We start from the raw sequence: 54,393 nt of genomic DNA on the forward strand, positions 1-54,393 counted from the left end.
GCTTTCAAACGCTGGTCATGGTCAGCCTGCTCGCCTCATTCCCGGTCGCTTTTGTCGGCACCATCGGCTTTATCGGCCTGGTGGGCCCGCACATCGCGCGCATGTTGATTGGTGAGGACCAGCGTTTCTTCCTGCCCGCCTCGCTGCTCACCGGTGCATTGATTCTGTCGGCCAGTTCGGTGGTCAGCAAAACCCTGATTCCGGGGGCCATTTTTCCGATAGGCGTGGTCACATCACTGATCGGCGTGCCGTTTTTTATATCCCTGATCCTGGGCGGGAAGAAAAACTCATGGTAAGTCTCCAGTTGAAAGACCTCGGCGCCTGCTACGGCCAGCGCACCATCATCCGCGGCGTGAGCACCGCAGCCTTTGTCGGCGGCCAGGTGGTGGCGGTGGTCGGGCCCAACGCTGCCGGCAAATCCACCTTGTTCAAGCGCATGGCCGGGCTGCTCGACGGGCCGGGCGAGGTGCTGCTGCAGGGTTCGCAAAAAGGAGCGCAAGCCATCAGCTACATGCCCCAAGGGCTGAACGCCAGCGCCCGGTTGACGGTGTACGAATCGGTGCTGCTGGCGCGTAAACAACTGACGCCGGGGTGGGTGGTGCAAGACGATGAGCTGACGCTGGTCGACGAAATGCTCAGCGCCCTGGGCATCACCGGCCTGGCCTTTCGCAACCTGGGTGAACTCAGCGGCGGGCAGCAACAACTGGTGTCCATCGCCCAGACGCTGGTGCGCGAACCCGATGTGCTGCTGATGGACGAACCCACCAGCGCGCTCGATATGCATCGCCAGGTACAGGTACTGGATTTCATGCGCGCCCTGGCGCGCAAGCGCGAGGTGATTGTGTTTATCGCACTGCATGACCTTAACCAGGCGCTACGCTTTGCCGACCAGACACTGGTCATCGCCGACGGCACGGCCCAGGGCAGCGGGCCGAGCCATGCGGTGATCAACGAAGCGATGCTGCGCGAGGTTTACCAGGTACAGGCACGCATTGAATACTGCAGCCGTGGGCAGCCGTATATTCTGGTTGATGGGGTTGTGTGAATAGACCATGCGAAAGCATGGGTATCCACGATGCGAAGCGAGCCGCTCTTGATCTTGCTCTGCTTTTGATCTGCTTTTGCTCTTAGGCGCCCCGTTAAACCACGCTGGCCGAACGCAGGCTTGAATTCGTGGGTAACCCGGCAGGACGCCGGGTTAGCCGCCCCGCGCCATGGATGGCGCGTGGCGGCGGCCCATGGATTCAAGCCTGCGTTCGGGCACACCGAGCCTAGGCGAGGTGCCGAGTGGTGGGGCAAGAGCGTTTTGCTTACTTTTGCGCTTTTCAAAAGTGAGCCGCTGTAAAAGCGGAACCCTAGGTGGCCGTTACCGCAGGAATGGATATGTACGCGGTCAGATCCAACATCCCGGCCGGCTGTCAGGCCGCCTTCGCGAGCAAGCCCGCTCCCACAGTTGGATCGCGGTGCCTCAGGTAGTTAGGTGTCGGTTGGCAGGCCGCCATCGCAGGCAAGCCAGCTCCCACAGGGATCGCGGTACATCAGCCAAAATCGCGCATCGCGCCACTGTTTCTATAGCTCAATCCTCGCGAATACTTGCCTGATCCTCCGACTTATTGCCTACCGGCATAGATACCCCTTGCGCCGTGGTCTAGAGTCCAACAATGCGCGCGCGGCCAAGATGAAATACCGTCTCAACCCCGCCGCCACATCCCGTCGCCCACGAGCGACACCAGGGCATGCCACCGCGCACGTCCCTGATAAGAAAAAGCACCACCAACCGATGATCAGCAGGTGAGCCCGCATGGAATTACGTATCAACCAAAAGGCCTATCAGGTCGATGCCGACGCCGACACCCCGTTGTTGTGGGTGATCCGCGATAACCTGGGCATGACCGGCACCAAATACGGCTGCGGCCTGGCCCAGTGCGGCGCCTGTTCGGTGCTGGTGGACGGTAACGTGGTGCGCGCCTGCGTGACGCCCGTGGCCGGGGTGGTCGGTCGCGAGATCACCACCATCGAGGCCGTCGAGGCCGATGACGTGGGCAAGCGGGTCGTTGAAGCCTGGGTCAAACATCAAGTGGCGCAATGCGGTTACTGCCAGTCCGGTCAGGTGGTGGCGGCCACCGCGCTGCTCAAGCACACCCCCGCGCCGACCAAGGCGCAGATCGACGCGGCGATGGTCAACCTGTGCCGCTGCGGCACTTACAACGCCATCTATGCCGCCATGGATGACTTGGCCGCCGGGAAGGAGACCGCCTGATGAACACTAACGAGATCATTCCCGGCGTCACCCTGGGCGAACCGATCAACCTGTCCCGTCGCCGCTTCCTGGCCAGCACCGCCGTGGGCGCGCTGGTGATCGGTTTCGGCTTGCCGCTGGGCACCTCCCGCGTGCAAGCCGCGACCGCTGCCGCTGCTGAACGCGGCACTCAGGTGCCCGCCTTCCTGGAGATTCGCCCCGACGGTAGCGTGCGCTTGCTCAGCCCGTTCATGGAAGGCGGCCAAGGCACCCACACCGCCATGGCGCAGATCGTCGGTGAAGAGTTGGATGCCGACCCGGCCACGTTCATCGTCGAAGCGGCCCCGCCTGGGGAAGCTTACGTGGTGATGGAAAATGGCATGCGCATCACCGGCGGCAGCATGTCGGTGCGCATGAGCTACCCCACCATGCGCCGCCTCGGCGCCCTCGCCCGCGCGATGCTGATGCAAGCTGCCGCCGAGCAGCTGGGTGTGCCGGTGGCCCAACTGACCACCCAGCCCGGTCGCGTGGTGCACGCCGCGTCCGGTCGCTCCCTGGGCTACGGCGAACTGGCGGGACGCGCCCTGGATATGCCGGTGCCCGACTCGGCCAGCATTACCCTGCGCGACCCGAGCCAGTTCCGCTGGATCGGCAAGCCGGTCAAGCGCCTGGATGCCTATGACAAATCCACCGGCAAGGCGCAGTACACCATCGACCTGAAAATCGACGGCATGCTCCACGCGGCCGTCCAGCATGCGCCGCGCCTGGGCATGACCGTGGGCAGCCTGCGCAACCAGGCTCAGGTGCAAGCCATGAAAGGCGTGCATTCGGTTCACACCCTGCCCGGCGCCGTAGCTGTGGTAGCTGAACGTTGGTGGCATGCCAAGCGGGCCGTCGAAGCCATCCAGGTGGAATGGCTTGAAGCTGCCGCCGACTCCACCGTGCGGGCGATGCCAGCGGATTTTTCCAGCGACAAGTACCGCGACTTCCTCGCCGCCCAGCAGGGCCCGGCCCGCGATGACGAAAACGAAGGCGATGTGGCCGGCGCACTGGCCAGCGCCAAGACCCGTGTCGACGCCACCTACCACAACCAGTACCTCAACCATGCCCAGCTGGAACCGCCTTCAGCCCTGGCACGCTTTAACCCCGACGGTACGCTGGAGGTGTGGCTGCCCAACCAGGCGCCGGATATGTTTCGCGCCGACATCGCCAAGCGCACCGGTCTGAGCATTGAGCAAATCACCCTGCACTCACCGCTGCTGGGCGGCTTTTTTGGCCGGCACTTCCTGTATGACTCCGCCAACCCTTACCCGCAAGCCATTGCGCTGGCCAAGGCGGTCGGCCGCCCGATCAAGCTGATCTGGAGCCGTGAAGAAGAGTTCGTGCGCGATGTATTGCGCCCCGTCGCTGTGGTCAAGTTCCGCGCCGCGCTGGATGACAAAGGCCTGCCCGTGGCCATCGAAGCCGTGAGCGCCACCGAAGGACCCACCGAAGCCATCGCCGGCAAACAGGGCGATGCCATCGACCCTACCGCCCTGGAAGGCTTGTCGGGCAAGAGCTACGCGATCCCGAACAAACGCATCGCACAGATTTACGTCAAGGGCCCGGCCATGCTCGGTTACTGGCGTTCGGTGGGCAATTCGCTCAATGACTTCTTCTACGAGGCGTTCCTGGACGAGTTGGCCGACAAAGGCGGCCATGACCCCTATGAACTGCGCCTGCACCTGCTGCGCGACAACCCGCGCCTGACCACGCTGTTGCAAGCGGCCGGCGAGCTGTCCGGCGGTTGGAAGCGTGGGCCCTACACCGCCGAAGACGGCACCCGCCGTGCACGCGGCGTAGCCATGGCCTCGCCGTTTGGCTCCCATGCGGCGGTGGTGGCTGAAGTGTCGATCGAGAACGGCCAGGTCAAGGTTCATCACATCTGGGAAGCGATTGACCCAGGCAGCGTCGTCAACCCGGCGATCGTCGAGGCGCAGGTCAACGGTGCCGTGGCCTTGGGCCTGTCGCAAACCCTGTTGGAGGAAGCGGTGTACGTGGACGGCAAGCCACGGGCGCGCAACTACGATCTCTACCCGGTGCTGCCGCCTTCGCGCATGGCGCAGGTACACGTGAAGATCGTCGAGAGCGGAGAAAAAATGGGCGGTATCGGCGAACCGCCGTTGCCGGCCGTGGCCCCCGCCGTGGCGAATGCCGTGGCGCAATTGACCGGCCAGCGCATCCGCAGTCTGCCTTTGAGCCGCTACACCTTCAGCTAACCGACAGGGAATGCCCATGAATAACCGCCGATTCGCAAGAACCGCAGGGTGGCTGGTGCTGCCCTGCTTGGTCGCCGCCGGCCTGTTGGCCTGGTATGTCACCCGCGAGCCTGCCTCGCCTTTTGAAGCGCAACAGGCCACGAGTTTCGACCCTGCACTGGTCAGTCGCGGCGAATACGTCGCGCGGGTAAGTGACTGTGTGGCCTGCCACAGCCTGGCCGGCAAGCAGCCTTTCGCCGGTGGCCTGGAAATGGCCACGCCGCTGGGGGCGATCCACGCCACCAACATCACCCCCGACCGCGAGCATGGCATCGGCACCTATAGCCTGGCCGACTTCGACCGCGCCGTACGCCACGGCGTAGCGCCGGGTGGGCGACGGCTCTACCCGGCCATGCCCTACCCGTCGTATGTGAAGCTCAGCGACGACGACATCCAGGCGCTGTACGCGTTTTTCATGAAAGGCGTGCAACCGGCCAACCAGCCTAATATCCCCAGCGACATTCCCTGGCCGCTCAACCTGCGTTGGCCCATCGCCCTGTGGAACGGTGTGTTTGCACCCACCGCGACCTATGCCGCCAAGCCCGGCCAGGACGCGCTGTGGAACCGCGGCGCGTATATCGTCCAAGGCCCCGGCCACTGCGGCAGTTGCCACACGCCACGCGGGCTGGCCTTCAATGAGAAAGCCCTGGACGAATCCGGCGCGCCATTCCTTGCCGGTGCCCTGCTCGACGGCTGGTACGCGCCCAGCCTGCGCCAGGACCACAACACCGGCCTGGGGCGCTGGAGTGAGGAACAGATCGTGCAGTTCCTCAAGACCGGTCGCAACCAGCATGCGGTGGTCTACGGCTCGATGACCGAAGCCTTCAACAACTCCACGCAGTTCATGCAGGACGATGACCTGGCCGCGATCGCTCGCTATCTCAAGTCATTGCCCGGCGACCCGCAGCGCGACGGCAGCCCCTGGCAATATCAGCCGGTAACGGCGCGCTCGGATGTCCCCGGTGCCCACACGTACGCCACACGCTGCGCCTCCTGCCATGGCCTCGACGGCAAAGGCCAGCCCGACTGGATGCCGCCCCTGGCCGGCGCCACCTCGGCCCTGGCCAAGGAAAACGCCTCCGCGATCAACATCACCCTCAACGGCTCGCAACGAGTGGTTACCGCCGGCCTGCCGGACGCCTACCGCATGCCAGCGTTTCGTGAGCAACTGTCCGACCAGGAAATTGCCGACGTGCTGAGCTACGTGCGCGGTACCTGGGGCAACCACGGCGACGCAGTCGATGCGAAGGCCGTGGGCAAGTTGCGCGGGCATACTGACCCGGCGAGCAGTAGCCCGATCATCCTGCATATGCGTTGACCGGTCGCCGCGATCCCCTGTGGGAGCTGGCTTGCCTGCGATGCAAACACCTCGGTTCCTCAGGTAAACCGAGTGGATGCATTCGCAGGCAAGCCAGCTCCCACATTCGGGCGATGTGTATCAGTGAGATAAGCGTCGGCTGGATGGACGGCTTATTTGTTCTCGTCCGCCTTGCCTTCCTGCATCTGCACCGACGACTGGGTACCACTGTTGTTGTCTTTAGTGGCGTTGTCGGCGTTGTCAAAACAGCCGTGCAGCAAGAACGCGCTGCACAGGCCCAGGCACATATAGAGCTTCTTCATGATGATTCACCTGCTGGCGAGTGGGGGATATCCGCGTGACGAAAGCAACATTCGTCCGCCCATGATCTATCTGTCTGGTACCGCGGCGCGTGCGTTCAAAAAACCGACCCTTGGCTGACGAATGGAGCCCGCGTTTTATTCAAACGGGATGACCGAGATCTTCCCATTGCGCTCAAGAATCGCAAAGCGGATCTGCTTGATCTCGACAAGCCCGTGGTTGGACCGGGCCGCCTCGAGAATGTCGCCCTCATCCAGGCGCGCATGCTTGAGGCGTTTATGCAGCACCTGGCCTTGCTCGACCAGCACCGTTGGCCCGCCATCGAGCACGCGTGCGAACCAGGCTGAACGCTGCTTGACCAGCGAGAAGCCAATGTCGATGGCAATCAGGGTGGCGATGACCAGCACGGCATTGGTCATCGAGAAATCTTCGCCCAGCAACGCCTGTTGGGTGGCTTCGCCGATGACCATCAACAGCACCAGGTCGAAGGTGGTGAGTTCGGCCAGCGTGCGCCTGCCGGCAACCTTGAACAGCACCAGCAGCACCAGGTAGATCGCCACAGCCCGCAGCACAGAGTCCATGGTTGCCCCTCGGAATATTGAATGGGAAACACCGATTGATACGGATTAGGTGACCACCGCGCCGCTCAGGTTCATTCTTTCGACACTTCCCAGTCACCATCTAAAAAGATGATGGTTCCAGCGCAACTGAATCGTTGAAATGATCGAAATTTCGACAGCAAACCAATGGAGACCGGGGCGCTTGAAGCGGGTCACACCTCTATACCGATCACGCTGAAGAAGGAACCCTGTCATGAACGACTCACAACGCGCCTGGGAATTGGCCATGGTGTTGATTGCCAATGGCCGGATTCCCTTTGACCCGGCCAACCCGGGTGGGTCGGTGAAAATCCTGTCCAAGCATTTGCAAGCGCTGGAAGCAGCACTGCGTGAACAGGCCACAGACCCAGCCACACATGAGCGCCTGGGCAAGAACAGCAGCCGCAGGCCCTCATTAGTGTGTGCCGACTAAACCTCAGGCTTTGGTTCGGCTACAACCTATCCGGCTCGGCAACTGGCCCTGCTTGGCTTTCAGCGTGGCTTGCAACGCTTGCGGCAAAGTGCTCCAGAACGTCAGCCCGGAGCGCTCTTCGATGTGGTCGACGGTGACCTGGTAATCGCAGAAATCTGCGCCCTTGGGGGTTTCCTGGTTCATCACAAACGAGGCGTACAGGCCTGTTTGCGGCGAACTGCCGATGAAGATGATTTTCCAGTAGCCGCTGGGGATCGTGTGCACTTTGTTCGTGCCCGGCAACGTGCCGACGAAGTGCTCATACAGCGGCCCGGTAGCCACATACACCTGATCGACGCCTGGCTCCTTGCTGAGGTTGCGTTCCTGGTCTTCCAGGCGCGCCCACGGCCCCTGGTTGAGCTCGGCCTTTTGCGGGGTGATGTTCGACAGGTAGTTGAGTGTTTGCCAGTCGGCCACCCCCGCCATCGACGCCAGATTGGCCTGATGCCCACGGTCGATTTTTAGCGCGACGTTGGCGCCGTTGTAATCCACCGGGTCCAGGGTTTCCCCGGCTGGAATATCCGGGTCGGTGCGCCAGTCACGGGAGCGCCCGCTGGCCGCGGTGGCCTTGGTGATCTTGTAGGACACCCAATTGGCAAACTTGGTCGAGCCATTATTATTCAGCGTGTAGGCCTGGCGGTTCAACGTCACTGGGCTACCGCCGGTGGGGCAGCCGACCGCGCAGTTATCGAGCGGCAAGGGTGGCGCAGGGAGGACGGCGGACTGGCGTGTGGGCGTGGTACAGGCGGCCATCAACGGGATCAACGAAAACGCCAGGTACTTTAACGATGTGCTTCCTTGCATGGTGTTACTCCTTGGGATGAATCTTTTAAAAGACTGAATGGCCTCGGCCGATGCGCTTCCTGCGCAAGCCGAAATAACCATTGGATCACATAAACATTTCTAAACAACGACCGCAACCAGGCCGACAAACGTAACCCCTTCGCGCCCCATAACTGTGCTATCCATAACGCCGCCCATTGGCTGGCGATAGCACCACCTCATCAATGCACAAGGAACTTACACATGAGTGAGAAACCGGCAATTGTCTTGGTCCATGGTTTTTGGGGCGGTGCGGCGCACTGGAATCGGGTGATTATCGAGCTGCACAACAAGGGCTATACCGATTTGCATGCGGTGGAGATGCCGCTGACCTCGCTGGCCGACGATGCCGAGCGTACCCGCAAGATGGTTGCGCAAATCAAAGGCCCGGTGTTGTTGGTGGGGCATTCCTATGGCGGCGCCGTCATCACTCAGGCGGGTAATGAACCGAATGTCGCAGGCCTGGTGTACATCGCGGCATTCGCCCCCGATGACGGCGAAAGCCCAGGCGGCATCACCCAGGAACATCTGCCAGAAGCCGCCCCCAACCTGGCCCCCGATAGCGACGGTTATCTGTGGGTCAAGCCTGAACAATTCCACGACAGCTTCTGCCAGGACTTGCCCCGGCAAGAAGGCCAGGTCATGGGCGTCACCCAAAAGGCCCCGCTGGCCAGCACCTTTGGCGATGTGATCAGCAACCCGGCGTGGAAGAACAAACCGTCCTGGTACCAGATTTCGAGCCAGGACCGCATGATCCATCCCGACAATCAGGTGCGCATGGCCAAACGCCTGGGCGCTCGGGAGACCATCACCCTGGATGCCAGCCACGCTTCCCTGGCGTCCAGGCCGGTAGAGGTCGCCGCGTTTATCGATAAGGCGGCGCGTTCGTTGTAGTGATGATGTGATCAAGCGCGGGGGTAATGAAGTGTTCAAACAGAGGATGCTCAACGACCATGGCTGAATACCTTCTGCCCCCCGCGGCCCCACACTGGCTGATCCGCCAAGCCACCCCCGACGATGTGCATGCCTTGGCCGCACTGGATGCCTACGCAACCGAGCATGCCAGCCGTCGCGTGTTTATCTATGACGCCGTGGTTCGCCAGCAATGTCTGGTAGCCGCCGACGCTAACGTGTGCGCCGGCTACCTGGTGCTCACCCACGATTTTTTCAACCATGGGTTTATTGCCCTGGTGGTGGTTTCATCGCTGTACCAGCGCCAGGGCGTCGCCCTTCGTCTGCTGGCAGCAGCCGAAGCAGCCTGCAAGACGCCCAAGCTGTTCGCGTCGACCAATGCCTCCAACGGCGCGGCGCAGGCCCTGATGATGAAAGCTGGGTTTATTCCCAGTGGCCAGATCGAGAATCTGGACGACGATGACCCTGAATACGTTTACGTCAAATTCGTCCATTGATCCCGCTCAGGCCCAGGCAATCACCCGCGCGGCCAGGTAAAGGCCCACCCCAAACACCCCATGGTTGATCACACTGCGCAGGCGATTCTTGCCTGGCTCGGCTGTCTTGGAGGATGCAAACCCGGCCCCCATCGCAGGCTGTATCACCAACAGCGGGACGGCCACTGTCACCACACCCAGTATCAGTGCCGGCAAAATGGTGGGGGCCTGCAGCCAGGCAATCCCTTCAACCCAAACCAGCGTTATCGCAAAAACAACGCCAGTGACGTAATGCGCGACCCAGCCCAGGGCCACCTCACCTCGAACGGATGACGCTTGTCCTATGCTGGCGTGAACAAGCCGCCCTTGGCACGCATGACCGACCCAACGCCCCACAAACGCGAAATTCAGCGTCGGAACGCCGAGAGCCTTCATTAACAGCATCCACATATCCATCACGGCGGTAGCTCCTGCCCCCAACAACACAACCTGTGCGACCACTTCCAGCGCTGCCATATCCACCTCTTATTCATGGATCTATTGAACGTGCGCAGGCATCATAGAAGTTGAAGTCAACTTCAAGTCAATGGTTGCCAATGGATATCGCAGAGGTCGTCAAGCGCACGGGAGTCCCTGCCCATACATTGCGTTTTTATGAGAAGAAAGGCTTGATCACCTCAATCAGCCCACCCGGTATTCGTCGCCAGTTTCCGGCAGCGGTGATTGAGCAGTTAGCGCTGATTGCACTTGGGCAGGCGGGTGGACTTTCGCTGGATGAAATACAGGCCATGCTATCCCCAAACGGCCAGGCTGATGTGGACAGAGCGGTGCTACTGGCCAAGGCCGACGAGATTGATGCGACGGTCAGGCAACTGCGCGCCATGAGTCGTGGCTTGCGGCACGCGGCAGCCTGCCCTGCGCCTGATCACGCGCAATGCCCGAACTTTCGTCGGCTGCTCAAAATCGCTGCCGCGGGGGTCTTTAAACGCGACACCGCCCACCGTCCCGCCGGTGTTCACCCTGCTAACTCAAACGTTGAGGCCGTATGATTCGCGACTTTCGAAACGCTGATGTGGAACCTGTGCTGGACATCTGGTTGCAAGCGTCAATCCTGGCCCACCACTTCATCGCCCCTGAGTTCTGGCATGAACAATTGGGCGCCATGCGCGAGATCTACCTACCAAGCGCCGTGACACGCGTGTTTGAGGTCCATGGAAAAGTCAGGGGGTTCAGTTGTGTATCTGAAGACACCTTGGCAGCGCTATTTGTCTCACCTGGCCATCAGGGTGGTGGCGTAGGCACGCAGTTGCTGGAGGATGCCATGGGGTCTAGAGCCGCTCTTCAACTGAGCGTGTATTCGCAGAATGTTGCCAGCATTCATTTCTACCAAAAGCACGGATTTCTTGTCCTCAGCGAACAGCGGGACGAACACACGGGTCACCTTGAAAAGGTGATGCGCTGGGTATCTGATCGCTCACCCAACCCACGGCCCTGACCCGATGATCAGGCAAGATCAGCGGACTGGCCGGGGCAGCGCTACGCGGGAACCTTTTCTTGAATGCACAATCTGTGGTTCACCCTTTTGAACCGATCGAGACCCTGCGCATGCTTGTGAAAAAAGCCGTCCTTTGCCTTGCACTGCTAAGTGCGGGCTTTATCGCAGGTTATGCCGCAAAACCCACCCCGCAGCTGCAAGTCACCGCTGGCCAACTGATGGAGTGCGGTGAACTCATGATCCCGACGCTTGGGATGTGAGCCGCGCATACCCAGGTAAAAGCCGTTTCAGCCGCCCGAAGTCACGTCCGCAGGATGCACGTTGAACCCATTGCGCCCCGCCGCCTTTGCACCGTAAAGCGCTGTATCCGCAGCCTCCACCAGCCCCAACACCGGCTCCAGCCGTGAGCCCATGCCCGTCGCAACGCCGATACTCACACTCACACGCCCGAAGGGGCTGCCTGGGTGTGTGATGTTTTCCTGCTGCATGCGCGTAAGGATGCGTTGCGCAACCACCGCCGCCCCTGTGCTGTCAGTCGCGGGCATGATGATCGCCATTTCTTCTCCGCCATAACGCGCCACCAGGTCCGAAGGTCGCCGCACGCATGTTTCCAACAACGTGCTGACCGCCTGCAAGCAAGCATCTCCCGCGACGTGACCAAAGGCATCGTTGAAGCGTTTGAAATGGTCGATATCGATCATCAGCAACGCCAGCGACGTACCCTCGCGCTGCGCCCGGCGCGCTTCCACGGCCAGCGTTTCGTCAAAACAGCGGCGGTTGGCCAGGCCGGTCAACGCGTCCTTCTTCGCCAAGAGCGCCAACTGCCGATTGGAGTCGAGCAACTGTTGCTGGGCGACACGCAACGCCTCTTCCGCCGCCGTTCGCCTGCGGATATCCAGGATCAGAAACCAGCCGATCAGCCCCGTCAGCCCCAACAGCCCCACCACCACAACCGCTGACAGCGCCGCTTCGATGCGCCACGCCGCAAGGGCTTCGTGCTTGCCCAACGCGACTGTGGTGATCAGCGGCAGGGTTTCGCTTTTGCGAAAGGCATAGAGCCGCTCTACCCCGTCCAGGCTGGAGGTATAGGCCGCAGTGCCCACAGGCTGGTCGACGAGGTACTTGGAATAAATAGGCGAGGTGGAAAAGTTGCGGCCCATGTCCTGCTCGCGGAAGGGGTAACGCACCAGCAACGTGCCGTCCGCGTAGGACAGGCCGATGGCGCCCTCCTGGCCTACATCGAGTTTGCCGAATACCCGCAGAAAGTTTTCCACCCCCAGGGTCACGGCGACCACGCCGGCGAAGTTGCCCGCCGCGTCGTTGAAACGGCGGCTGATGGTCACTACCCATTCATGGTTGGCGCGGCTTTGAATCGGCGGGCCAATAAAAGGTTCAGCGCTCGGATCGCCGCGATGGTGGATGAAATAGGCCCGATCACTGCTATTGGCGCCCTCCGGAATCGCGCGATTGGAGGACAGCAGCCACCGGCCCTGAGGATCATAAATGGTGATGCCGCTCAGCTGCGGCATCAGCGGCTGCTGTCGGTTGATCAGCGTACTGATTCGCTGGATTTGCACCGGGCCACTGCCTTCGGCTTCCAGGCGCTCAACCAGCCCCAGCAACAGCAACGAGCTTTGCCGCACGATGCCTTCGGTATAGGTGTTAAGGGCCTGGGTCAGGTTCAAGCCATGCACATCCACTTCCGCCAGCGCACGGTCGCGGGAAGACAGGACTTTCCAAATCGTCAGCGAAGTCAGGGAACAGCCGATCACCAACAGCAACAGCATCACAAGACGGGTATCACGCTTCACGTCAGCACCTTAAGGAAGTCCGGTTTCCATTCCAGCCATCATTCGAACGTCGGTACTCACAGGGGCAACCGGTTCCAGAGTGCCAGCATACAAGCAGTCTGTGGAGGGCGCAGCAACAGAGTGCGCGGTTGCCCTTGCCGGCGGAGCCGCATCAGGCACGGCGCAACGCCCGGGCGCAAAGCAACGTTCACGATCAGGGCCAAGGGGGACGCTAAGCGGAGCGGCAAAAATGCTATTAATTCAATATCAAACCACCCATATCTTTAATAAAACTTATACGCAACGGCGTAACAGAAGCCCACTTGTATAAGTTTTTTAACACACACTACCGTTCATCGCCGTTTATGAAAAATTTCAAAACATCCAGGCACCCGCCCTTATCAGAGAAGATGTCCGTTGCATAAATGGGCAACTAGCGAAACGACATTTCAAACTAGGAGTATTGTTATGACGACGAGCAATAAAAACCCTGGAAACTTTGCCAACGATCGCGAAAAAGCATCGCAGGCGGGTAAGAAAGGTGGACAGGCCTCTGGCGGCAACTTCGCCAATGATCGCGAAAAAGCTTCAGAAGCCGGGCGTAAAGGCGGCCAGAACAGCCATGGTGGTGGACGCAAGTCCTGACGAGGCGGTCAGTACCGCTGTTCCGCTTGTTAAAAAGGGCATTAATCATGCGCGCGTCAACTGATAATCAGCGCGGCGAGTTTTCTCGCCAACCGATTGTAGAAATGCAAACTAAAGCAAGGTCCGGCCTACGTTCTAATACGTCAGCGTGTTATGAACATCAGCAACTTGCCGAACAAGCCGAAGCAACGATAAGCGCATCTAAAACGCCACCCCTGTGCGAGAGGCACTTGTAATCGTGCATCTTAATGCACGCCCGGAGTGCAAGTTTCCAGCACAATCGAAGTGAACGTTACATTACCGACATAACGACGAGGTAACTGAACATGACTACTCGAGACAAGCAAGGCCAAATGAGCGTCAGCGAAGCCGGCAAAAAAGGCGGCGAAGCCACTTCTGCGTCGCATGACAAAGAGTTCTACCAGGAGATTGGCAGCAAAGGTGGCCAAAACAGTGGCGGGAACTTCAAGAATGATCCCGAACGCGCCGCTGAAGCCGGCAGCAAAGGCGGCCAGAACAGCGGCGGCAATTTCAAGAACGACCCCGAACGCGCCGCCGAGGCCGGCAGCAAAGGTGGCCAGAACAGTGGCGGCAATTTCGCCAACGACCGCGAAAAAGCTTCCGAAGCCGGGCGTAAAGGTGGCGAACACAGCCACGGCGGCGGACGCAAAAGCTGATGTGCTTGATGCAGGGGAGCAATGCTCCCCTGCTTTCATTGATGAGGGACACCATGCCTTTACACATTATCAACTTCACCGCGCCGGTCACCGCCTCAACCTGCAGCCAACTGATCGAAAAAGCCTCGTTGGCCGTACAGCAAGATGCCGAGGGCCTGGTACTGAATATCGCCACCATGGGCGGTGAGTGCAGCTACGGCTTTACGATGTACAACTTTCTATTGTCCCTGCCGATTCCAGTGCATACCCATAACCTGGGCACAGTGGAATCAATGGGCAATATCATCTTTCTGGCTGGTGAGCGCAGGACCGCCTGCCGGCACAGCAAATTCCTGTTTCACCCTTTCCATTGGCATGTGCAAGGCGCAGTCGACCACTCGCGCATGTCCGAGTATGCGATGAGCCTCGATTACGACTTGCAGTTGTACGCACGCATCGTAGCCGAGCGCACCGCTGATGCCGTCGAAAAACTGGAGACCGAAAAGTACCTGATCGCCGCGCCACGCATTCTTGATCCGCAACAAGCGCTGACCGCCGGCTTGATCCATGGGATCGAACTCCCCGTGATCAAGGCGGAATTCGTGAGCAGCTTCATTCACTCCTAGCGTCTTTACTTAATATGGGAGCCTCACAATGGACGAAGAAACGATTCGACTCACCGCGTACCGTATTTGGGAACAGCAAGGGAAGCCTGACGGTCAGGATTTCGTGCACTGGTTACAAGCCAGGGATGAACTGGCAGCCCCGCCTTCTGACGGCTTGGCAGGCTCGATAGAAAGTAGCGTCAGCCCGCCCAACCCTGACCGATCGAAGCGCCAGACGGCGGCCGCCACGCAAAAAACACGTAGCAGAAAACCCAAAGCCTGAACCCACCGAACCGAGCGTGCGGGCGACTTGCCAATGTTCTGAAACATCGACAGCCGTCCAAACGCTATCGCAGCACTAACACCTCTCAATACTGGCATTAAAATATCAACTAATCGCTTGTTTGAATTATTCCTTTTTAGCAGTTGAAAACTGCTGACTTCTTAATCGAAAGTGGCCGTTTCATTCAGGGAGGAATCGATGTGACGCATCTACAAGCGAACCGAAGTTGCCTGCAATGCAAACAACCTTACGAATCGACGCTGGATGACCCCGACTATCTGGTCTCGTCGGCGTCTGACATGCTCTGCCCGGCGTGCAAGCAACAGTATGCAGCCCACATCATGCAAGAGGCACTGCAACGCAGCGTGCAAAAGTTGTGCATGTTGCAGGAGCGACGCAAAAAACAGTAAGCGCCTGCCCCGCCTCTACCGCCACCCGAATGAACGCCTTCCATTAAAAACACATTCATTCGGGTGGCGGTGGCACATAGGGCTTTGCAATAAACGGGATATCCCCAGACGGACGCCATCTTACATTCTCAAGACCGTAGCGCTCGGCCAGCGGCTTACTGATGCGTTTGATCTTTTCATTATGCGACCTGGGAATAATGCCTATTCCGGCATCGCAACAGGCCCAATGCCAAGCCTCTGCATTGTTCATCACCTCTGCTCTTATAATGAAAGACTTCGGCTCGTGGTGGTATTCATACTCGATGACATATAAAGAATTCTTCATAACCTCTCCTTCTGATTTTTTGTTAGTTGCTCAGAACGAAGGTTCAGAATTTTTAATGTTTGATGGGCGTAGATCCGCGCACTTTCCCGCTCATTACCGTTCGTCGGGTTCGGATTAAAAAAATAAAACTGCTCACGCTCCTTTTGTTTCTTAATACTGAGTCTGTTCACTCCAGGCTCTTGGTAAAAAAACTCCTGTCTTGCCCGCACTCCGTGCGGGCTTTTTTATTTTGTCGCGACGCTGTACCTGTGGCGAAGAAGCTTGCCTGCTCCCACATTTAGATCGCGAAGCATCAGTCGGCCGCGCTTCAATCGTCGTCGTGCAAATGAGCATCAGCGCAGGGCAGTCGGCCGGATTCGCCACCGGCAATCCGTTCTGCCTGATCGATGCCGCGCTTGAGCGCGTCGCGCACCGTCCATTCGGCACCCGGCAACTGCTTGATACGTTCAACGACGCAGTATCCCGTCGAGGTGTAGACGCAGAGCAGCACTTCAATATCGGCGTCTTCTCGTTCTCGGGCCCTGACTTCGATATGGCAGCCGTTTTCAACCTCCTGAGTAAAGCACTCTTCCTCGAGTGCCTTTGCGGCCCAGTCTTCATAGGTTTTGCCACGCTTGAACATAGCTATTCTCCAAAACCGTTAATGGGGTTGGCCATCAACTAACGACTGAAATCCTTAACCAGAATTCAGACTTTTTTCCAAGGCCACCTCCATCATGCACCGATAAAAACCCTTTACCGTTTCGCCTGTTAAACCGTTCGTCAGGCGAGGAAACAAATTGTTAAACCAACCCACTGGGCTCTATTCAAAATGTTCGGGAGCGCGGCGAAATGCGCCCTGCAGAGCGGCAGCAAAAGCCAATAAGACTGGGCAGTAGAAGCACTTTATCTACTGACAGCACCTTATTGCCGAGTATTTAACACCTGACGGTTCCTGAGGTTAACAAGCGCTTCGCTTAGTTAACGCTTGAGCACTGATTCGGCACAGCAAAACGCAAGTTTCCAACACAGGAGCACGGCATGAAACGAGCGATGGGTTATTGCCTGGTCACTATCACCAGCCTCTTCTTACTCACCAGTTGCAACCTGGTGGTATTCAACCCCAAGGGGCAAGTTGCAACCGATGAGCGCGACCTGATTATTCTCGCTACGGGCCTGATGCTGCTGGTGGTCGTTCCGGTGATTGTGATGATGTTTGTCTTCGCCTACCGCTACCGCGCCACCAATAAAAAAGCGCGTTACTCCCCCCGCTGGGCCAGTTCACACAAAATCGAAGCGGTGGTATGGGGCGTTCCCCTGCTGATCATCATCGTGCTGGGATGGGTGACGTGGGAGACCACCCACGCACTGGACCCCTATCGCCCGCTTGAGTCAGACACCCCGCCCATCAATGTGCAGGTGGTGGCCACCGACTGGAAATGGCTGTTTATCTACCCTGACCTGGGCATCGCCAGCGTCAACGAGCTGGCCCTGCCGGTGAACACGCCGGTGAGTTTTACCGTCACCTCCGACGCGGCCATGACCTCGTTCTTTATTCCGGCACTCGGCGGGCAGATCTACGCCATGGCCGGCATGCAGACCAAATTGCACCTGATCGCCAACGAGACCGGTGAGTTCAAAGGGATTGCCGCCAACTACAACGGCCCCGGTTTTTCCGACATGCATTTCGCCACGCTGTCCCTGAGCGCTGCCGACTTCCAAGCCTGGGTGACAAAGGTCAAGGGCGCGGCCACGCCTCTGGACCACGGCGCCTATACCCAGTTGGCTAAGCCCACCTTCAAGCACCCCGTGACCTACTACTCGTCGGTACAGGAGCGGTTGTTCCTGGACATCGTCGATAAATACGAAGGCATGAACAAGGCCAATAAAACCCAGCGCTCGCCGCTAAGCGACGCTGCACAACGCACCGATCAACACCCAAGTCTGCTGGCTGAGGAGCGGTAACCATGTTCGGAAAACTGTCGTGGGACGCGATCCCAACCACTGAACCCATTGTGATGTACACCCTGGCCATCGTCGGCCTGATCGGGGTTGCGCTGGTGGGCTCGATCACCTGGAAGCGCAAGTGGGGTTATTTGTGGCGTGAGTGGTTCACCTCGGTGGACCACAAGAAGATCGGTTGCATGTACATCATCGTCGCGCTGGTGATGCTGCTGCGCGGGTTTTCCGATGCGGTCATGATGCGCACCCAGCAAGCCATGGCCGCCAGTGGCGGGCCGGGTTACCTGCCGCCGGAACATTACGACCAGATCTTCACCGCCCATGGCGTGATCATGATCTTCTTCATGGCCATGCCTTTTGTGGTCGGCTTGATGAACATCGTCGTGCCGTTGCAGATCGGCGCTCGCGATGTGGCCTATCCGTTTCTCAACGCCCTGAGTTTCTGGCTGTTCGTGGTGGGCGCGGCGCTGGTGAATATTTCGCTGGGGGTCGGTGAGTTCGCACGCACCGGTTGGGTCGCTTACCCGCCGTTATCCGAGCTGGGCTACAGCCCCGGCGTCGGCGTGGATTACTACATCTGGTCATTGCAGATATCCGGCATCGGCACGTTGCTCACGGGGGTGAACTTCTTCGTCACCATCTTGAAGATGCGCACCGAAGGCATGACGCTGTTCAAGATGCCGGTGTTCACCTGGAATGCGCTGTGCACCTCGGTGCTGATTCTGGCGGCATTCCCGATCCTCACCGCCACCCTGCTGATGCTGACCCTGGACCGTTACCTGGGCATGCATTTCTTCACCAACGAGGCCGGCGGCAACCCGATGATGTACGTGAACCTGATCTGGGCCTGGGGGCATCCGGAGGTGTACATCCTGATCCTGCCGGCGTTCGGGGTGTTTTCGGAGATCGCGGCCACCTTCAGCAGCAAGCGATTGTTCGGCTACGTGTCGCTGGTATGGGCGACCATCGCGATCACCGTGTTGTCGTTCATCGTGTGGCTGCATCACTTTTTCACCATGGGCGCGGGGGGCAACGTCAATGCCTTCTTCGGCATCATGACAATGATCATCGCGGTGCCGACCGGGGTGAAAATCTTCACCTGGCTGTTCACCATGTACCGCGGCCGGGTGCGCTTCGAAACGCCCATGCTGTGGACTTTGGGCTTTATCGTAACCTTCAGCATCGGCGGCATGACCGGGGTGCTGCTGGCGGTGCCGGGGGCCGATTTCCTGCTGCACAACAGCCTGTTCCTGATCGCGCACTTTCACAACGTGATCATCGGCGGCGCGGTGTTCGGCTATATGGCCGGGCTGACGTATTGGTTCCCCAAGGCATTCGGTTTCCGCTTGAACGACAAGTTGGGGCGCATCGCCTTCTGGTGCTGGCTGGTGGGCTTTTATTTCGCGTTCATGCCCTCCTACGTGCTGGGTTTCATGGGCATGACGCGCCGTCTCAATCACTTCGACAACCCGGAGTGGCGGCCCTGGCTGCTGCTGGAGCTGGTGGGGGTGGCAATCATCCTCTGCGGCGTGGCGGCGCAAGCCTTGCAATTGTTTGTCAGCATCCGCAACCGTCATCAATACCGCGACCGCACCGGCGACCCGTGGGACGGGCGCACCCTGGAATGGGCCACCGCGTCCCCGCCGCCGCTGTACAACTTCGCCGAGCAACCCAAGGTCAGCGACCTGGACGCGTACTGGGGCATGAAGGAGCGCGGCGTCAGCACCCTCAGCCACACTGACTATCGCAGCATCCACATGCCGCGCAATACCGCGTCGGGCCTGGTCATCAGCCTGTTTGTGCTGATCTGCAGCTTCGCGCTGGTGTGGCACATCTGGTGGATGGCGGCGTTCGGCCTGGTGGCTTCGGTGGTGGCGTTCGTGGTGCGCAGCTACGACGAAGACATCGATTACTTCGTGCCCGCGCAGGAAGTCGCGCGTATCGAAACGGCACGTCTCAAAGACCTGGCGGAGGCTTGACCCATGTCCCATATCGTTATCGAAAAAGACATCGCCCATACCCACGAACAAGGGCATGAAGACGCCGGTTCCCTGAGCCTGTTCGGGTTCTGGATCTACCTGATGACCGACTGCATCCTGTTCGCGACCTTGTTCGCCGGCTACGCCGTGTTGCGCGACAGCGTGGCGGGCGGGCCGTCGAGCATGGATATTTTCGAGCTGCCCTATGTGCTGGCCGAAACCATGCTGCTGCTGTTGAGCAGTATCACCTACGGCTACGCCATGCTCGCCATGAACCACGGCAAGCAACGCGATGTGTTGCGCTGGCTGGGGCTTACGTTCGTGCTGGGCACGGGCTTCATCGCCATGGAAATCAACGAATTCCACCACTTGATCGAACAAGGCTACGGGCCGGACCGCAGTGCTTTCCTGACGGCTTTCTTCACCCTCGTGGGCACCCACGGCGCGCACGTTCTCACCGGGCTGATCTGGATGGCGGTGCTGATGGCCCAGGTCAAGCAACGCGGCCTGACCAGCACCAATGCCACCCGGCTCAGTTGCCTGAGCCTGTTCTGGCACTTCTTGGACGTGGTGTGGATCTGCGTCTTTACCGTGGTCTATCTGTTGGGGGTGGTGTGACATGTACAAGCAAAGCTCGCTTCACAGCAGTGCCGGGACGAGCCATGGCAGCAGTCGCTCCTACCTGGTCGGGTTTCTGGTTTCAGTCCTGCTGACCCTGATCCCGTTCGGCCTGGTGATGTTCCCGTCACTGCCGCGCACCTTCACTGCCTGGCTGGTGGTGGCGTTGGGCGCGATCCAAATCGTGGTCCACCTCAAGTTCTTCCTGCATCTGGACACGGCCGAAGAACAACGCTGGAACCTGATTGCGCTGATTTTCTCGGCGGTCATCATTCTTCTGTTGGTGGGGCTTTCGTTATGGATCATGGGCAGTATTCACCACAACATGCTGGCGCACTGAAACACTGGCGGGGGCTGTTCAATACCGCTATCGAGCTCACCAAGCCGGGCATTATTGTCGGTAACCTGGCGTCGGTGCTGGGCGGTTACCTACTCGCCGCCAGTGGGCATGTGGCCTCGGTGACGCACGGACTTGCCACGCTGCTCGGCACGGCCCTGGTGATCGGGTGCGGCTGTGTCATCAACAACTGCATTGACCGCGATATCGACCGGCGCATGGTGCGCACCTGTCATCGTCCGCTGGCACTGCGCACCATCAAGGTATCCACGGCCGCTGGCTACGCCATCGTCCTTGGGGTCAGCGGTTTTGGCTTGCTGTGGGCAGGCAGCAATACGCTGGCGTGCATGCTGGCGATGGTCGGGCTGGTCATCTATGCGGGGGTCTACACCTACTGGCTGAAGCGGCGCTCCCATTGGGCCACCTTGGTCGGCAGCCTTTCCGGGGCGATGCCGCCGGTTATCGGCTATTGCGCGGTCACCGGACGGTTTGACCTGACGGCAATGCTGCTGATCGTGGTGTTCTGCTGCTGGCAGATGCCGCATTCACACGCCATCACCGTGATGCGTCGCGAGGATTTCCGCGCTGCAGGCCTGCCGCTGTTGAGCCTGGCCCAAGCCCACCGGCAGATCCAGGCGTACATGCTGGCCTTCCTCGCCAGCGCCCTGGTGCTGGGCGCGGTGGCGCAGATGGCGGCGTTGTATTTTTTGGTGATGCTCGGGCTTGGGGGTTATTGGCTAACCCTCGCGGCCAGCGGTACACGGCTGGCTGATCCAACTGGCTGGGCGCGCAGGATATTCGGCTTTTCAATTGTGCTGGTGCTGGCGCTTAACCTGGCGCTGGCGGTGCTGAGGTAGTCCTGTGGGCGACACCCGCCCTGTAGGAGCGAGCTTGCTCGCGAAAAACTCACAGGCGCCGCGTTCATTCAGGCAACCCGCGTTATCGTTGACGTTTTTCGCGAGCAAGCTCGCTCCTACAGAAGAAGGCGGGGCGTCAGTTAGATAGCCGTCGGCTGTCAGGCATCGAGCACAGCCCGGATTTTTCGGAGCAATCAACTCGAACTCATGCACTTTCATTATCTGCCGGAAAGTACAAGCGTATCGTCGTACCCATGCCTGGGTATGAATGAATTCGCGCCGTGCCGCCCGATTGCTTGACGAAGCCGTACACCATCGACAATCCCAGGCCCGAGCCCTGGCCTTCTTCCTTGGTGGTGAAGAACGGCTGCATGACTTTGTCCTGAATACTGGCAGCAATGCCATTGCCATTATCCGAGACCGAAATGCTCACATAACAGCCCTCGGCCAACCCATCACGCTCGGCACCGACATCACCCGGCACCTGGACGTTGCAGCTCTTGACGGCCACCGTCGGATCAGCACGCCCTTGCAAAGCATCCTGGGCATTCGATAACAGGTGCTGCACCGCCAGCTCTGCCTGGACCGGGTCGATGCGGCAGTTCCACAGCTCGTCGGCAAGCTTTACCTGCAACTCGACGCCCTGCAGCGCACGCACCATGAAGTCAGGGCGGCTGAGTACGCTGTTCAAGTTGATCACCCGGCTGTCGAGCCGTTGCTTGCGCGAAAATGCCAGCAACTGCTGAGTCAGGGTTTGAGCTTTTTCGGCCGCCGCCCTGGCACGGCCGGCACTGATGACGATGCGTTGCGGATCGCTGCCGGGGCGCTTGGCGCTCTGTTGGATCAAGTCAAGATAACCCACCATGACTTGCAACAGGTTATTGAAGTCATGGGCGATGCCACCGGTCAGTTGCCCCAATGCTTCCAGATCTTGTGCGCGACACACACGCTGTTCGGCGTCGTGGCGCCGGCTCGCGTTGCGGCTGGCAGACAGCATCGTCCAATCCATACCGTCGACCACAGGCTTCTTCTTTGTTGCCAAGGTTCACCTCCAGATACGTGGTATGTGCTCCATGGGCTGAAAACGCTGCGCAGTGCAATCTTGCGCCGAACGGGCGCGGCGCCGTACTGCGGTAGGCGCCGCGCGCGTCATTAACGCTTGGCTTGTGTGTCAGGCGCCTCAGAGCGTTGCAAAAACGCCTGCGTGAGCTGGGGCAAGTGTTCAAGCAGCCACTGAGCCATGGCGACTTCCTGGGGCAGAATCTTTTCGCACGCCGCTTGTGTCTCGGCGTCACCCGCCGCCTTCGCGGCCGCGATGAGCACTGTGTAGCTGGCAACTTCCATGTTTTCGAATACATAGCCGGCCATCGCGCCCTTGATCACCTCATCACTCATCAGTGAGCCGCCGACGGCCTGGCCGAAAGCCATCAGCTTGCCGCCCACGTCTTTCAAGGTCGAAGCACTGCCGCCCAAGCGTGTCAGGCATTGGTCAATGAGTTGCTGCTGCCCAAGGGTTTCCTCAATGTGCTCGTCGATTCGCGCCTTTAACTCTGGGTAGTTCTCCAGGCGTTCGGATTGTGCCTTGAGCATTTTCTCGGCCTGTTGCTCCATCGCATGGGCATCACGTAGCCAGTCGAGCAGGTTTTCCTGTGGGGTTGCCATGTCGTTGTCCTCGTCAAGAAAATCGAAAGCACCGCACGCCAGTCAGCGTGCGGCAGTCCTCAATCAAAGGTCGGGCTTGGGCTTGAAGCCCGCGCCCAAGTCAGCGCCGGTCGTAGGGTCGCTGGTGGGGTCCGAGAGCGTGCGGATCTTCATCGCGCTCAGCACCGCTTCATCGTCGTCGTCCAGCTGCACGCTGGCGGTGCCGTCACCGCCATCGACCGCCGGTTGTGGGTTTTCCACGAACTCCCATCCATCACCCTGGTTCCAGGGGCCACGCATGTCTTGCGCACCTTGGGACATATTGAAATAGACCTGCGCGAACTCCGGTTTGCCCGGCAACTTGCCTTGGGGAAAATTCGGTTGAATCGCGTGCAGCGCTTTTTCGAACGATATCTGGTGAGCAATTTCCCGCGTCATCAAAAAACCCAGCGCGTCTTTTACACCGGGATCGTCGGTGACGTTCATCAGTCGCTCATAGACGATTTTGGCCCGGGCTTCGGCCGCGATATTCGAACGCATGTCTGCGGTGGGCTCACCGATGGTGTCGATATAGGCGGCGGTCCACGGCACACCGGCAGAGTTGGTCAGCGGCGAGCCGGCACCGTACAGCAGGCTGGTGATATGGGAGTCATTGCCGGCGCCATGGAGGGCACGATACAGCTCGCCCTCCTCTTCCACGCCTTCGGCCATGCGCCCTTTGGCGCCTTTGTTGAGCATCACGATGATGGAACCGACGACCTCCAGATGGCTGAGTTCTTCGGTGGCGATGTCCATCAGCAAATCTTTACGCCCCGGGTCATCTTCAGCCAAAGCTTGGGTGAAGTAACGGGACGCGGCGGCCAACTCACCTTGAGCGCCGCCAAACTGTTCAAGCAAAAGGTTGGCCAGGCCCGGATTGGGCTCGGCGACACGGACGGTGTATTGAAGTCGCTTGTTATGTACAAACATGAACAAATCTCCTCAGGCTTACGGAAAAGGCGCCCTGCTGGAATGCACGCCTACCTTGTATGTGAAGTGACCTGCGCGTGGAAAATTTCAAAATAAAGCGGCGTCTCACGACCAGCGGTAACCGGTTGCGGGCCAAGCGAAACGGCACTTGTAGCGCAGGTCGCTCAGTCGGCGTCGTGGTTTTCCGACTCGGGCACGGCGTCGATTCCGGGCGTACCGTTGGCGGGTTTTATGCTGGCGTCAGCGGGCGTCGCGGCGCTGTCGGGATGGTCCCAATCGGTGGTCGCGTTGGGGTCTTCGTCGCGCCCGGCAGTGCCGATCACGCAACCGTCTTCATTGGGTTCGTCTGGATGCTCAAGTGGCCGGTACTGTGGGTTGGATGGGTTGTGTTTCATGGCTGAAAAAGCTCCCGTTCACAGGTTAAGAACCTTGTTGGAACAGCCACTTTTTCTGGAGTGCGACGAAAAAGACGAATGGCAGGACCGTTAACTAAGCCAGCAGTTTCGATCTTATTAAGATCAAAGCGCTGATCGGCTCTAAAAGTTATACGAAGCGGCGCATCAGCCAAGTTTTTGTATAACTTTTTCCGCCAAATTACCGTTCGTCGCCGGTTAGAAAAATCGGTAAAACATTTCTCAAAAAGCCAATATCGGAATAAGTGTCCGTTGCGAAACGGCCAACTAACGAAACGCTAACTTAGCGACTGGAGAACTATCATGACTACAGGTAATAAAAACCCGGGCAACTTTGCCAATGATCGCGAAAAAGCCTCCGAAGCCGGTAAAAAAGGCGGCCAAGCGTCAGGCGGCAATTTCGCCAACGACCGTGAAAAGGCCTCCGAAGCAGGTCGCAAGGGTGGCCAGCACAGCCACGGCGGCGGTCGGAAGTCGGGTTCTTGAGTAACGGTGGGAGGGGCAGCCTGGCTGCCCCTTCAAACCTGATAGGTTGAACACTGCGCAACTAATCTCCCCAACACCTTGCCCACTTAACTTAGCAACGAGCGAAACTCAGGATGAGTTTCAAGTAGAGGCTTTCGACGCTAAGTTGTGGACGACCTTCCTTGAAAAGCCATTACCTTGCCAGTATTTACGCCCCGCCATTCTGAGCTAGCCTTATCGCGCTGAGTCCTTTACGCGGTGAACTCATGGACACGTTAACGAAAACCGAGATCGAAACGGCCCTTTCCGCTCGCCTTCCCAAGTGCGCGGTCAGGTGCGCGCTCAACCCGGACGGCAGCCTTTCAGTCACCGTAACGGCGCACGGTATGGATCAATTCACCATCGCGAACATCAACCGCGCCCACTATCACGGTGTCCCGGGGATCAACAGGCTTGTGCGGGAAATACGTGAGGAAATGGTCATGGCCAGGCAGTCTTTCTGGCTGTCATCGGTGGGATAACAGATATGCCGGAATCTACTGACGCAACGCTGCAACCGGTCAACATTGAATACCTGCAAGACACGCTGTTCGGTGTGAACGCGCTGGCCAGCAAGTGCACGGGGCAGCTTGTGCGCACTGCGCCGGCCGTGCAGTTGCGGCTTGTGCCGCCATGGCCAGGGCAATTGCTGAAGGCCCACAGGATTACCTTTGAATGGGACGGTCAAGCCTATCGTGGCGTGGTACAGCAGGCTGAATCCTTGACCAACGGCGACTTGCTGCTGGACGTCGAACCGCAGCCGTAAAGGCGCGCATTTGGCAGCGCTAGGCGCGCTCACCCGCCATCGCCCGCTGATGAAAATGCGGCAGCCATTTCAACGCATGAACAGACGCAGCCAACTGCACCTGCTCACGGGAGCCCATAAAGCGTTCCTTGCGACTGAACACACTCAGTGCTCCGCCGTTTCGATAGGCCCAGGCGAAACAGACTGTGCCTGGGGGAATGCCGTCCATCCCGTCCGGCCCCAGCAGGCCCGTGGTCGCTACCGCTACATCCGCCGGGCTGTCGCGCAACGCGCCGTGAGCCATTTCCTGGGCGACCTCACAGCTGGTGAGATTGAAGGTATCGATGGTATAGCGACGCACGTTCAATAGCCGCTGTTTCGCTTCTGGCGAATACACCACGTACCCGCTTTCGATCCACGAACCACTGCCGTCGACCTGCGAAAGCAACGTGATGATCTTGCCCGCAGTACACGACTCGGCCGTCGTGATGACCAACTGATGGTGCTTGAGGTATTCAACGATGGAAGCTGCAACCGACATGCTGAGTGCTCCTGTGCAAGAAGGCTTTTGCTGATTGATTTTTGTCAGAAAAAATCGATTTGTAAAAAAGAATTTCGAAATTCTGCCGGGGTCTACAGAGGAACATCCCCCAGGAGACAGCATCATGAAGTTCGCGAAATTCTGCCAAAAACTCTCCAACCAGGCGGGCAGCTCGAAAACCTTTCTGACAGCCGTCACCTTGATTGCTGTCTGGGCGCTCAGCGGGCCTTACTTCAATTACAACGACACCTGGCAGTTAATCATCAATACCTCCACCACCATCATCACGTTCCTGATGGTGTTCCTGATCCAGAATACCCAGAACCGCGACAACGATATTCTGCACCTGAAGCTGGACGAGCTGATTCGTGCCACCAAAGAAGCCCACAATACGGCGTTGAGCCTGGATAAGCTCGGGTCGCAAGAGCTGCAGAAATTGCGTGAGCAGTACAGCAAGCTGGGGCAACCCAACGCGGCCGATGACATCAGGCAGGAGGCGGATTCTTCAAGCGGCCCACTCTGAGCCCCACACCGGCCAGCGTACCTTGCACCCTCCATCAGGTTGCAAGGTACTCGGCCAATGTCGCGGCACAGGCCTGCACCGCCCCATCCACGATCAACTCGTAACCATGGGTATTCTCCGTTGGAATCGCCAGGCAGCCGGCGCGGGCGCAAGCCCCGTTACTCATGACGGCACTGGCATCCGAAGCGAAATCCACCAACAGCGCATATTGGGGGCTATAGCCGCAGCGCTCTGCGGCCGCCGCCAGGTCGTTGACCACCGCCCGGGTGTAATAGCCTTTCTGGTCCCCGGTATTGATGATCGGGTCGACAGCCAGGCGCGTGCCGTATTCCTGCATGACGGGCCCCACTTCCACCGCGATCGCGGTGTCACCTGGGAGCGTCGAAGCGGCATACATCGCCCCGGCATTGCACTCCTCTTCGAGCGTGGTGAATACCAGATAGATATCCCTGGCCAACGCCTCCCGGCGCGAAGCCAGCAGCTGGGCCGTATGCAGGACGGCGGCAATCGGAGCGCGGTCATCCAGAAAATGCGCGGCAATGGCATCGCCCACTCGGAAGGGCTCACGCCAATGACGGCTCAGCACCACACGGCTTCCGGGCCGGATGCCGTGCTCGCGTAATGCCTGGGCAGTACACCGCGTAATCACGTGGACGTCGTTCCAGTGCACATCGCCCGAGAGCACATCAGCCCCTTGTGCCGTATTGCTGGTGGCGTGCATCGAGCCAAAGGAGAGCACGCCAGGGAGGATGCGCGCGTCCCCCAGGATATCCACCGGGCACACCCCAAAGTTGACCGGGTTGGCCCCACCCAGCGCCGTCACCCGCAACGTGCCATCGGCCTCGACGCGCTTAACCACCATGGCGATTTCATCCATATGCGCCATGACTTTAACCGCACCGGCTGGCTCGGCATCGCTGCGTTTGCACTTGATCAAGCCCACCACATTGCCCGCCGGGTCGACCCAGGCCGCATCGCACAACGGCGTCAGGCTTTCCAGGCAAATGGCGCGCACTTCATCTTCCTGCCCGCCCGGCCCGCGTGCCTGGAGTAACCGGGTGAGCAGCGCCGAGGCTGGGTTCTCAGTGTTGTACATGGGATGAACACCTCACTTTCAGGTAAGCGATTGCGCTGGCAGCGCCACTTTAAAAAGCGACCCGCTGAATGCGTGAGTGTTCAAACCAAAGCATTTTGAACGCGCCGTACGCACGTCTTTCAAACGAGAACAGGATCAAACCTGGCGTTGACCCTTGAGCTTGAACACACCGGCAACAGGAGGCAGCCGACCATGACTGACACCCCAACCTCTCGCGTGACCCAAACCTTATCCGCAGCAATGGCACTGGCCCTGCTCAGCGCTTGCGCTGGCAACAACTCACCCTCGAATGTCGAGGCGCCCGGAAAACCAACCACGCCCTCGACCCGAACGCTGGACACCGGCGCCGCCCTGCTTCAGTCACGCCCGCCGATTGATGCACTGAACGCCTACCTGGACGGTTTTCACTTCTACAACGGCCATCCCGATGTACAGATGGAAGCGCATCACTACTGCGCAATCCTCAATGAAGAGGTTATCCAGTGTGTGATCTACGACGGCAACCGCAAGGATGCAAAGTTGATGGGCGTGGAGTACATCATTAGCGAGCAACTGTTCAACACGCTGCCCGCGTCTGAAAAGGCGCTGTGGCACAGCCATGTGCATGAAGTGAAGTCAGGGCAACTGGTCGCGCCGGGCATACCCGAGGTGGCGGAGCATGCACTGATGGAGAAGCTGGTGCACACCTATGGCAAGACCTGGCACACCTGGCATACCGATCTCGACAAACGCCTGCCGCTGGGTGTCCCGCAGTTGATGATGGGGTTTACCGCTGACGGCCAGGCCGACCCACGTATGGTCGCCGAGCGAGATAAACGACTGGGCATCGACAGTGCCGACAAGAAAAAGACTCGTGCCGATATCCCCGCGCCGCCCATCGCCCCCGGTGCGGACGCCTGGCGCCAGGGCACGGTTATCCAGATCACCGACCCGACCCTGAAGGCCCCTCAACATTGATGCCGCCATTCAGTCATTTGGATGGAACGATCATTTGCGGGCCCTTCTCTACCCCAAGACCAGCCAAAGGAGGATGTCATGATGATTGATACCGCAACCGGAATGAGGCCTGGCGAGCGATACGCCGTGGAAAACCTGGAGCGCACACCGAACTTCAGCGGTTTTTTCCTGGACGGTAAATATTACCTGGGCCCTGAACTGATGACCGCAGTCGGATGGCTTGAGGGCCAGACGTTTATCTATGATGAACTCGACGCCACAGGCGAACCGGTGTTTCCCGACCGCGTCGCCGGCACCATCGAAGACCTGACCCTGATACTGACTGACGGTACGCGCCTGCAACTGCGCCCGGTGCCCGTCCACGTGCCCGAGGATGTGCCTGGGCGCAGGCAGGCCAAGGGAAAACTGCACGGCAAGACGGTGGTGATCACCGGTGCCTCCAGCGGTATTGGCCGCGCGGCTGCTCACGCCTTTGCCGAGCAAAGTACCCGCTTGGTATTGGCGGCCCGGGATGAAAAGGCCCTGCAAGAGGTGGTCGAGGAATGCGCTGCACGTGGCGCCGAGGCCATCGCCGTTAAAACCGATGTGACCCAGGGCGACCAGATGCGCGCGTTGGCCGAACAGGCGGCGGCCTTCGGCAATGATCGGATCGATATCTGGATCAACAACGCCGGTGTAGGCGCGGTCGGCAGTTTCGAGGACACGCCCCTGGAAGCCCACGAACAGGTGCTGCAAACCGACCTGCTCGGGTACCTGCGCGGCGCCCATGTGGTGTGGCCCTATTTCAAAACCCAGAACAGCGGGATCCTGATCAACACAATGTCGCTGGGAAGTTGGGTGGCCCAGCCCTATGCCGTCGCCTACTCAGCCAGTAAATACGGCCTGCGCGGCCTGACCGAAGCACTGCGTGGCGAGCTGACTGACTACCCGGATATTCACGTATGCGACATCTACCCCGCCGTGATGGACACACCGGGCTTTCGCGATGGCGGCAATTTTACCGGCCATGTCCTGACGCCACCGCCACCGGTCTATGACCCGCATAAAGTCGCCCAAGCGATGGTGGCCTGCGCGCTGCAACCGAGGGACAGCACCACGGTAGGCAGCGCTGCCACCGTTGCCCGTGTCGCGCATTTTTTGCTGCCCAGCTTTGCGCGGTTATCCGGTTGGCTTACCCGTCTGGGCCTGGAGCGCAGCCAGCGTGCTGATACGTCGGCGGGCAACCTCTACACCCCGGCAAGCGGCGAGCGTCGCGTCGAAGGCGGCTGGCGGCAAACCCACCGTACGCCGTATGGGAAGGTTGCAATAGGCGCAGCACTGCTAGTGGGCGGCGTTGTCGTTGCACGCAAATATTCAACGCGTCACAAATGAACGCGGGGGGCCACTGGCCCCCCCCTTACATGAGGTCACCCAGCATGTCTTACGACTACCAAGGTATTGCCAGTGTCATCACTGCCTCGCGCCATCTTGGCACCCCCTCAGATGAACGCCTTAACGAGTCACAAAACATCCAGATGACCAGCAGCGATAAGCCGACCCTTGCGCGCTTGAACTTTGACACGCCATTGGATTGGCCCGGCAATCCGAACTTCGTCACCGTCAATTTACCCGACGGATCCTCCGTCGGCGGTGTGATCGCAGAGCTGGAACGCCCCGCGGATGGGCCCGGATGGGTCACCTTTACGGTAGATGATTAGGCCTCATACACGCCCTGCGCCCAATCATCGAATTGTCGGACAACTTATTTGAATTTTTTTTGACGTCAAATATCTGTAATTCATGAGTATCAAGGAGGCCTCATGAAACACAACGACCTATTCACTATCGAGTACCAGCTGCACGGCGAGCCCAAGTCCTTCATCGTGCGAGCACCGCGCATGGACAATGCCGAGGCTTGGCATTGGGCCAGTTGTGACGCCGGTGTGGCGGTCATCCCCAAATTTGGTCAGCACACGTTCAAGCGTGTTTCCAAACCGATGGCGGAGAAGTACGGCATTACCCAGGTGCGCTGGAGTGGCGCGGCACAGATTCAATGGGCGGAGGGCCTCAGATGATGAACAGCCAGACTCTTGGTTACACCCCCACAAAAAGGCGGGACGATGAGGTCGCACGCAACGCCGAGATGTTTTTCGAAGCGGATCGATTGGATGCGTTGGCGTACGAGATCATTGAATCCTACAGCGGCGATGCGCAGACGTGGGCGCGCTTTACCGAGGCGAAGAAACGTGCGGATGCACAGCGTACGGCGGCCTATCGGGAGTGGATGCGCATTCATCGTTCCAAGCGGAAATAACGCCAGCCTGTAGGAGCGAGCTGGCTCGCGAAAAACGTTAACCATAACGCGTGATTCCTGGATAAACGCGGCGCCGGTGAGTTTTTCGCGAGCAAGCTCGCTCCTACAACTGAGGCCGCGCTGGCTTGCCTGCGATAGCGGCCTGACAGCCAATCAGGATGTCAGGCCGAGTGTGTATCCCCTCGCGTTCACGCCCCTGACTCAGGGTCTTTCGAAGGCCCTCCAGGAGCAACACCGCCTTGCTCCTTTGCGTGTTGTCCGCCTGCCGGTTCCTCCGATTTGCCGTTTCGTTTCGCCGTCGGCGGGCGCACCTTCCGCTCGGACTGATTCGGCTCGTGCCGCTTCGAGGCTTCGCTCATACCCACCTCCTTCCTCACTGATCAAAGTATTGGCTTACCACCCGTCACACCGTAGCGTTCGCCAGAGATGTAGCTGCCTTCATCCGACGCCAGCAGCACATAGATCGGCGCCACTTCGACCGGCTGGCCGGGGCGTCCCAGTGGGGTGTTGCCGCCAAAGTTTTTCACCATGTCCGGCGTCATCGTCGAGACGATCAACGGTGTCCAGATGGGCCCGGGTGCCACGCTGTTGACGCGAATCCCCCGCTCGCCAAGCATCTGCGCCAGGCCGGCGGTGAAGTTGGCAATCGCGCCTTTGGTGGCCGCATAGGGCAGCAGGCTGGGGTTAGGCATATCGGAGTTGACCGAGCTGGTGTTGATGATCGAACTGCCCTCGGCCATATGAGGCAGCGCGGCCTTGCAGATGCGAAACATCGCGGTGATGTTGACGTTGAAGGTTTTCACCCAGTCCTCATCGGGGATGTCTTCCAGCGACGGGTAGGTCATCTGGAACGCTGCATTGTTGACCAGCACATCGATGCGTCCGAACTTCTCCACGGTATCGTTGACGATTGCCGTGCAATGCGCCGCATTGCCCAGGTCGCCGGGCAGTAACAGGCATTGACGACCCGCCGCCTCGACCCAGCGTGCGGTCTCCTTGGCGTCTTCATGTTCATCCAGGTACGACACCGCCACGTCCGCGCCTTCACGTGCGAAGGCAATCGCCACGGCCCGCCCGATGCCGCTGTCGGCACCGGTGACCAAGGCGATTTTATTGGCGAGCCGGCCCGAGCCTTGGTAGGACTGCTCACCGCAATCGGGCATCGGGTCCATCTTGCGCTGCTCACCTGGTACGGGCTGTTGCTGGGGTTGGAATGGTGGTTTGGGATAGCTGTTCATCAGAACTTCTCCTGGGTGGGTTTCTCTTTGCGAGGGTTTGCCAGGAAGCGAAGTTCAGACGAATTTTCAGAAAATCGGATAGCCGTGCAAGTGCAGGCACCACTCGTCAGTTTGATTAAACCTTCCGAAGGCTGCGCGCCTCAACCGGGTCGTAGTGGTCCGTCAAATGACCGGGTGGCCTCAAGACATTTCTGTCGGCAGCAGGTTTTCAGCTATATTTCACTGTCGGTTCATCCCTCACCCTCGTTGTTTGAATTCTTCCCTCTACACCCGTCTTCCTGTGCGCCGTTAACCAAGGTTGGTATTTATGAAGTCTGCCCCCCCGCGGTCCCCCAACGTACCGCAACGCAAAGATCTGATCCCCAGCGACTTGAGTTTCCCGGTGGTGGGTATTGGCGCGTCGGCGGGCGGGCTGCAGGCCGTGAAAGCGTTTTTTGAGCACATGCCCAAAGACTGCGGCATGGCCTTCGTGGTGATCCTGCATCTTTCACCCGACCATCAAAGCGTGGCAGACAAGATCATTCAGGAAACGACCCGCATGCCGGTGACGCAGGTCAATGACGCCACGCCCATCGAAAAGAATCACGTGTATGTCATCTCGCCTGCCAAGCTCTTGAAGATGAATGATGGCTACCTGGGGGTATCGTCTTCAGTGCGCGAAGGTGGATCGCACATTGCCATCGACCTGTTCTTTCGCGATCTGGCAGACGCCCATAAAGAACGCGCGTTTTGCCTGATCCTGTCCGGTACCGGTTCAGACGGCGCGGTAGGGCTTTCACGGATCAAAGAGCAAGGCGGCATCACCCTGGTACAAGCGCCGGAAGACGCAGAGTTTGATGGCATGCCGCTGGCTGCCATCGAAACCCAGATGGTCGACCTGGTGCTGCCGGTGGTGGAAATGCCGCAGAAGCTGCTGGAACTGTGGAGCAATGCCCAGTCGATTATTCTGCCCACCGCCAATGACCCTGAAATCAAGACCACCCCACCCACCACCGACCGCGATGCCGCAGTGGCCGAGCAGCTGTTGCTGGATATTCTGATTCAACTGCGCGCCAGCACCGGGCATGACTTCAAGCATTACAAGCGCGCCACGGTGCTGCGCCGTATCGAGCGGCGCTTGCAAGTCACCGCTCAACCCGACCTGGCCACCTATTACAACTTCCTACAGGCCAACCCGGACGAAACCAAGGCGTTGCTGGGCGACATGCTGATTGGCGTGACCAATTTCTTCCGCGACCGCGAGGCCTTCGAAGCGCTTGAGCGGGACGTGATCCCCAACCTGGTGAAGTCACTGGCAGACAGCGTGCCGCACCGTGAGGAGGTGCGGGTCTGGTCGGCGGGTTGTTCCACCGGCGAGGAGGCCTACAGCCTGGCGATGCTGGTGGCCGAGCAACTGGTGCTGGACGCCAGCGGCGCAAAGATGCAGGTGTTTGCCACCGATATTGATGAGCGGGCCATTACCCATGGCCGCAATGGTGTGTACCCCGAAGCGATCATCACCGACGTACCGCCTCAACGTTTGCGCCAGTACTTTGCCAAGGAGAAGAACCAGCATTACCGGGTGCGCAAGGAAATTCGCGAAAAGGTGCTGTTCGCCAAACACAGCCTGCTGTCCGACCCGCCGTTCTCGCAGATCGACCTGATCGTGTGCCGCAACCTGTTGATCTACCTGGACCGTGAAGTGCAGCGCGACATCCTGCAAATGTTCCACTTCGCGTTGCGTCCCGGCGGCTACCTGTTTCTCGGTTCCTCGGAGTCGGCCGACGGCTGCCTGGACCTGTTCGTACCGGTGGACAAGCGCAACCGAATTTTTCGAGTGCGTGCCGGCTCGTCCGCCATTCGCCGCGCCCCGACCATGCCGCGAGGCAGCTATCTGCGCCCGAGCGCCACGACGCTGGCGATTGAAACCAAGGCGCCCAACAAGGTCTCGTTCGCGGATATCCATCTGCGCGCCCTGGAAAAAGCCGCGCCGCCCAGCGTTATCGTGAATATGCAGGCCGATATCCTGCACATGAGCGAAGGCGCAGGACGATTCCTGCGCTACGTGGCCGGCGAGGTAACGCACAACCTGCTGACGCTGGTGCACCCCGATTTACGCCTCGACATCCGCACTACGCTCTTCCAGGTCCAGCAATCGAACGCGCCGGTTTGCTCCCGCAAAATCCGTATTCAACGCGAGCAGGGGCCCTTCCTGGTGGACATCAGCGCCCGCCCCTACCGCGATGAAGCGACCGAAAACGACTACGTGCTGGTGATCTTCCAGGAAACTGCCATCGACCCGCTGCTGCCCGACATCGACACTGTCAGCCAGGCTGAAAACGCAATCATGAGCAACCTGGAGCGCGAGCTGCAACGCACCAAGCTGCACTTGCAGGACACCATCGAACAGGCGGAAGTCTCCAGCGAGGAACTCAAGGCCTCCAACGAAGAAATGCAGGCCGTCAACGAAGAACTGCGCTCGGCCACCGAGGAGCTGGAAACCAGCAAGGAAGAGTTGCAGTCGATCAACGAAGAATTGCTGACCGTCAATTTCGAGCTCAAGACCAAGGTGGAAGAGACGGACAAGGTCAACGACTACCTGACCAACCTGATCGCGTCCACCGACATCGCCACGGTCTTCGTCGATCGCAACATGCGCATTCGCTGGTTCACGCCCCGGGCCACGGATATTTTCAGCATGCTGCCGGTAGACACCGGGCGCTCGTTGCTGGACATCACTCACCGCCTCGATTACCCGCAAATGACCGAAGACGCCACCACCGTGTTTGAGTCCCTGAGCATGATCGAGCGGGAAATCAGCAGCAACGACGACCGCTGGTACATTGCGCGCTTGCTGCCCTACCGCTCCAGCGAAGATCACATTGATGGCACCGTGCTGACCTTTATTGACATCACCAAGCGGCGCCAGGCCGAAGAGGAGCTGCGCCTGGGCGAGGAGCGCATGCGCCTGGTCGCCGAGAGCACCCATGACTTTGCCATCATCATCCTCGATGACCATGGCGCCATCACCGACTGGAACACCGGTGCCGAACTGATCTTCGGCTACACCAAGGAAGAGGTACTGGGCGCTTACTACGACCTGATTTTCTCCCCGGAAGACCGCTCTGCTGGCGTACCGGAGAGCGAACTGCGCACCGCCCGCGAACATGGGCGCGGCGAAGATGAACGCTGGCATGTGCGCAAGGACGGCAGCCGCTTCTATTGCAGTGGCGAGGTCACCCAGCTCAAGAGCAACAGTTTGCGCGGCTACGTCAAGATTGCCCGCGACCTCACCGGCCACAAGCGGACTCAGGACGAACAGAATCAGCGCTTGAAGGAAACCCAGACCAACAGCCATCTCAAGGATGAGTTCTTCGCGGTAATGTCCCACGAACTCAAGCACCCGCTGAACCTAATCCAGCTGAACGCGGAACTGTTGCGGCGCTTGCCCGCCACCAAGGTGGCGGGCCCGGCCATCAAGGCGGTCAATACCATCTGCGAGGCGGTGTCCAGCCAGGCGCGGATCATTGACGACCTGCTGGACGTCGCCCGGGTTCGCACGGGCAAGCTGAAGCTGAAAAAGCAACCGATCGACCTGATTCGCACCCTCAAGGACATTCATAGCGTGGTGCTTGCCGACGGTCATCGTCGCCAGGTCAGCCTTCAAACACCTTCGGTGCCGGGCCCCCTGATCGTTGACGTAGACCCCACCCGCATCGAGCAAGTGATCTGGAACCTGGTCAACAATGCCCTGAAATTCACCCCCGAGGATGGCCAGGTGCAATTGGTGGTCAGCCGCTCGGATGGGCGTGCCCAACTGGATGTCATCGACAGCGGCGCAGGGCTGGCCGAAGACAGCCTGGAAGAAATCTTCGACCTGTTCGGGCAAGCGGAAAACCAGCATCAGACCCACCAGCGCGAAGGCCTGGGGATTGGTTTGTCGCTGGTACGCCAGTTGGTGGAGGCCCATGGCGGTTCGGTCAGCGTGCACTCTCGAGGGTTGGGCTTTGGTTGCACCTTCTCGATCTGGCTGCCGCTGTGCGAACGGCAGGATCATTTGCTGGATGCCGGCTCTACCCAGAACGAGGATGAGCGCCTCAATGGCCTCAAGGTTCTACTGGTCGATGATTCGGCGGAGGTGCTTGAGGTGTTGAATATGCTGCTGGAAATGGAGGGCGCCCAGGTGTGCGCGTTCAACGACCCTGTACGCGCGCTTGAAACGGCCCAGGTTGCCCATTACGACGTGATTATTTCGGACATTGGCATGCCGAAAATGAATGGTCATGAGCTGATGCAGAAACTGCGCAAGATAGGCCACCTGCGACAGGCTCCCGCCATTGCCCTAACGGGCTATGGCGCGGGTAATGACCAGAAAAAAGCGACTGAATCGGGCTTTAACGCCCATGTCAGCAAACCTGTGGCCCATGATTCGTTGATCACCTTGATCGAAAAGCTCTGCGGTTCACGCCGTTAGGTGGGGCTGATATTCAGGGATAGATGAACTGAGAAAGGCGCACGGACGCCCCCGTTGGTCGCGACACCTGGGTCTGCACACTGCCCACCGTGTCGCTGCGCAAGGTCAGGTACAACACCGCCTGGCCGGCGCTGTCACTGAGCATCCACACGCTCACGCCCTCCCCGGCAGCCCTGGCCTTGAGCGGCTGAGGCTGCAGCATCTCGATATTGAACCCACGCAGCAATTCACCGTTTAACTCGACCTCCAGAGGTTCTTGCGCCTTACCTTGCAGGTGAATCACCATCCCATCGGAGGCACCATTGCGCAAAAAGCGCTGGTACTCCACGCGCAACTGCCCATCGGCACTGCGCACTTCGCGGGTACTCAGCGGGCCTTTGGAAAACAGCCCCGCCAGGCTCAGCCCCATCAACAACAGCAGCGCATACCACCCCACCCGCTCGAAGCGCCAGACCTTGCGTTGCAAGGCCATGTCTTCTTGCACGGGGTAGTTGCGGCTGTGTAAGTCGTCAGGGGCTGGGTTGTTCATAGTGGGGCCTGAATTCAACCCTTGCTGTGCTCGGGAGAAGATGGCCCCTTGGTAACGCCTCGCGGGCCGGCAATCGCCCATATCGCGGCGCCCAGAAACGGCAGTAACACGACTACCGCACTCCAGCCTGCCTTGCTGGCCGAGGCGTTATCGCTGCGCCAGATGCTGTTGATGATCCACGCATCGAGCAGTACGAGGATCACTGCCAGGCCTATCCAGAAGTAAGTGGTTTGCATGATGCACCTCCAGGTTATGTAACTTTTGGCGCGCAGGCGCAGCCAGGGTTCATTATTTTTGGGTGCACAGCTTCGGGCTTTGGTTTGCCGCCATCATGCAGGCAACTTCGCTGATCGCCCCAGGAACGAACCTCTGGAAACAAGACGAGCTGAAACGTATCAGCTAAAACAAAAAGCCAAATTATGCATAAATGCATTTTTAGCCTTGACCTACGCAATCGAGTCTTTTAAAGTGCAATTACTGTATATAAATACAGTTATTCAAATCCCTTCATGGACGAGGTTTCCTATGAAAAGCACCACTGAAAAATTTGGCAAAACACCCCATCAACCCAGCCTGTGGACCCGCGCCGATGCGCTCAAAGTTCACGCAGACGACCCCACCACCACCCAGCCACTGGTCAGCGCGAACTTCCCGGTACTGAGCGACGAGGTCTTTATCTGGGACACCATGCCGCTGCGTGATATCGACGGCAACATCACCTCCGTCGACGGCTGGTCGGTGATCTTCACCCTGACTGCGGATCGCCACCCGAACGACCCGCAATACCTCGATCAAAATGGCAACTACGACGTCATCCGCGACTGGAACGATCGCCATGGCCGGGCAAAGATGTACTACTGGTTCTCCCGCACAGGGAAAGACTGGAAGCTCGGCGGCCGGGTAATGGCTGAAGGGGTTTCGCCCACCGTGCGCGAATGGGCCGGCACGCCGATCCTGCTGAACGAGCAAGGCGAAGTAGACCTGTACTACACCGCCGTCACGCCCGGCGCGACCATCGTCAAGGTGCGTGGCCGCGTGGTGACCACCGAGCATGGCGTCAGCCTGGTGGGCTTCGAGAAGGTCAAGCCGCTGTTCGAAGCCGACGGCAAGATGTACCAGACCGAAGCACAAAACGCCTTCTGGGGCTTCCGCGACCCATGGCCGTTCCGCGACCCGAAAGACGGCAAGCTGTACATGCTGTTCGAGGGCAACGTGGCCGGCGAACGCGGCTCGCACAAGGTCGGTAAAGCCGAAATTGGCGATGTGCCGCCAGGTTATGAAGACGTCGGCAACTCGCGCTTTCAGACTGCCTGCGTCGGGATCGCCGTGGCCCGTGACGAAGACGGAGACGACTGGGAAATGTTGCCACCGCTGCTGACGGCGGTCGGCGTCAACGACCAGACCGAACGCCCGCACTTCGTGTTCCAGGATGGCAAGTACTACCTGTTCACCATCAGCCACACCTTCACCTATGCCGACGGTGTAACCGGCCCGGACGGCGTGTACGGTTTTGTCGCCGATTCGCTGTTCGGCCCGTATGTACCGTTGAACGGTTCCGGCCTGGTGCTGGGCAACCCGTCTTCCCAACCGTTCCAGACCTACTCGCACTGCGTCATGCCCAACGGCCTGGTGACCTCCTTCATCGACAGCGTACCGACCGACGACACCGGCACGCAGATCCGCATCGGCGGTACCGAGGCACCGACGGTGGGCATCAAGATCAAAGGGCAGCAAACGTTCGTGGTCGCCGAGTATGACTACGGTTACATCCCACCGATGCTGGACGTTACGCTCAAGTAAACCAAGGCTGTAAGGCAACGGGTTTGAATTCGATGGCAAACCCGTGGTGGATAGCATCGAGATATCCCGCCTGATGTAACTTGCCCCACCTCACTGGCTACAAGGACGTAGCCGGTGAGGTGGGGTATTTGTTGCTCCCGTGGCGGCCTGACAGTCGAACCGGATGTACATGGCCATCCACACAACTGTGCAGTTCGCCGCAGCCACCGGTAACCACGATGCGAAGCGAGCCGCTCTTGATCTTGCTTTTGATCTCAGGCGCCCCGTTAAACCACGCTGGCCGAACGCAGGCTTGAATCCGTGGGTAACCCGGCAGGACGCCGGGTTAGCCGCCCCGCGCCATGGATGGCGCGTGGCGGCGGCCCACGGATTCAAGCCTGCGTTCGGGCACACCGAGCGTGAGCGAGGTGCCGAGTGGTGGGGCAAGAGCGTTTTGCTTACTTTTGTCTGGGCCGGCATTCCGGCTTTTCAAAAGTGAGCCGCCGTCAGGGCGGAACCTTAAGTGGCCGTTACCGCAGGAATGGATATGTACTCGGTATAACTGTGTCGGCTGTCAGGCCGCCTTCGCAGGCAAGCCAGCTCCCACATTTGGATCGTGGGGCAGCAGGTAGATCGGCGTCGGCTGCCAGACCGCCATCGCAGGCAAGCCAGCTCCCACATTTGAACGTGGGGCAGCGGTAGATCGGCGTCAGCCGTCAGGCCGCCACGGGAGCAAGCTCCCTCGCCACAGGTCCAGCGTCACGTTCTTCAGAAAATATAAATCCTGCTGTGCCTTGCTCCGAAAGCCCAGCGCCTGTACAGCCTCGCTCATCCGAAGGAACAACCTGTGGCATGCAGCGTCATAATTTAGTACGGGGCCCTGTATCCACTCGTCAGGGCAAAAACCGTTCACTCAAGGAGATAACCATGTCCGCTACACAGAATTTGACATGGTGGAAAAACGTCGTGATTTACCAGGTGTACCCACGCTCGTTTGCCGATGGCAATGGCGATGGCGTTGGCGACCTGCCGGGGCTGATCAGACGGCTGGATTACCTCAAGGCGCTGGGGGTTGGCGCCTTGTGGTTGTCACCGGTGTATCCGTCGCCCATGTGCGATGCCGGTTACGACATTTGCGACTACACCGATATTGACCCGCTGTTCGGCTGCCTGGCCGACCTCGATCAGCTGATATCCGAAGCACACAAACGAGGCCTGAAGCTATTGATGGACTTCGTGCCCAACCACACCTCGGATCAGCACCCCTGGTTCATCGAGTCACGCTCCAGTCGCGACAGCCCCAAACGCGACTGGTATATCTGGCGCGACCAGCCGAACAACTGGCGCGCTTCGATCGACGGCGGCAGCGCCTGGACCTGGGATGAAGTCAGCCAGCAATACTACCTGCACTTCTTTCTGCCCCAGCAACCGGATTTGAACTGGCATAACCCACAGGTCGTCGAGGCCATGCACGATGTGCTGCGGTTCTGGCTGGACCGTGGCGTCGATGGTTTCAGGATCGACGTGGTGCATTGTGTGGGCAAGGATCCGACCTTTACCGATGACCCGCGCTGCATGGCTGGCGAGACCATGGTGCAGATCAATGACCAGCCGTACAGCCACGAAGTGCTGCGCGGGCTGCGTCGCCTGGTCGACCATTATCCCGGCGACCGGGTACTGATCGGCGAGGTGAATATCCGCTCGACCGCGCGGGTCGCGGCATATTACGGCGCCAGCGACGAACTGCACATGTCGTTCAATTTTCCACCACTCGACGCGCCGTGGGACCCGGTAGTCTTTCGCCTGTGCATCCGCGAAGTCGAAAGCTGCCTCGGTCAGCAATCAGCCTGGCCGACCTGGGCCTTGTCCAATCACGACAGTAGTCGGATGCGCAGCCGCTACGGCGGCTCACTGGACCGAGCGAATGCAGCCGCCGTGATGCTGTTGAGCCTGCGCGGTACGCCCTTCATTTTCCAGGGCGACGAGTTGGCGCTGGAAGATACTCAAGTCACCCCGCAAACCCGCGTTGACCCAGGCGGACGCGACGGGAGCCGGGCGCCGTTACCCTGGTTGTCGCAAGCGCCGCATGGCTGGTCGGGCAAAGCGCCATGGTTGCCCTTCCCGCCCGATGCCGGGGCATTGGCGGTGCAAACCCAGGAAACGGTCAGCGACTCCACGCTCGGGCTTTATCGGCGCCTGCTGCAGTGCCGTCGCCACAGCACGGCCTTGCGCCTTGGGGAATGGGAGGAGCTGCCTTCGCATCCGAAGCTGCTGGCTTACCGGCGCCACTGCTTGGATGACGAACGTATCGTATGCATCAATTTTGACGAGGCCGAGCACACGTTCGCGCTGGCCGGCGACTGGATCACCGAAGTCGCCAGCGACAGACAGGGCGAGGACCAGCCCTTTACCGGGATCGTCGACGCGCAGAAAGCGGTCATATTGCGCCGCAAAGGAACGGACCATGAGGGCTGAGTGGACGCAAAACACGGTCATTTATCAAGTCGATCCGTCGCAGTTTTTCGACAGTAATGACGATGGTTGCGGTGATCTTGCTGGCATCGTCGAACGCCTCGATCACTTGCACTCACTGGGGGTCGGCGTGCTCTGGCTGTTGCCGATCTACGGCTCGCCGTTTCGCGATGGTGGCTATGACGTCAGCGATCATCTAAAGGTCGAACCGCGCTTTGGCAACGAAGACGATGTGCGCCGGCTGATAGACGCGGCCAGGCAACGTGGCATGCGTGTGATCATGGAACTGGTATTGCAGCACACCAGCGACAAACACCCCTGGTTCGAACAGGCACGCAAGGATCGCGGCAGTCGCTATCGCGATTACTACATCTGGTCGGACACGCCGGTGGACGATGGCAACCAACCGATCTTTCCCAGCGTGGAAGACAGTATCTGGCAATGGGACGAACAGGCCGGACAGTTCTATCGACACCTGTTTTATCGACACGAGCCGGACCTCAACCTCAAGAACCTTGAGGTCATTGCCGAACTCGAACAGATCATCAGTCACTGGCTGTGCCTGGGCGTTGCAGGGTTTCGTCTGGATGCGGCGTCCCATGCGGTCGAGCAGGCCGGCGACGGCGAGGAGGAGCGAGGCGTATGGTTGCTGGACCGGTTGGCGGCGCATGCGCGTTCGATCAACCCGGACTGTTTGCTGATAGGCGAAGTGGATGTCGAACCCGAGCGTTTCCGGCACTACTTTGGCAGCGGTGACCGCTTGCAGTTAGCGCTGGATTTCTGGCTTAACAATCATATGTTCCTGGCACTCGCCCGCCAATGCGCAGAGCCGCTGCTACGTGCCTTGCAACAACGACCACAAGCGCCGGATGGTGCCGGTTATGCCGTGTGGCTGCGCAACCATGATGAACTCGACCTGGAACGCCTGAGCGAGCAGGAGCGCGCAGAAGTCATGCAGGTGTTCGCTCCCCAGCCGCACATGCGCGTTTATGGCCGCGGCATCCGTCGACGGCTCGCGCCGATGCTTAACGGTGATGTACGTCATCAGGCCGTGGCGCACGCGCTGTTGGCGTCGTTGCCGGGCACACCGATCATCCGCTATGGCGAGGAAATCGGCATGGGCGATGACCTGCAGCGGCCTGAACGCCTCGCCGTGCGAACACCAATGCAATGGAGCCCTGACATCAACGGCGGATTTTCCCGCGCCAAACAAGCCAGGCTGCCAGCACCGCTGATCGATGACGGGCCGTTCAGCTATAAGGTGGTCAATGTCGCGGCGCAGCAAGACGATCCCGACTCCCTCCTCGCTCGTTGCCAGGCAATTTTCAAACTACGAGCCAGGCTCGGTGAAATCGGTGGGGGCACCGCCCAACCCCTTTCCCCTGCGCATCCGGCGGTTTTTGCCATGCGCCATGTCGGCGAAGCGACGACCATTGTGCTGGTCAATCTCAGCAGGCAACCGGTCACGCTGGCGTTGGGCATGACTGAGCAATTGCAGGGTTTCGAGCAGATCCTTGCCGACAGCACTTACCCCGCGCAAGTCACCAAAAGCACCGCGCTGACACTCAACGGCTTTGGCTATCGCTGGTTTCGGCGCAACGGTTCACAACCACAGCAGAACCATCACACCGAACAGCGCCAACACCGCTGACAACGCCGACACCTGGGTTGAGGTCAGCGCCAGCGCGCTTTCACGGGAACGGCCGACGAAACGGCCGCGAGTCCGGTGCAGTTCAGCACCCAACGGTTGGTACAGGTTGTTGCCGTGGCCGCCATTGTCATCTTCCGTGCTCATTTGGCCCGAGTAGCACTGACGTGCGAGCATTTGGTCGAGCAATCCCGGGATCAGGTAACTGCCGACAATCGCCTTGATGCTCGCCATACCCAGCCACAACTCGCGGGGCGGACGCTGGATCACACTGAAGATCGCTCGGGCCGCAACATCCGGATCGTGGATCGGTGGCACCGGTTGCGCACGCTTGCCGAGCTTGTTTCGCGCCCAGTCGAACTGCGGGGTGTTGATCGCCGGCAACTGCACCATGCACACCCGAATGGGGCTGCCCTCGTGCAGCAATTCACAACGCAACGCGTCGGTAAAGCCGCGAACGGCGAACTTGGCGCCGCAATAAGCCGACTGCAAAGGAATCGCGCGATAAGCCAGCGCCGAGCCCACCTGAATGATCAAACCGTGATTGCGCGGGCGCAGTAATTTCAACGCAGCCAACGTGCCGTTAACGGTGCCCATGTAAGTGACGTCGGTGACGCGTCGGATTTCCTGTGCGGTCAGTTGTTCAATCGGTGAAAACACCGTGACCATCGCTGAGTTTATCCAGATCTGCAGCGGCCCCAGCTGCTCATCAAGCGCAATGGCCGCAGCTTCCAGCGCGTGTGCATCGGCGACATCGACGCTGATCGCCGTGGTCGCTTGGCCATATTGCGCCAGCTCCTCGCGCGTCGCCGCAAGCCCTGCCTCATCGCGCGCCAGCAAACCGATGCGGTAGCCGGCTGCGGCGAAACGATGCGCCGTGGCCCGCCCTACGCCTGCACTCGCACCGCAGATCACCACCAGACCTTTATGCTGCCGACCCATTGCGCCCTCCTCTGGGAACCGCTGTGTGACCTCGCCTTGCCCTCACTAAAATGGACGACAGGCGAACGCCGACAGTTCGATATTTTTGATCGCCAGGTCGTACCCTTCGGCAACCAGGTCCACGTTGCGATTGCATCGAATCGACGACTCACCTTTGCCTCCAGAGAACAAGTAATGTTCCGGTCAGCGTGTTTATCGCCTCATAAGTCATGAATATAGTGCATGCCGACCGGCCCCTACTTCTCAATGAGGACATCCCATGCGCACACTCAGCCGACTCGCCCTGGCAATGACGGTTTTCACCACCGCACTCCACGCCCAGGCCAGCAATGTACTGGTGGTGCTGTCAGACGCCGACCATCTTGACCTCAAGGGCAACCAGGTATTCTCCACCGGTTTCTACCTGAACGAATTGATGCAGCCGGTGAAACTGCTGCTCGACGCCGGGCATTCGGTGACCTTTGCAACACCCACGGGCAAAGCGCCAACGCTGGATAAATCCTCCACCGACAAGGCGTACTTCAGTAATGACGTCGCCTCTTTGCAGGTACACAAGGCGCTGCTGGACCAGCTCAAGATCACCTCGCCCGGTGAGTCGCCGGTGATCAGCTTGCCGCGTGTCGAACAGATCGGCTACGAGCACTTCGATGCGGTCTATGTGCCCGGCGGCCACGCGCCGATGCAGGATTTGCTGCACAGCGCCGAGCTGGGCAAGCTGTTGAACCACTTCCACGCCAACAACAAGACCACGGCGCTGGTCTGCCACGGGCCGATCGCCCTGTTGTCGACGCTGCCCGATGCAGCCGCATTCACTCGCCAGTTGGAAAATGGCAATCCTGCGGCCGCCTCTGGCTGGACGTATGCAGGCTACCAATTCACGGTCATCAGCAACCAGGAAGAAGAACTCGCCAAGGGCCTGCTCAACGGCGGTAGCATGAAGTTCTATCCACAAACCGCGCTGCAACAGGCCGGTGGCACCTACAGCAGCAACGCATCGCCATGGACCAGCCACGTGGTCATCGACCGCGAACTGGTGACCGGACAAAACCCGGCCTCGGCGCTGGAGGTGGGTAAGGCGATCCTCAAACGGCTGCCCAGCAAGCCCTGAGCGCCAGTGGGGAGTTTCGCTGGCGGGCTGCGCCACGAACCCCAACGTGCTGCAGATACACAAGGTCACCGCCGAAACGATCGGCTTGGCCTCTACCGATGAGCTGACCATGGGCCCGGTCACCAAGGGCAAGGAAGACTTCCTGGGTGGCACTGAACTGACCTTCAAAGCCACGACCTCCAAGGGGCGTGTGTTCAACTGCTCGACGTTCATGACCCCAGGCATCCTGCTGGAGCCGCCGACATACTCGCGACTGACCTGCACAAAGTAAGCCTGGCACCCGGTGCGGGCAAAGAACCATGCTTTTAGCCTCCTGGAGGATGGATTCAGGGCTAGATGTTCAGCAAATGGCTCGTCGGGGTTCTTGCAACAATCCGAGGTCGACGCCCGCCATTTTTATGGACTGGATTCTGGACTCGTCCGGGTAGCCGTGGTTTTCGATGGGCTCTGGCGGAACGAAAAAGGCGCTGAAGCCATCAACGTGGGCCACCACCTGTTGGCACGAAGGTTCAGTGAAGCACTGGCTATGTGAGGCATGCCGTTACGTCACCGCCTTCTTGGCTGAAGATGAACGCAGCGTGTCCTTTACTGAACAGCACGGGTGGCTACATTTCCAAGCCAAGGGCCCCCCCGGCAGCTCGACGCCCTTCGTGGTTCATCGCCCGATGAGAGGAATGCCCATGTCCCCGCTCCGCCTTCTACGCGCCCTGCTCGATCAGTGGCATCGACGCCCTCTCCGGCCAGGCAATAGAGCGCAGGCCCGCGTCGCCGGCCTGCGCCAGCTGCGTGAACCTTTGGCCGTGATCAGCACCGCGCACCTGAACGACAGCTCTTTTGCATAGCTGAAGGTCAACCAACTGTCAGTACAGGCCTACGTGCATGGCTACGGCGCCTTCCTCTAGCTGGGGGCCCCGCTGCTGATCAACCCCAAAGAGCCCGATCTGCGCGAGATTATTGAGGCGGCCATTCAGGCTGAAGTGGTGTGGCTGGGATTCGATGTTGAAGGCGCGGTGGCCGAAGGGTTGCCGCTGTTTCGCGATCCCGAAGAGGAAACGCTGACGTGAATGTTGATATCGGTATAGGGCGAACTGTTGGCCCAGTTCCCGCCCAAGCCCCTCGCCATCGCGGTCGCATCACTTGCCTGCACTTGCACGACCGCGATGCGCGGCTGCAGGTCAATGAGATTCCGCGCCCCCCCTGATCAAGGCGCGTGAACGTGTGAGAAGCGACCGACTGCATCGGGGGCGACGTCTTACGAGCCAAGATCGCTTGACCGACAGGGTGCTCTGAAAAGCACCTGCACTGCGAAAAAAGACATGCCGACATAGGCCAAATACGGTATCTGCTAAACGAACTCGATGAAAACCCTGCACGCCATCGCAAATACCTGCGAGCGCGGCCTGCCCCCTTCCCACCAGTCAACCAACTTAAGAGAGGAGAACCATGCCGATCGCTGATCATCCACCAGTTCAGCCTGTGCACCGGACCAACACACAAAGCGGGCTGCGGCTGACACGTGAAGAAGTGCGAGTGCTGCAGTACTACCGCACGTTGTCGGACACCGACCGCGAAGCAGCGCGTTGTTTGCTGCAGGCGCTGCAAGCCGTGCAGGCGGAATTGGCCCACCGCCCCGTTAAGGCCAATCCCGCCATGCCTGGACGCGCCAAACCGACACCTCCGATCAGGCTGTAGGAAAAAGCCATTGACGCCCTGCGTCCTTTGCCTGCCCAATCCCCCTCAATCAGCATGGGTTACGCAGTACCACCAGGGGCGATCAAGGATGACTATCGGCGCACGGTTACGCGAAGAACGGCTACGCCTGGCCTTGTCCCAGCGCGAACTGGGTGAGATCGGCGGCGTGGAGGCCAATGCGCAGGGGCACTATGAAGACACCAGCCGGTTTCCCAAGGCGAACTACCTGGCGGCCATTGCGGCGTCTGAGGTAGACGTGCTCTATGTGCTGACGGGGGAACGGCATGTGGCGTTGCTCACGGCGGACCGGCTGGTGCAGACGCAGCGCGATTTGCAGCGCTTTCAGCATCAGTTGAAGCAATTGCAGCGTAGGTCCGAGGGGTTGGTGCAGACGGTGCAGCAGCTCAGCGGCTTGCCGGCCCCATGAAAAGGACTGGCTACGACGCCAAGTCATAACATGTCAACTGCCCCCCAGCTTGGACAGTTCAGGAAGACGGACGCGTTTCTCCTGCCAATACGGCCTGTTCGCAGGCCCCGACCTGCGGCACCAGTTGGATATCGACACGTCGATTAGCGGTACGCCCGGCCTCGGTGTCGTTGCTGGCGATCGGCTGATTGGCTGCCAGCGCCTGCACCGCAAAGCAGCTGTCGGCGATATCGCCCATGCGTTGCATCCAGTCGCGAACCGCAGTCGCACGGGCGTGGGACAACGCCAGATTCTGCTCTACAGTCCCGGTCCCATCGGAGTGCCCGGCGATGACAATCAACCAACCCGGCTGGGCTTTGACGCCGACAAGGGCATTGACCAGTACCTTGGTCGACCCTGGTTTGAGGGTGGCACTGCCGGCATCGAAAAGTGACAGGCTGTCCAATCGCACCGGCTCCGGCATCGGGGTTTCACTGTCCTGCGCACCCAGCCATGTGCGCCAACCAAACCCTGCGCACAGGGCAACGGCAAGCATCCCGGCGAACAACCACAAGACGCGACGTGACTGATGCGGTTCGAAGACCGGGGGCGGTAGAAGCACCACAGGTGTCACCAACGTCGGCGTCATCACCCTGATGGGCGCCAGCACTGTTTGGCCCAGAGTTTGATGCTGCTCCAGGCGCTGGACCAAGTTGCCTACTTGATGCCGCAGCGCCTGCAATGTCTGCAGCGGGTTGGAGAGCAACGGCCGTAAACGCGCCTGCAAACGCGCCAGTTCGGTCTCCAGTTGAACCAATGCGGGCCCACTGTGCGTCGTCATTGTCATACTGCGCAGCACCAGTTGCAGCTGCTCGAACACCCACTCCAACAGTTCCAGCCGCACCGCTTCCGCCGGCGGCCATACACGCGGCCATTCGTTGCCCAAGGCCTCCAGCAACACCACCCCCTGCGTGATGCCCTCCAGGCCACGACGCTGAGCGTGGGCCAAGGTATAAAAACAGGCGGTTTGCAGCTCCGCGCCATTTTGCTCGAACAGCGCCAAACAGCTTTGCTCCACCTTGGCCCAGTCCACATCCGGGCAGGCAGGATGGCTGAGCTTGGCCAGCTCCTCGCGCAATACCATAAATTCACTGAAGCCGCGCGGATCACCGCCGACTCGAATACGCATCTCAAACAACGCCGTCATCGGGCTTCCCTTCCGTTATAGGTTTAAGGCTTGGTCAGGTAATGCTGTCGCTTCAAGTGGCGTACCAACACTCTGCCTTCAGGCGCCAGCGTGGTGCCAAAGCTCACGTGCTGCCCATCCTTGAGCTGCGCGTCCAGGGCGTACTCCAAGTGCCCCGGCAGCGTCTGAGGCCGCAGTTCGATCGCGACCGCCGCCAGACGCGGTTCGTACTTGAGCAAGGTGGCGGTCATGGTGCCGATCAAGCCATGGGCCGTGGCGGGCAACCCCTGCAGGATCAGGCCCATGTCCGGCAGCCCGTAATCGGGCAGATGGCTGAGCGCACCGGCGCGGCTATTGAGGATGCGCTGCAGGTTGTCCAGCACCGACAGGGCGTGCTGGTCCTCCTCGCTGACGCGATGCAGGTCCAACTCACCGTCGAAATTTTGCAGCAGCATTTCGTACAGCGAGGGGTTGTACTCGGTCATGGTTCAGTCCTTTGCCAAGGGCCGCAGGGTCAAGCGGTTATCCCCCAGCTCGATGACCCGCGCCCGGTCCGGGTCCAGGTCTTCACGGGTCAAGGTCAGGCGCCAGGTGTTCAATTGGGTATCGGGGCTGCGGAACAAGGCCACCACCGTGACGAACTGCGCGTCCTTGTCCATTGGCACGTTCAACTGTGCGCCCTCTTCGGGTTTCACCACCACCGAGCGTTTGTCCAACAACGCGCTCGCCAGCAGTTGATTGTCATCGCCCAGCAGCCCGTCGTAGGTCGCCTGCTCTACAGCTTTGCTGTCGCGCAGTTGGTACACCCGCACCAAGGTCGGCACCGACAAGGCGCTCATGTCCGTGGCAGCGGTGTTCAGAGCCGTGCGTGCACTGAAATCCAGGTGCAGGGTTTTCACCTGCTTGTAGAAGATCGCCTTGGCGGTGGATGCGGTCCCATCCGCGACGGTCTGGGCCAGACCACACCCGCCGAGCGCCGCGAACATCACCAGACTAAAAATGGTACGCAACATGCTGTGTTTCCCTGTTGTGGGGATTAATCGAAAGGCCTTGGTAGCGGCCCAGGTTGATGGTGAGCGTGTCGTGTTCCGCCGCCTGCCAAGCATCGCTTCCCAAACCCAGCACGCCGGTCATGCCGAGCCGGATGGGCGCATGCCCCAGCACTGGCACCGGCAGGCTGTGCACTGGCAATGACAACTGCAATTTGGCCGTGCAACGCCACCCCAGGTACACCCGTAGTAGCACCAGCAGGTCGCTATGCAGTTGCCCACCCGGTAACCAGCCCTCGGCTTCCTGCGTGTCTTCGGTATGCAGCGTCAAGCGCAGTTGGCTGTTGGCATCGAAGCCGACGCTGCCCAGCGGCGTGCCCTGGGACAGGCTCACCGGACGCTGGCGAGAAAGACTGGCCGGCTGTTCCAGCACGATTTTCTGCGGCCAATGTGCGGTGACCTGCGCCTGGGTATTGGGCGCCAGCAACTTGACCAGCGCGGTGATGCCCTCAGCATTGCGCGTGGGCAGGCGCATCACACTGAGCAAAGCCAGAAAGCGCGAAACCGGCGTGGCGATCTGCTGGGCGGTGCCGGGAATCCCTAAGCCGATCAGGCCCAACAGGCATTGCGAGGTGGCATCGGTGCCGCCGGCTTCGAACGTCGCCGGGTAGGAGTACTTGCGCCAGATCCGGTAGAACTGAGTGAATATCCGGTGGTTGAAAATGTCCAGGAAGGCTTCCAACGCTTCATGCCCTTCCCGGCGCTGCGCGATGTCATCCAGAAACACCGTCGGCATCGGCGAGTCGACCCCGTACAACCCGAGCAGACGCGTGCGTATCGTCGCCGGCCGTTCCGGGTGAGCGTCATCGGTTTCAATCGACTTCAACTCGCTGGCCGGAAAGCCCATGCCCGGATCGGGCCGAAAGCGCACGGCGTCATCGGCCGGGTGCGCGGTACTGCCCAAGGGCGGGTGATCGGGCAAAGCCTGTTCCAGCAACTGGCAAAAGCGGTACAGGTTGGCCTCAGCCACTTGGTCCTGCAGGGCATCGAGCAAACCGCCGGCTTTCAGCCGGGAATTCGCTGACTGTGGTTCTCGTTCCATCGCAGGCACTTTCCAGTAGGTTGCAGGATCAGCGTGAGCTGGGTGTACAAATGAATGTCGGCATACAAGGAGAAGAAGCGGTTGAGCATCTCGCCGAACAGGCTGATGTCGCCCTCCCCTGAGAAGCCATTGGCATCCAGGGTGATTTCGATATCCACCCCGCGCAGCAGAAAGCCTTTCTCGAAACGCTGCACCAAATGATGTTTGACCTCGACAATCGCCGCCAGACGACGGCGATTCAGCTCACTGCCGGTCCAGTCGTACAGCGCCAAGGTGCCGCGCAGCACCTCGGCGTTGTCGAGCATCGGCAGGAAGTTCGAGCCCAGGTGACTAAGCACGCGCCAGTGAAAGCGGTCGCGGTTTGGTGGGTAGCACGGCAAGGTAGGCGCACACAGGTTGCGCACGCGCAAACCGGACTGGGTGGACTGCACCACCGTATCGAGCAAGGTGCTTTGCAATGCCTTGCGCGGCAACTGGCCGTGGGTGCCGGTCAAGCGCAAGGACAGGCTTTCACGCTCGCGCAGGCGGTCCTTGTCGAAGCCCTCGCCACCCAGAATCAGCCAGGTGTCATGCAGGCCATTGGCAGCGCGCTTCAGGCGCGTGTGGAAGTAACGTTCGGGCGCTTCATCGCGCAGCATGCCGCCCTTGTGGCGAAAGCTGGTGAACGGCACGTAGTCCTGGCGCTCGGCATTCCTCGATGCGGTGACCCGGTCCACCGAATAGATCTCCGTATGGCCGTCCTGCAGGCGCATGGGGCGCAGGAGATAGTCGGTTTGCAAGGGCGCCAGGGTCAGCGGGTCGGCCTCCAGTGCAAACAGATTGATCACCGGTACCGCATGCAGACGGATGTGTTCGCTGTTCAAGTCGAAGTTGGCCGGCCAAGGTTCCCGCAACACCACTTCAAGCTCGAACCAGGCGGTACCGGGTGCAATCTTCAACTGCTCCAAGCCACACAAGGTCACGAACATGAATTTTTCACGGAAGCTGAAATACTCCAGCAGCAGCTGGTAACCGCTGAAGGCACTGTCACCCTTGGGCCACAGCCGATCTTCATCGGCAAACCCTTTGGGCGCAAAATGCCCGGTCAGTGGCTGGCGTTCGGTTTGGCCGGGCCAGCGCACATACATCTCTTGCGCATTCAGGGTCAGTGCCTGATGCAACGCGCTGGCCAGCGGCGCATCGGCATTCAGGTACAACGGCAAACGGCTGAGGTCGATCAGGCTCCAGTCTGTCAACGCGCCACAGGCAAAGCGCAGGCGCAACACCGAGCGACCATCCATTTCATGACCGCGCCCCACCGATTCCAACGCCAGCGGTCGCAGGGTGACGTCCTGGGTGGTGGTGTAACGGCAACGGGTGCGTTGCGGGCCGATGGGTTGCGACAGCACCTCAAAGCCCTGGGCGATCAACTCGCTGCGCTTCATCTGCGCCAGTTCAGGCGCCAATTCGACCACCGACAGGGATGGAATGGTGCGCAAGTAATGCGGCCACAACAGGCTGACCAGCCCCTCAGTCAACTCCGGCAGATCATCGTCGAGCTTTTCCCGCAGGCGGCCCATCAGGAATGCGAAGCCCTCGAACAGGCGCTCCACATAAGGATCTTGCGCACCCGGTTTGTCCAGGTTGAGCTGTGCGGCCCGATCCGGGAACGCGTCCGCGAACTCCTTGCCGGCCTCGCGCAGGTAGCGCATTTCGGCATCGAAGTAGCGCAGTGTCAGATTGTCCATGCTCACAGAGAGAATCCCGATGTAGGAGGGTTAGCCGCAGAGCACTGCGGCGCGTACCGGATCCATGGCTACCAGCGCCGCCAACAAGGCTTCCATGCGCCGCGCCAGGGTGGGTTTGTCGGCGTCGTTGCGCTGGGCTTTCGCCCGCAGCAGCTTGAGCAGGCGCGCCTTGACCTCGAAATTCAGTTCCGGCTCCCACTCGGCCAAGGCCTGGCGTTGTGCGGTGGCGTCCAGCTCTGCCAACAGATGGATGGCCAGATCGCTTTTGGCATACTGCTCGGCAACGCGCGCCATCAACAGGCGCAGCAGCCAGCGTTGGCGCCCGGTGTGGATTCCGGGGCGTGCGGCCAGCCAGGCCAACGCCTGGTCCACCCCGTCACTGTCAGCCTGGGCCACGGCCTCGCCTTCCAGGGACAGGATGTCGGTATCGCCAGTGGGCGCTGTCATTGCAGGTACGGGTAACCATTGCTGGGGTTGGTTGCCGCTGACGTGCTGGGCAATCCACTCGCGGGTGGTCTCATCAGCGAAGGGGCTACCGTCGCTCCAGCACAGCACTTCCAGGCCCGGCAGGCGCTCAAGGAACATGCCCAGGTCACGCTTGGCGATATCGGCCCAGCGATCCTGCGGCGCGGGTTGTTTGCTCAGTGCCTGATACAGGTACCACTGCAAGTCCAGCCAGAAATGGTTCACCCCCTCGGCATAGATCCGCTCGACCTGCTCGATCAACTCCGACCAATTCTGTTGCAGGTACAAACGTTTGAGCTGTGCCCGATAGTCACTGCGCGGTGGCGTAAGGCGCGTGTTGTTATTCGTATCTTGCGGTGGGGCCTGATGCACCGTGTCCCAACGCAAGCTCTTCATCAGGCGGTGGGCCGCCAGCCAGCCCAAAGGTTGGTCACGCAGGTACCCCGCCAAGGCCCGGCCGCTGTCCAATAGATCACGCCCGGACTTGACCTGCGCCACTGGCGTATGTGCAGTCGCTTCATGGCTGGCGGTATTCTGCGGCACCAAAGCGTCCATGCCCCCGGACTGCGCCAATCTCGCCGACAGGGCGGCATACAGCGGTTCCAAATTTGGACGCTGCTCCTGCGGCCACGCACCCAGCCCGCGCTCCAGCCAGGCGAGTGCTGCGGCAGTGCGCTCGGCCTCGGCCTTGACCACTTCCGGGTACAACGACAGCGTGTCCAGCACCTTGCCGCCGGCCAACCACTCCAGGGCCATCTTGCGGCTGTTGGGGCGGATGGGCAGCACTGCGTCGGCAAAGCGTTCCACCAGCGCGGCGAGCAGGCTGAGGCCGTCAGCCAGGCCGACTTCGCCGTCCTTGTGTAAGCGTGCCCACAGGTAATAGGTGGCGACACGCAGGTCCTTGCAGTTATGGATCAGCTGCTTCTCCGCCAGTTGGGCGACCTGCTCGGCATCGGCACCGGAGAGCTTGTTGACCTCTTCGCGCATGCGCTGGAAGTCATCGTCGTAGCCGGGGTCTTCGCCGACGGGGGAGTCGGTGCTGATGGGGTGCAGCCAGGGCTGCCAGTGAGCGGCTTGCTCGCGGGCGACGGACAGCGCGTCTCGTTCTCCCAGGCAGCGGGCGATTAAGGTGCGCAGATTCATGGGAAACTCCCGTTCTGCGCATAAGGCGTTTCGGCGGCGTTCTCGCTGAGAAATATCTGCTGGGGCAACTTGAAACCCCTTAATTTGAGCAACGCCAACGGCCCCGCATCCAATTCGGTGCGCAGGTGCCAGATCAGGTTCAAGCCATCGGGCGCCTTGAGCACCATGCGGTAGCGGCTGTCACCGTCGTCCAGCGGCGTGACCTGGGCTTTCTCCAGCAGGCGGATCAGGCCCCAGGTACCGGAATAATCACCGAACAGCCGCTCGCCTGTATGTACGCTGGTCCAGCTCAGGCTGACGCCGGGATAGTCACTGCGCCCCGGCCAGTTGAAACGCTGCCAGCTCTCCTTCTGGTTGAAATACTGGTGCTTGTCGCCGTTGAGGATGAAGGTGGTTTGCACCACATCGCGTACGGGTTTGCCTTGCAGTTCAAAGCTCAGCCCCATGCCACCGTCG

Annotated in this window: 62 protein-coding genes and 1 pseudogene (2 of these 63 only partly in view); 39 read left to right on the plus strand and 24 right to left on the minus strand. The window is 59.9% G+C overall.

The features are described 5' to 3' along the window. The 5 genes from BUE92_RS18445 to BUE92_RS18465 all read left to right on the plus strand — a co-directional run. Positions 1-296, plus strand: partial view of a FecCD family ABC transporter permease gene (locus BUE92_RS18445; protein WP_073525554.1) — the 3' end only. 739 nt of this gene lie to the left of the window's left edge; only the last 296 of its 1,035 coding nucleotides appear in the window; its start codon lies beyond the left edge, outside the window; it ends in the stop codon at positions 294-296. Next, on the plus strand, positions 290-1,045 hold the full coding sequence (locus BUE92_RS18450) for an ABC transporter ATP-binding protein (RefSeq protein WP_073525556.1): 756 nt from the start codon (positions 290-292) through the stop codon (positions 1,043-1,045). The genes BUE92_RS18445 and BUE92_RS18450 overlap by 7 nt, the downstream gene beginning before the upstream one ends. Before the next feature lie 756 nt (positions 1,046-1,801). Continuing rightward, positions 1,802-2,260, plus strand: a complete 459-nt coding sequence (locus tag BUE92_RS18455; RefSeq protein WP_073525558.1) for a (2Fe-2S)-binding protein — start codon at positions 1,802-1,804, stop codon at positions 2,258-2,260. Beyond that, the gene (locus BUE92_RS18460) at positions 2,260-4,497 is read left to right on the plus strand and encodes a xanthine dehydrogenase family protein molybdopterin-binding subunit (protein WP_073525560.1); all 2,238 of its coding nucleotides are present in this window, start codon (positions 2,260-2,262) and stop codon (positions 4,495-4,497) included. Before BUE92_RS18455 ends, BUE92_RS18460 begins: the two co-directional genes overlap by 1 nt. Before the next feature lie 16 nt (positions 4,498-4,513). Beyond that, positions 4,514-5,854 (plus strand): c-type cytochrome, encoded by a 1,341-nt coding sequence (locus tag BUE92_RS18465; protein ID WP_073525563.1) that lies wholly within the window; start codon positions 4,514-4,516, stop codon positions 5,852-5,854. 152 nt (positions 5,855-6,006) lie between these two features. On the opposite strand, the gene BUE92_RS28520 is transcribed toward BUE92_RS18465, so the two are convergent. Together BUE92_RS28520 and BUE92_RS18470 are read right to left on the minus strand one after the other, a co-directional pair. Further along, positions 6,007-6,156, minus strand: a complete 150-nt coding sequence (locus BUE92_RS28520) for a hypothetical protein (RefSeq protein ID WP_178380724.1) — start codon at positions 6,154-6,156, stop codon at positions 6,007-6,009. 135 nt (positions 6,157-6,291) lie between these two features. Further along, positions 6,292-6,735 carry a DUF421 domain-containing protein gene (locus tag BUE92_RS18470; protein ID WP_073525565.1) on the minus strand — a complete coding sequence of 148 codons (444 nt, stop codon included), beginning with the start codon at positions 6,733-6,735 and terminating at the stop codon, positions 6,292-6,294. A gap of 232 nt (positions 6,736-6,967) precedes the next feature. Here BUE92_RS18470 and BUE92_RS18475 point away from each other — a divergent pair, with 232 nt between their 5' ends. Then, positions 6,968-7,186 carry a hypothetical protein gene (locus tag BUE92_RS18475; protein ID WP_073525567.1) on the plus strand — a complete coding sequence of 73 codons (219 nt, stop codon included), beginning with the start codon at positions 6,968-6,970 and terminating at the stop codon, positions 7,184-7,186. Between the two features lie 3 nt (positions 7,187-7,189). Here BUE92_RS18475 and BUE92_RS18480 read toward each other — a convergent pair whose 3' ends face one another. After that, complete coding sequence (locus BUE92_RS18480; RefSeq protein WP_073525568.1) at positions 7,190-8,029, minus strand: DNA/RNA non-specific endonuclease; 840 nt, start codon at positions 8,027-8,029, stop codon at positions 7,190-7,192. Positions 8,030-8,251: 222 nt separating this feature from the next. On the opposite strand from BUE92_RS18480, the gene BUE92_RS18485 reads away from it, so the two are divergent. Beyond that, positions 8,252-8,941 (plus strand): alpha/beta hydrolase, encoded by a 690-nt coding sequence (locus BUE92_RS18485; RefSeq protein WP_073525569.1) that lies wholly within the window; start codon positions 8,252-8,254, stop codon positions 8,939-8,941. Positions 8,942-9,000: 59 nt separating this feature from the next. After that, the gene (locus BUE92_RS18490) at positions 9,001-9,456 is read left to right on the plus strand and encodes a GNAT family N-acetyltransferase (protein ID WP_073525570.1); all 456 of its coding nucleotides are present in this window, start codon (positions 9,001-9,003) and stop codon (positions 9,454-9,456) included. 6 nt (positions 9,457-9,462) lie between these two features. On the opposite strand, the gene BUE92_RS18495 is transcribed toward BUE92_RS18490, so the two are convergent. After that, positions 9,463-9,951, minus strand: a complete 489-nt coding sequence (locus BUE92_RS18495; RefSeq protein WP_073525571.1) for a DUF2938 domain-containing protein — start codon at positions 9,949-9,951, stop codon at positions 9,463-9,465. An 80-nt stretch (positions 9,952-10,031) separates the two neighbouring features. Here BUE92_RS18495 and BUE92_RS18500 point away from each other — a divergent pair, with 80 nt between their 5' ends. Genes BUE92_RS18500 through BUE92_RS28110 form a run of 3 tightly spaced genes read left to right on the plus strand, consistent with a single transcriptional unit; the run spans position 10,032 to position 11,190 of the window. After that, positions 10,032-10,484 (plus strand): helix-turn-helix domain-containing protein, encoded by a 453-nt coding sequence (locus BUE92_RS18500; protein ID WP_073525572.1) that lies wholly within the window; start codon positions 10,032-10,034, stop codon positions 10,482-10,484. Beyond that, complete coding sequence (locus BUE92_RS18505; protein WP_073525573.1) at positions 10,481-10,930, plus strand: GNAT family N-acetyltransferase; 450 nt, start codon at positions 10,481-10,483, stop codon at positions 10,928-10,930. Before BUE92_RS18500 ends, BUE92_RS18505 begins: the two co-directional genes overlap by 4 nt. A 59-nt stretch (positions 10,931-10,989) precedes the next feature. After that, positions 10,990-11,190, plus strand: coding sequence for a hypothetical protein (locus tag BUE92_RS28110; protein ID WP_143170001.1), 201 nt, complete (start codon positions 10,990-10,992; stop codon positions 11,188-11,190). A gap of 27 nt (positions 11,191-11,217) precedes the next feature. On the opposite strand, the gene BUE92_RS18510 is transcribed toward BUE92_RS28110, so the two are convergent. Beyond that, entirely contained in the window at positions 11,218-12,741 is a 1,524-nt protein-coding gene (locus tag BUE92_RS18510; RefSeq protein WP_073525575.1) for a sensor domain-containing diguanylate cyclase, read from the minus strand. Positions 12,742-13,188: 447 nt separating this feature from the next. Between BUE92_RS18510 and BUE92_RS18515 the strand changes: the two genes are divergently transcribed. The 5 genes from BUE92_RS18515 to BUE92_RS18535 all read left to right on the plus strand — a co-directional run bounded on the left by BUE92_RS18515 (position 13,189) and on the right by BUE92_RS18535 (position 15,319). Continuing rightward, positions 13,189-13,365: a general stress protein gene (locus BUE92_RS18515; RefSeq protein ID WP_003190478.1), complete on the plus strand. Its 177-nt coding sequence runs from the start codon at positions 13,189-13,191 to the stop codon at positions 13,363-13,365. 326 nt (positions 13,366-13,691) lie between these two features. Next, positions 13,692-14,042, plus strand: a complete 351-nt coding sequence (locus tag BUE92_RS18520) for a general stress protein (RefSeq protein WP_073525577.1) — start codon at positions 13,692-13,694, stop codon at positions 14,040-14,042. A gap of 53 nt (positions 14,043-14,095) precedes the next feature. Then, positions 14,096-14,647 (plus strand): ATP-dependent Clp protease proteolytic subunit, encoded by a 552-nt coding sequence (locus BUE92_RS18525; RefSeq protein ID WP_073525580.1) that lies wholly within the window; start codon positions 14,096-14,098, stop codon positions 14,645-14,647. Between the two features lie 28 nt (positions 14,648-14,675). Beyond that, positions 14,676-14,909: a DUF2934 domain-containing protein gene (locus tag BUE92_RS18530; protein ID WP_073525581.1), complete on the plus strand. Its 234-nt coding sequence runs from the start codon at positions 14,676-14,678 to the stop codon at positions 14,907-14,909. A 200-nt stretch (positions 14,910-15,109) separates the two neighbouring features. Then, the gene (locus tag BUE92_RS18535; protein WP_073525583.1) at positions 15,110-15,319 is read left to right on the plus strand and encodes a hypothetical protein; all 210 of its coding nucleotides are present in this window, start codon (positions 15,110-15,112) and stop codon (positions 15,317-15,319) included. Between the two features lie 55 nt (positions 15,320-15,374). Here the strand turns inward: BUE92_RS18535 and BUE92_RS18540 are convergent, their stop codons facing one another. After that, a complete protein-coding gene (locus BUE92_RS18540; RefSeq protein ID WP_073525586.1) occupies positions 15,375-15,644 on the minus strand; it encodes a DUF6555 family protein in 270 nt (89 codons plus the stop codon). A gap of 307 nt (positions 15,645-15,951) precedes the next feature. Then, positions 15,952-16,266 carry a hypothetical protein gene (locus tag BUE92_RS18545; protein WP_073525588.1) on the minus strand — a complete coding sequence of 105 codons (315 nt, stop codon included), beginning with the start codon at positions 16,264-16,266 and terminating at the stop codon, positions 15,952-15,954. 398 nt (positions 16,267-16,664) lie between these two features. Between BUE92_RS18545 and cyoA the strand changes: the two genes are divergently transcribed. Genes cyoA through cyoE form a run of 5 tightly spaced genes read left to right on the plus strand, consistent with a single transcriptional unit; the run spans position 16,665 to position 21,376 of the window. Next, complete coding sequence (cyoA, locus tag BUE92_RS18550) at positions 16,665-17,588, plus strand: ubiquinol oxidase subunit II (protein WP_073525590.1); 924 nt, start codon at positions 16,665-16,667, stop codon at positions 17,586-17,588. Positions 17,589-17,590: 2 nt separating this feature from the next. Continuing rightward, positions 17,591-19,564, plus strand: a complete 1,974-nt coding sequence (gene cyoB / locus BUE92_RS18555; protein ID WP_073525593.1) for a cytochrome o ubiquinol oxidase subunit I — start codon at positions 17,591-17,593, stop codon at positions 19,562-19,564. Positions 19,565-19,567: 3 nt separating this feature from the next. Continuing rightward, a complete protein-coding gene (cyoC, locus tag BUE92_RS18560) occupies positions 19,568-20,182 on the plus strand; it encodes a cytochrome o ubiquinol oxidase subunit III (RefSeq protein ID WP_073525595.1) in 615 nt (204 codons plus the stop codon). Between the two features lies 1 nt (position 20,183). Then, positions 20,184-20,522 carry a cytochrome o ubiquinol oxidase subunit IV gene (gene cyoD / locus BUE92_RS18565; RefSeq protein WP_073525597.1) on the plus strand — a complete coding sequence of 113 codons (339 nt, stop codon included), beginning with the start codon at positions 20,184-20,186 and terminating at the stop codon, positions 20,520-20,522. Then, the gene (cyoE, locus tag BUE92_RS18570) at positions 20,480-21,376 is read left to right on the plus strand and encodes a heme o synthase (RefSeq protein ID WP_073525599.1); all 897 of its coding nucleotides are present in this window, start codon (positions 20,480-20,482) and stop codon (positions 21,374-21,376) included. Before cyoD ends, cyoE begins: the two co-directional genes overlap by 43 nt. Before the next feature lie 217 nt (positions 21,377-21,593). Here the strand turns inward: cyoE and BUE92_RS18580 are convergent. The 4 genes and pseudogenes from BUE92_RS18580 to BUE92_RS18595 all read right to left on the minus strand — a co-directional run. After that, a pseudogene (locus tag BUE92_RS18580) lies at positions 21,594-22,355 on the minus strand (ATP-binding protein); the annotation flags it as partial. A 173-nt stretch (positions 22,356-22,528) separates the two neighbouring features. Continuing rightward, complete coding sequence (locus BUE92_RS18585; protein ID WP_073525603.1) at positions 22,529-23,038, minus strand: ferritin-like domain-containing protein; 510 nt, start codon at positions 23,036-23,038, stop codon at positions 22,529-22,531. A 63-nt stretch (positions 23,039-23,101) separates the two neighbouring features. After that, a complete protein-coding gene (locus BUE92_RS18590) occupies positions 23,102-23,986 on the minus strand; it encodes a manganese catalase family protein (RefSeq protein WP_073525606.1) in 885 nt (294 codons plus the stop codon). A gap of 164 nt (positions 23,987-24,150) precedes the next feature. Next, positions 24,151-24,381, minus strand: coding sequence for a hypothetical protein (locus tag BUE92_RS18595; RefSeq protein ID WP_073525608.1), 231 nt, complete (start codon positions 24,379-24,381; stop codon positions 24,151-24,153). A gap of 321 nt (positions 24,382-24,702) precedes the next feature. Between BUE92_RS18595 and BUE92_RS18600 the strand changes: the two genes are divergently transcribed. The 3 genes from BUE92_RS18600 (at position 24,703) to BUE92_RS18610 (ending at position 25,669) form a co-directional block, all read left to right on the plus strand. Next, on the plus strand, positions 24,703-24,885 hold the full coding sequence (locus tag BUE92_RS18600; protein WP_003190457.1) for a general stress protein: 183 nt from the start codon (positions 24,703-24,705) through the stop codon (positions 24,883-24,885). 245 nt (positions 24,886-25,130) lie between these two features. Next, positions 25,131-25,385 carry a hypothetical protein gene (locus tag BUE92_RS18605; protein WP_073525610.1) on the plus strand — a complete coding sequence of 85 codons (255 nt, stop codon included), beginning with the start codon at positions 25,131-25,133 and terminating at the stop codon, positions 25,383-25,385. A 5-nt stretch (positions 25,386-25,390) separates the two neighbouring features. After that, complete coding sequence (locus BUE92_RS18610) at positions 25,391-25,669, plus strand: hypothetical protein (protein WP_073525613.1); 279 nt, start codon at positions 25,391-25,393, stop codon at positions 25,667-25,669. 19 nt (positions 25,670-25,688) lie between these two features. Here BUE92_RS18610 and BUE92_RS18615 read toward each other — a convergent pair whose 3' ends face one another. Further along, positions 25,689-26,189 carry a CinA family protein gene (locus tag BUE92_RS18615; protein WP_073525616.1) on the minus strand — a complete coding sequence of 167 codons (501 nt, stop codon included), beginning with the start codon at positions 26,187-26,189 and terminating at the stop codon, positions 25,689-25,691. Positions 26,190-26,313: 124 nt separating this feature from the next. Here BUE92_RS18615 and BUE92_RS18620 point away from each other — a divergent pair, with 124 nt between their 5' ends. Next, complete coding sequence (locus tag BUE92_RS18620) at positions 26,314-26,712, plus strand: low affinity iron permease family protein (RefSeq protein WP_073525617.1); 399 nt, start codon at positions 26,314-26,316, stop codon at positions 26,710-26,712. Between the two features lie 34 nt (positions 26,713-26,746). On the opposite strand, the gene BUE92_RS18625 is transcribed toward BUE92_RS18620, so the two are convergent. Further along, entirely contained in the window at positions 26,747-27,808 is a 1,062-nt protein-coding gene (locus BUE92_RS18625) for a M28 family peptidase (protein ID WP_073525619.1), read from the minus strand. A 192-nt stretch (positions 27,809-28,000) separates the two neighbouring features. Between BUE92_RS18625 and BUE92_RS18630 the strand changes: the two genes are divergently transcribed. The 5 genes from BUE92_RS18630 (at position 28,001) to BUE92_RS18650 (ending at position 31,058) form a co-directional block, all read left to right on the plus strand. Then, a complete protein-coding gene (locus BUE92_RS18630) occupies positions 28,001-28,765 on the plus strand; it encodes an OBAP family protein (RefSeq protein ID WP_073525621.1) in 765 nt (254 codons plus the stop codon). Between the two features lie 81 nt (positions 28,766-28,846). Beyond that, positions 28,847-30,136 (plus strand): SDR family oxidoreductase, encoded by a 1,290-nt coding sequence (locus BUE92_RS18635; protein ID WP_073525786.1) that lies wholly within the window; start codon positions 28,847-28,849, stop codon positions 30,134-30,136. A 44-nt stretch (positions 30,137-30,180) separates the two neighbouring features. Beyond that, positions 30,181-30,462, plus strand: a complete 282-nt coding sequence (locus BUE92_RS18640; RefSeq protein ID WP_073525624.1) for a hypothetical protein — start codon at positions 30,181-30,183, stop codon at positions 30,460-30,462. A gap of 102 nt (positions 30,463-30,564) precedes the next feature. Further along, positions 30,565-30,819, plus strand: coding sequence for a DUF6555 family protein (locus tag BUE92_RS18645; protein ID WP_073525626.1), 255 nt, complete (start codon positions 30,565-30,567; stop codon positions 30,817-30,819). Beyond that, the gene (locus BUE92_RS18650; protein WP_073525787.1) at positions 30,819-31,058 is read left to right on the plus strand and encodes a hypothetical protein; all 240 of its coding nucleotides are present in this window, start codon (positions 30,819-30,821) and stop codon (positions 31,056-31,058) included. Before BUE92_RS18645 ends, BUE92_RS18650 begins: the two co-directional genes overlap by 1 nt. A gap of 380 nt (positions 31,059-31,438) precedes the next feature. On the opposite strand, the gene BUE92_RS18655 is transcribed toward BUE92_RS18650, so the two are convergent. Continuing rightward, the gene (locus tag BUE92_RS18655; protein WP_073525628.1) at positions 31,439-32,296 is read right to left on the minus strand and encodes an SDR family oxidoreductase; all 858 of its coding nucleotides are present in this window, start codon (positions 32,294-32,296) and stop codon (positions 31,439-31,441) included. A 307-nt stretch (positions 32,297-32,603) separates the two neighbouring features. Here BUE92_RS18655 and BUE92_RS18660 point away from each other — a divergent pair, with 307 nt between their 5' ends. Next, entirely contained in the window at positions 32,604-36,749 is a 4,146-nt protein-coding gene (locus BUE92_RS18660; protein WP_073525630.1) for a CheR family methyltransferase, read from the plus strand. A 13-nt stretch (positions 36,750-36,762) separates the two neighbouring features. Here the strand turns inward: BUE92_RS18660 and BUE92_RS18665 are convergent, their stop codons facing one another. Both BUE92_RS18665 and BUE92_RS18670 read right to left on the minus strand, forming a co-directional pair. Continuing rightward, a complete protein-coding gene (locus BUE92_RS18665; protein WP_073525632.1) occupies positions 36,763-37,278 on the minus strand; it encodes a hypothetical protein in 516 nt (171 codons plus the stop codon). Between the two features lie 14 nt (positions 37,279-37,292). Next, positions 37,293-37,514: a PLD nuclease N-terminal domain-containing protein gene (locus BUE92_RS18670; RefSeq protein WP_073525634.1), complete on the minus strand. Its 222-nt coding sequence runs from the start codon at positions 37,512-37,514 to the stop codon at positions 37,293-37,295. Between the two features lie 289 nt (positions 37,515-37,803). Between BUE92_RS18670 and BUE92_RS18675 the strand changes: the two genes are divergently transcribed. The 4 genes from BUE92_RS18675 (at position 37,804) to BUE92_RS18690 (ending at position 43,180) form a co-directional block, all read left to right on the plus strand. After that, positions 37,804-39,078, plus strand: coding sequence for a glycoside hydrolase family 68 protein (locus BUE92_RS18675; RefSeq protein WP_073525635.1), 1,275 nt, complete (start codon positions 37,804-37,806; stop codon positions 39,076-39,078). A 169-nt stretch (positions 39,079-39,247) separates the two neighbouring features. Then, a complete protein-coding gene (locus tag BUE92_RS28525) occupies positions 39,248-39,556 on the plus strand; it encodes a hypothetical protein (RefSeq protein ID WP_178380718.1) in 309 nt (102 codons plus the stop codon). Positions 39,557-39,984: 428 nt separating this feature from the next. Next, positions 39,985-41,532: an alpha-amylase family glycosyl hydrolase gene (locus BUE92_RS18685; RefSeq protein WP_073525636.1), complete on the plus strand. Its 1,548-nt coding sequence runs from the start codon at positions 39,985-39,987 to the stop codon at positions 41,530-41,532. Then, entirely contained in the window at positions 41,522-43,180 is a 1,659-nt protein-coding gene (locus tag BUE92_RS18690; RefSeq protein ID WP_073525637.1) for an alpha-amylase family protein, read from the plus strand. Before BUE92_RS18685 ends, BUE92_RS18690 begins: the two co-directional genes overlap by 11 nt. On the opposite strand, the gene BUE92_RS18695 is transcribed toward BUE92_RS18690, so the two are convergent. Next, on the minus strand, positions 43,133-44,119 hold the full coding sequence (locus BUE92_RS18695; protein ID WP_073525638.1) for an SDR family oxidoreductase: 987 nt from the start codon (positions 44,117-44,119) through the stop codon (positions 43,133-43,135). The two genes, BUE92_RS18690 and BUE92_RS18695, sit on opposite strands and share 48 nt — an antisense overlap. A 259-nt stretch (positions 44,120-44,378) precedes the next feature. Here BUE92_RS18695 and BUE92_RS18700 point away from each other — a divergent pair, with 259 nt between their 5' ends. From BUE92_RS18700 to BUE92_RS28980, 4 genes are all read left to right on the plus strand, one after another. Continuing rightward, positions 44,379-45,227: a type 1 glutamine amidotransferase domain-containing protein gene (locus BUE92_RS18700; protein ID WP_073525639.1), complete on the plus strand. Its 849-nt coding sequence runs from the start codon at positions 44,379-44,381 to the stop codon at positions 45,225-45,227. Between the two features lie 46 nt (positions 45,228-45,273). Next, on the plus strand, positions 45,274-45,498 hold the full coding sequence (locus tag BUE92_RS18705) for a hypothetical protein (protein WP_256673982.1): 225 nt from the start codon (positions 45,274-45,276) through the stop codon (positions 45,496-45,498). Between the two features lie 1,172 nt (positions 45,499-46,670). Further along, positions 46,671-46,919, plus strand: coding sequence for a hypothetical protein (locus tag BUE92_RS18715; RefSeq protein ID WP_073525643.1), 249 nt, complete (start codon positions 46,671-46,673; stop codon positions 46,917-46,919). An 88-nt stretch (positions 46,920-47,007) separates the two neighbouring features. After that, positions 47,008-47,346 (plus strand): helix-turn-helix domain-containing protein, encoded by a 339-nt coding sequence (locus BUE92_RS28980; RefSeq protein WP_073525644.1) that lies wholly within the window; start codon positions 47,008-47,010, stop codon positions 47,344-47,346. A 58-nt stretch (positions 47,347-47,404) separates the two neighbouring features. On the opposite strand, the gene BUE92_RS18725 is transcribed toward BUE92_RS28980, so the two are convergent. The 7 genes in view from BUE92_RS18725 to BUE92_RS18755 are tightly spaced (at most 24 nt apart) and all read right to left on the minus strand, a layout consistent with a single transcriptional unit that may run on beyond the window. Further along, positions 47,405-48,532 carry an OmpA family protein gene (locus BUE92_RS18725; RefSeq protein ID WP_073525645.1) on the minus strand — a complete coding sequence of 376 codons (1,128 nt, stop codon included), beginning with the start codon at positions 48,530-48,532 and terminating at the stop codon, positions 47,405-47,407. Positions 48,533-48,555: 23 nt separating this feature from the next. After that, on the minus strand, positions 48,556-48,996 hold the full coding sequence (tssE, locus tag BUE92_RS18730; RefSeq protein ID WP_073525646.1) for a type VI secretion system baseplate subunit TssE: 441 nt from the start codon (positions 48,994-48,996) through the stop codon (positions 48,556-48,558). Between the two features lie 3 nt (positions 48,997-48,999). Next, complete coding sequence (tssJ, locus tag BUE92_RS18735) at positions 49,000-49,524, minus strand: type VI secretion system lipoprotein TssJ (protein WP_073525647.1); 525 nt, start codon at positions 49,522-49,524, stop codon at positions 49,000-49,002. Beyond that, on the minus strand, positions 49,505-50,602 hold the full coding sequence (gene tssG, locus BUE92_RS18740) for a type VI secretion system baseplate subunit TssG (RefSeq protein ID WP_073525649.1): 1,098 nt from the start codon (positions 50,600-50,602) through the stop codon (positions 49,505-49,507). The genes tssJ and tssG overlap by 20 nt, the downstream gene beginning before the upstream one ends. Further along, positions 50,566-52,335, minus strand: a complete 1,770-nt coding sequence (gene tssF / locus BUE92_RS18745; RefSeq protein ID WP_073525650.1) for a type VI secretion system baseplate subunit TssF — start codon at positions 52,333-52,335, stop codon at positions 50,566-50,568. The genes tssG and tssF overlap by 37 nt, the downstream gene beginning before the upstream one ends. A gap of 24 nt (positions 52,336-52,359) precedes the next feature. Beyond that, a complete protein-coding gene (gene tssA / locus BUE92_RS18750; RefSeq protein ID WP_073525651.1) occupies positions 52,360-53,937 on the minus strand; it encodes a type VI secretion system protein TssA in 1,578 nt (525 codons plus the stop codon). Beyond that, a protein-coding gene (locus tag BUE92_RS18755; RefSeq protein WP_073525652.1) for an ImcF-related family protein crosses the window boundary here: on the minus strand, positions 53,934-54,393 show its 3' portion. It continues 2,903 nt past the right edge of the window; the window shows 460 of its 3,363 coding nt (coding positions 2,904-3,363); its start codon lies beyond the right edge, outside the window; its stop codon occupies positions 53,934-53,936. Before BUE92_RS18755 ends, tssA begins: the two co-directional genes overlap by 4 nt.

It is taken from the genome of Pseudomonas fluorescens (genome assembly GCF_001902145.1).
GTDB classification, from domain to species: domain Bacteria; phylum Pseudomonadota; class Gammaproteobacteria; order Pseudomonadales; family Pseudomonadaceae; genus Aquipseudomonas; species Aquipseudomonas fluorescens_BV.

What these genes read in the sequence shown, in the direction of transcription:
- BUE92_RS18725 (WP_073525645.1), bottom strand. Translation starts at nt 48,532, where the DNA reads ATGACGGCGTTGTTTGAGATGCGTATTCGAGTCGGCGGTGATCCGCGC.
- BUE92_RS18545 (WP_073525588.1), bottom strand. Translation starts at nt 16,266, where the DNA reads ATGTTCAAGCGTGGCAAAACCTATGAAGACTGGGCCGCAAAGGCACTC.
- BUE92_RS18690 (WP_073525637.1), top strand. Translation starts at nt 41,522, where the DNA reads ATGAGGGCTGAGTGGACGCAAAACACGGTCATTTATCAAGTCGATCCG.
- BUE92_RS18485 (WP_073525569.1), top strand. Translation starts at nt 8,252, where the DNA reads ATGAGTGAGAAACCGGCAATTGTCTTGGTCCATGGTTTTTGGGGCGGT.
- cyoA (WP_073525590.1), top strand. Translation starts at nt 16,665, where the DNA reads ATGAAACGAGCGATGGGTTATTGCCTGGTCACTATCACCAGCCTCTTC.
- BUE92_RS18460 (WP_073525560.1), top strand. Translation starts at nt 2,260, where the DNA reads ATGAACACTAACGAGATCATTCCCGGCGTCACCCTGGGCGAACCGATC.
- BUE92_RS18490 (WP_073525570.1), top strand. Translation starts at nt 9,001, where the DNA reads ATGGCTGAATACCTTCTGCCCCCCGCGGCCCCACACTGGCTGATCCGC.
- cyoD (WP_073525597.1), top strand. Translation starts at nt 20,184, where the DNA reads ATGTACAAGCAAAGCTCGCTTCACAGCAGTGCCGGGACGAGCCATGGC.
- tssE (WP_073525646.1), bottom strand. Translation starts at nt 48,996, where the DNA reads ATGACCGAGTACAACCCCTCGCTGTACGAAATGCTGCTGCAAAATTTC.
- BUE92_RS18695 (WP_073525638.1), bottom strand. Translation starts at nt 44,119, where the DNA reads ATGGGTCGGCAGCATAAAGGTCTGGTGGTGATCTGCGGTGCGAGTGCA.
- cyoC (WP_073525595.1), top strand. Translation starts at nt 19,568, where the DNA reads ATGTCCCATATCGTTATCGAAAAAGACATCGCCCATACCCACGAACAA.
- BUE92_RS18625 (WP_073525619.1), bottom strand. Translation starts at nt 27,808, where the DNA reads ATGTACAACACTGAGAACCCAGCCTCGGCGCTGCTCACCCGGTTACTC.
- BUE92_RS18655 (WP_073525628.1), bottom strand. Translation starts at nt 32,296, where the DNA reads ATGAACAGCTATCCCAAACCACCATTCCAACCCCAGCAACAGCCCGTA.
- BUE92_RS18505 (WP_073525573.1), top strand. Translation starts at nt 10,481, where the DNA reads ATGATTCGCGACTTTCGAAACGCTGATGTGGAACCTGTGCTGGACATC.
- tssJ (WP_073525647.1), bottom strand. Translation starts at nt 49,524, where the DNA reads ATGTTGCGTACCATTTTTAGTCTGGTGATGTTCGCGGCGCTCGGCGGG.
- cyoE (WP_073525599.1), top strand. Translation starts at nt 20,480, where the DNA reads ATGGATCATGGGCAGTATTCACCACAACATGCTGGCGCACTGAAACAC.
- BUE92_RS18475 (WP_073525567.1), top strand. Translation starts at nt 6,968, where the DNA reads ATGAACGACTCACAACGCGCCTGGGAATTGGCCATGGTGTTGATTGCC.
- BUE92_RS18675 (WP_073525635.1), top strand. Translation starts at nt 37,804, where the DNA reads ATGAAAAGCACCACTGAAAAATTTGGCAAAACACCCCATCAACCCAGC.
- BUE92_RS18715 (WP_073525643.1), top strand. Translation starts at nt 46,671, where the DNA reads ATGCCGATCGCTGATCATCCACCAGTTCAGCCTGTGCACCGGACCAAC.
- BUE92_RS18540 (WP_073525586.1), bottom strand. Translation starts at nt 15,644, where the DNA reads ATGAAGAATTCTTTATATGTCATCGAGTATGAATACCACCACGAGCCG.
- BUE92_RS18660 (WP_073525630.1), top strand. Translation starts at nt 32,604, where the DNA reads ATGAAGTCTGCCCCCCCGCGGTCCCCCAACGTACCGCAACGCAAAGAT.
- BUE92_RS18465 (WP_073525563.1), top strand. Translation starts at nt 4,514, where the DNA reads ATGAATAACCGCCGATTCGCAAGAACCGCAGGGTGGCTGGTGCTGCCC.
- BUE92_RS18670 (WP_073525634.1), bottom strand. Translation starts at nt 37,514, where the DNA reads ATGCAAACCACTTACTTCTGGATAGGCCTGGCAGTGATCCTCGTACTG.
- BUE92_RS18620 (WP_073525617.1), top strand. Translation starts at nt 26,314, where the DNA reads ATGAAGTTCGCGAAATTCTGCCAAAAACTCTCCAACCAGGCGGGCAGC.
- BUE92_RS18515 (WP_003190478.1), top strand. Translation starts at nt 13,189, where the DNA reads ATGACGACGAGCAATAAAAACCCTGGAAACTTTGCCAACGATCGCGAA.
- BUE92_RS18685 (WP_073525636.1), top strand. Translation starts at nt 39,985, where the DNA reads ATGTCCGCTACACAGAATTTGACATGGTGGAAAAACGTCGTGATTTAC.
- BUE92_RS28525 (WP_178380718.1), top strand. Translation starts at nt 39,248, where the DNA reads ATGGCCATCCACACAACTGTGCAGTTCGCCGCAGCCACCGGTAACCAC.
- BUE92_RS18700 (WP_073525639.1), top strand. Translation starts at nt 44,379, where the DNA reads ATGCGCACACTCAGCCGACTCGCCCTGGCAATGACGGTTTTCACCACC.
- BUE92_RS18635 (WP_073525786.1), top strand. Translation starts at nt 28,847, where the DNA reads ATGATTGATACCGCAACCGGAATGAGGCCTGGCGAGCGATACGCCGTG.
- BUE92_RS18450 (WP_073525556.1), top strand. Translation starts at nt 290, where the DNA reads ATGGTAAGTCTCCAGTTGAAAGACCTCGGCGCCTGCTACGGCCAGCGC.
- BUE92_RS18615 (WP_073525616.1), bottom strand. Translation starts at nt 26,189, where the DNA reads ATGTCGGTTGCAGCTTCCATCGTTGAATACCTCAAGCACCATCAGTTG.
- BUE92_RS18525 (WP_073525580.1), top strand. Translation starts at nt 14,096, where the DNA reads ATGCCTTTACACATTATCAACTTCACCGCGCCGGTCACCGCCTCAACC.
- BUE92_RS18645 (WP_073525626.1), top strand. Translation starts at nt 30,565, where the DNA reads ATGAAACACAACGACCTATTCACTATCGAGTACCAGCTGCACGGCGAG.
- BUE92_RS18495 (WP_073525571.1), bottom strand. Translation starts at nt 9,951, where the DNA reads ATGGCAGCGCTGGAAGTGGTCGCACAGGTTGTGTTGTTGGGGGCAGGA.
- BUE92_RS18650 (WP_073525787.1), top strand. Translation starts at nt 30,819, where the DNA reads ATGAACAGCCAGACTCTTGGTTACACCCCCACAAAAAGGCGGGACGAT.
- tssG (WP_073525649.1), bottom strand. Translation starts at nt 50,602, where the DNA reads ATGGAACGAGAACCACAGTCAGCGAATTCCCGGCTGAAAGCCGGCGGT.
- BUE92_RS18480 (WP_073525568.1), bottom strand. Translation starts at nt 8,029, where the DNA reads ATGCAAGGAAGCACATCGTTAAAGTACCTGGCGTTTTCGTTGATCCCG.
- BUE92_RS18585 (WP_073525603.1), bottom strand. Translation starts at nt 23,038, where the DNA reads ATGGCAACCCCACAGGAAAACCTGCTCGACTGGCTACGTGATGCCCAT.
- BUE92_RS18595 (WP_073525608.1), bottom strand. Translation starts at nt 24,381, where the DNA reads ATGAAACACAACCCATCCAACCCACAGTACCGGCCACTTGAGCATCCA.
- BUE92_RS28980 (WP_073525644.1), top strand. Translation starts at nt 47,008, where the DNA reads ATGACTATCGGCGCACGGTTACGCGAAGAACGGCTACGCCTGGCCTTG.
- BUE92_RS18665 (WP_073525632.1), bottom strand. Translation starts at nt 37,278, where the DNA reads ATGAACAACCCAGCCCCTGACGACTTACACAGCCGCAACTACCCCGTG.
- BUE92_RS18455 (WP_073525558.1), top strand. Translation starts at nt 1,802, where the DNA reads ATGGAATTACGTATCAACCAAAAGGCCTATCAGGTCGATGCCGACGCC.
- BUE92_RS18605 (WP_073525610.1), top strand. Translation starts at nt 25,131, where the DNA reads ATGGACACGTTAACGAAAACCGAGATCGAAACGGCCCTTTCCGCTCGC.
- tssA (WP_073525651.1), bottom strand. Translation starts at nt 53,937, where the DNA reads ATGAATCTGCGCACCTTAATCGCCCGCTGCCTGGGAGAACGAGACGCG.
- BUE92_RS18520 (WP_073525577.1), top strand. Translation starts at nt 13,692, where the DNA reads ATGACTACTCGAGACAAGCAAGGCCAAATGAGCGTCAGCGAAGCCGGC.
- BUE92_RS18530 (WP_073525581.1), top strand. Translation starts at nt 14,676, where the DNA reads ATGGACGAAGAAACGATTCGACTCACCGCGTACCGTATTTGGGAACAG.
- BUE92_RS28520 (WP_178380724.1), bottom strand. Translation starts at nt 6,156, where the DNA reads ATGAAGAAGCTCTATATGTGCCTGGGCCTGTGCAGCGCGTTCTTGCTG.
- BUE92_RS18610 (WP_073525613.1), top strand. Translation starts at nt 25,391, where the DNA reads ATGCCGGAATCTACTGACGCAACGCTGCAACCGGTCAACATTGAATAC.
- BUE92_RS18630 (WP_073525621.1), top strand. Translation starts at nt 28,001, where the DNA reads ATGACTGACACCCCAACCTCTCGCGTGACCCAAACCTTATCCGCAGCA.
- BUE92_RS18470 (WP_073525565.1), bottom strand. Translation starts at nt 6,735, where the DNA reads ATGGACTCTGTGCTGCGGGCTGTGGCGATCTACCTGGTGCTGCTGGTG.
- BUE92_RS18590 (WP_073525606.1), bottom strand. Translation starts at nt 23,986, where the DNA reads ATGTTTGTACATAACAAGCGACTTCAATACACCGTCCGTGTCGCCGAG.
- BUE92_RS18600 (WP_003190457.1), top strand. Translation starts at nt 24,703, where the DNA reads ATGACTACAGGTAATAAAAACCCGGGCAACTTTGCCAATGATCGCGAA.
- BUE92_RS18640 (WP_073525624.1), top strand. Translation starts at nt 30,181, where the DNA reads ATGTCTTACGACTACCAAGGTATTGCCAGTGTCATCACTGCCTCGCGC.
- BUE92_RS18500 (WP_073525572.1), top strand. Translation starts at nt 10,032, where the DNA reads ATGGATATCGCAGAGGTCGTCAAGCGCACGGGAGTCCCTGCCCATACA.
- cyoB (WP_073525593.1), top strand. Translation starts at nt 17,591, where the DNA reads ATGTTCGGAAAACTGTCGTGGGACGCGATCCCAACCACTGAACCCATT.